A 57,671-nucleotide genomic window follows, 5' to 3' on the forward strand; every position below is an offset into this window, starting at 1 on the left:
GAGAAAAATCCTCGGGCAGTTGACCCAAGATGAACACCTGGGTTAAAAATCCGGACGGGTGATGCGTTAGGACATTAGGTGTTCACGTTCGCCCGGAATAGGTGTTCATCTTCGCCGGAATACGCACCCGCCTCCAGCTTTCACAAGGTCGCAAACCTAGGAGTTAGCTTGGCACACGCATGTGATTTTTAGGCGTGGGTTAAGTGAGTTACCAATATTGTCGGCAGGAAATCCAGTCGACATCTGTGACTCCGGGGCAATTCGCTATATTGCTCAGAGTAACCACTGATCTAGCGTAAGGTGCACCACCTTGAACAGCAGGTAAAACGACTTGTCGAGTTTGTATTGTACCGGGAGTAGGGCTCCCCCAATTTTGTCCGCTACCCACTGTAAGAATTGTTTCGAAATATGGCTGCCCTCCTCTCCCAACGGCTTCTCTTTGGATGCCACCCGCCACACCCAGCCCAACATATGGAACACCATAATAATCCTGGCACATCTGACCGGGAGTAAAGGTAGCTACTAATGCATTTGGATTTCCAGGCCTGCGTTGAAGCCAATGATCTAATATGTTCCATGCATTATTATCTTGAAGTACAAGACCATCCACTACGTAGAAGTGTATTGAAACACCTGCGGGAACTGCAAATTGGGGAGGGTTAGCGGGCGGCCCGACAACACGTCCGCCGTGACAGTTAACTAATATTCTTGGCATCTAAAGTTCTCCTAAGTTTAAATCTTCGAAAAGGTGCTGAGTCTGGTCACCCAATGCCTCCATTAGCGGCCGTAGTGTAGATGTCCTTATCAGGAGTTTTTCAGTACTGGTCATCTTATAGCCGCTGCTGTGTGATTAGGTTCTCCACACTCTAATCACAGCAGGCATAGGGGGTTTGCACTCTGGGGCGCAAAATTGAACTCTGGGGAAAGTAGGAGAAAGCGTTCAGGCAGGGCCGCCGTCAAAGTCGAAAGCTGGTCAACTTAGGGGCCTTCTGTCTCAGTGGCAGAAAAAGTGTGAACGTTTACTATCGAATGGAATTTAAAACAGGTGTGTTGATGTTTCGGGCGGCAGGATCGCGGCGCAATAACCCTGACGGCTCACCACCAGAGTGAGTGATGACTTTTATATATTAAAGCCGTGCCCGATCAATAGCATGGTGTTAGAGGACGACGATAGCCGGGCTGTTTGCCATGCACCCCGCTTCGGTCACCCATCCTCTTCCGGGTGATCCAACCAATGCCCCAGTTTGCCTTTCTTGGTCTCCAGGTACTTGGCATTATGGGGATTGCGACCGGTCTGGTGCGGCAGCCTCTCCACCACCTCAATACCCAGCTCCTGCAAGGCGGTGACTTTGCGGGGATTATTGGTCATCAGTTTGAGCGCCTTGATATGGAGGTGCTCGAGCATGGGCCGCAGGATGGAATAGTCCCGCATATCGGCGCCAAAACCCAGTTGCTCGTTGGCCTCTACCGTATCGGCACCCTTGTCCTGCAAATGGTAGGCCTTGATTTTATTCAACAGCCCGATACCACGTCCTTCCTGGCGCAGGTAAAAAATCACCCCCCGCCCTTCGATGGATATCCGGTGCATGGCCGCCTGTAACTGCGCGCCGCAGTCACAGCGCAGGCTGAACAACGCATCGCCCGTCAGACACTCGGAGTGAATACGCGCGAGCACCGGATCGCCGCTGCTCACATCGCCCATGGTCAACACCACATGTTCCTTGTCGGCACCGGTGTCTTCGAAACCATGCATGGAGAAAATACCCCAGGGAGTCGGCAGCTTCGAAGACTCTACATAGCGGATAGTCACAACCACACCCTGTTTACCCGATCGCCGAGCCCGGCGGCGGCGCACCCGATTTCACGATACGTTGTTTGCGGCGTGCTCATAGTTTTGACTCCAATACCAATATGCCACTGTCCTGGCTCATCTCAACACGGGACAGATAGCTGTTACCCAACAATATGACTTCTGGAAAGTCACCAATACTCACGGTGGCCTCCACGTTGCGCACTTCGACCTCGCCAATACGCACGCTGTCCAGCTTCACCAGAAAAGCCTTGGCCAGGCCATTGGCCGTGCTCAGCGTAATCTCCCTACCAATACGATAGTTGATGCCCAGCCGTTTGGCGGTGGGCAGATTCATCGACACACTGGTGGCGCCGGTGTCGACCAAAAACTCAACCGGCTTGCCGTTGATACGCCCGGGCGTTACGTAGTGTCCGCCGCGACCGCTCTGCAGTCGCACGCTGGCTCGCTCCGCCTTCTGAAAGCCGCTGGATATGCGCCGGCTCATTGTCAGCTTGTGGCGCTGCCCGTCTACTTCCACCACCGCAAACTTGCTGTCGGCGGAGACCAGCAGCACGCCCTCGGGACTGCGCCGCCCCTGCTTCAACAATTGCTGCTTGCCATCGATAACCAACAGCGCACTGCCGGCAAACAATCCCTTTACCTCAACCGTGGTAGCCGCCTTGCCGGTGCCTGCGACCAATAACAGAACAACCGCAACCAGCGTCCGCACGCGTGCGCAACCCACAAGTTTATTCACCATGACAAACTTCTCCTTTCCCTGCTTATAAATTCCATCCCCAGGCCAATAACTGCAGGCACAGGAACGCGAATATCCCCGCCAGTACATCATCCACCATAATACCCAGCCCGCCGTGCACGTTCTTATCGAGCCAACTGATGGGCCAGGGTTTGACGATATCGAAAAACCGAAACAACACGAAACCCAACAACAGCCAGACCCATCCGGACGGCGCCAGAAACAGCGTTATCCACAACCCCACCATTTCATCCCAGACGATACCCGGATGATCGTGCACCCCCAATATGGCGGCGCTGCGGTGGCACAGGTAAACACCCGCGGCAAACGTCAGCAGTAACAGCGCCGCATAAGCCATCGGCGACCAATCCTGAATCAACAGGTAAACCGGCACGGCCACCAGTGTGCCGGCGGTCCCCGGCGCCCGTGGAGACAAACCGGCGCCAAAACCAAACGCCAGCCACAACAGCGGGCGGCGCAGCAAGTCGGTAAAACTAAGCGCGGTCATTGCCAAAATGCTGGTAGCCGGGGCGCACCACCGGAAACGCCTCGCCGTCGCGCAGGCAGGTAACGCCTTTGCCGCGCACGATTTCACCGATGGCCGTAGCCTGGAGTTTGCCCTGGTGTAACAGTAACTCGAGACGGTCCAACTTGGCCCGCGGCACGGTAAAACAAAGTTGGTAATCATCACCTCCGGACAGTGCCCAGTTGCGCGACTGGGCGGGTTCGGCAAGCTTCTGCAGCGGCTCCGAGATCGGCAGTTGCTCGACATTGACCACCGCCCCCACGCCGCTGACCTCGCAGATATGCCCCAGGTCTGCCAGCAGACCGTCGGAAACATCGATCGCCGCGCGGGCGATACCGCACAGCAGTTTGCCTTCGCGCACTTTGGGCTCCGGTCGATAAAACCTCGACATAAAGTAGTCAAAAGCCGATTTGCCGACTTCAAATTCCTGTTTGATAATGGCAACCGCAGCGGCACCGTCGCCGAGCGTACCGGTCACAAATACGATATCCCCCACTGCGGCATTACCGCGCAGCAGTGCGTTGGAGCCACTGACCACGCCGTGCACCTGAATACAAATATTCAGCGGGCCGCGGGTGGTGTCGCCGCCAATCAGCGCACAGTCATACTCGTGGGCGACATTGAACAACCCTTTGCTAAAACCCTCCAACCAGCGGCTCTCCGCCTTGGGGATAGTCAGCCCCAGGGTAAACCACAGCGGCGAGGCACCCATCGCGGCCAGGTCACTGAGGTTGACGCGCAGCGCCCGCTCGCCGATCAGTTCCGGATCCGCGTGTTGCGGAAAGTGCACATCCGCCACCAGCGTATCCATCGACATCGCCAGGTGTTTGGATGTCGGCGGTGCCACCAGGGCACAGTCGTCGCCGATACCGAGCGGGGCGCCGAAGGCGCCGGGGCCGCGACAAAAATAGTGTCGAATCAGTTCAAATTCACCGGTTGCCATGGGTAACTGCGATCTCCAACATCATATCCAGGGCTAACTAACTGCTTTTGTCGGCCCGCCTCTCGACGGCGCGAGTCGTCGCGGACGTCTTGTCGAGCACACCATTGATAAACTTGTGACTGTCGGTGGCACCAAACTTTTTCGCCAGCGCCACCGCTTCGTTAATCACCACTTTATAAGGGACATCGAGACGGTGCTGCAATTCGAAAGTGCCGAGGCGCAACAGCGCCCGGGTAATAGGGTCGAGCTCCTCGAGACTGCGCTGCTGTAAAAACGGTGCGAAGGCGCCGTCAATATCGCCCAGGTGTTGCACAATACCGTGCAACAGCTCGTGAAAATAGTCGGTGTCGACTTTGCTCATATCGTTGTCGGTATGGAACTCGGCCTCAATAACATTCAGGGCGGCCTGGGATATCTGCCACTGGTAAATGGCCTGCATGGCGTAGTGGCGGGCCTTGCGCCGTGCCGAGGTTGAAACTGTTGTCATTTAAAAACCTGTATTCGGTATTGGCTAACGAGTACACCAGCGCATCCTAAAGCGGAGGTTTTAGGCTGATATGTCAGCCTATTTTCAATCTAAATCCTCCCGACCAGCGACACCATCTCCAGTGCTGTCTGCGCCGCCTCGACGCCTTTGTTGCCGGCCTTGGTGCCGGATCGCTCGATGGCCTGCTCAATGGAGTCCACCGTCAAGACCCCAAACGTTATCGGAATACCCGCCTGTAGCGATACCTGCGCCAAACCTTTGGTGCACTCGCCGGCCACATAATCGAAGTGAGGCGTGCCGCCGCGGATCACCGCACCGAGCGCGATAATGGCATCGTGCTCGCCCTTGGCGGCAATCTTCTGCGCCGTAATCGGAAATTCAAAGGCGCCGGGTGCGTAATAAATAGTAATGGCGTCGTCACCGATACCGTGGCGGCGCAGCGTGTCGAGCGCACCGTCTTTCAAGTGCTCAACCACAAAACTGTTCCAACGACTGACGATTAACGCGTATTTGCCTTGGGCCGCAGTGAAGTCACCTTCAATAGTCACGATACTCATACTGGTTTCTCTTGTTCGTATTCTCTGATATCCAACCGGCGGGCAGCGCCCGCCTTAAACTTTAAACTATTCGCAATTCAGGTATTCGACCACTTCCAGCTCGAAACCCGAGATGGCACTGAAGCGGAAGGGCGCGCTCATCAAGCGCATTTTGTGAACTTGCAAGTCCCTTAAAATCTGCGCGCCCGTACCCACTTGTTTATAGACCAAATCCTGACTCGGCCGCTGCTGCTTGCCGGATATCATCCAATCGATACTGTCCTCGATTTCTTCGGTACTCTCGTTGTGGCAGATCAACACCACCACACCGTTTTCCTCTTTGGCGACCCGGGCCAGGGCCCGCTGAAACGTCCAGGGTTTGTAGGTCTTGTCGCTCTCGCGTTGAATCGTCAGCACATCGCGCGCGGTATTACCGACATGGACCCGTACCAGCGTCGGTTGATCCCCGCCCACCTTGCCTTTTACCAGGGCGAAGTGGCACTCCTGGCGCGGCTTGTCGAGATAGGTGCGCAAAGTAAACTCGCCAAACTCGGTTCTTACGGCGCGCTCATTGATACATTCCACAGTTTTCTCATTGACGGTGCGATACTGAATCAAATCGGCGATGGTGCCGATTTTCAGATCGTGCTCGCGCGCGAACAGCTCCAGGTCGGGGCGTCGCGCCATGGTACCGTCGGGATTCATAATCTCCACAATGGCCGCCGCCGGCTCGAAGCCCGCCAGTCGCGCCAGGTCGCAGCCCGCCTCGGTATGGCCGGCCCGGCTCAACACACCGCCCGGTTGCGCCATGATCGGAAAGATATGCCCGGGCTGTACCAGGTCTTTGGCACCGGCGTTTTTGGCCACGGCAACGCGAATGGTGCGGGCCCGATCGGCGGCGGAAATGCCGGTGGTCACTCCCTCGGCGGCCTCGATGGAGACGGTGAAATTGGTGGAGTGCTGGGCGCCGTTGTCGCTGACCATAATCGGCAGATCCAGCTGGCGACAGCGATCCTCGGTCAGGGTCAGGCAGATCAGACCGCGGGCATGAGTGGCCATAAAATTGATATCCTCGGCCCGCACCTGATCGGCGGCGATAATCAGGTCACCCTCGTTTTCGCGATCTTCGTCGTCCATCAGGATGACCATCCGACCCTGGCGGATATCGTCGATAAGCTCTTCTACAGTGTTCAATTCCATAACTAACCTTCAACCTGGCGGCCGCTGTCAGCCGCACATCACTAGCGATTGTAAAACCCGTGTTCCGCCAAAAAGCCGGCGCTGATGCCGGCGCCCGCAGCCGCCGCCTTATCCCCCAATAATAATCGCTCCAGGTAGCGGGCAATCACATCGACTTCAAGATTGACGGCGGTGCCCTGCCGGTAGTCGCCCATCACGGTTTGCGCCAGTGTATGGGGCACTATATTGAGCTCAAATTCGGCCCCTTCCACGGCGTTGACCGTCAGGCTGATGCCGTCGACGGTAATCGAGCCCTTGTGCGCGATGTACTTGGCCAACGGCGGCGGCGCCCGCAATCGAAACCGCTCGGAACGCGCATCGGCATGGCGCTCGACCACCTCGCCGACACCGTCGACATGGCCGCTAACGATATGACCACCGAGCCGCGTCTGGGGGGTAAGCGCCTTTTCCAGGTTCACAGCTTGCCCGACTTTCCAATCCGCGACAGTGGTATGGTCGAGCGTTTCCACTGACACATCCGCCCAGTAACCGTCGCCGGGCAGTTCCACTGCGGTCAGGCAGACGCCGTTGGTGGCGATGGAATCGCCTAACTGCACATCGGCCAAATCCAGGCTGCCGGTGCCGATGCGCAGGCGCAGGTCGCCGCCGCGGGGCTGTAGCGCCAGAATTTTGCCGACGGCTTCGATAATCCCCGTAAACATAGCTACCCCTCCGGATCGGGCTTTGCGGTTATGCGCCAGTCCTGGCCGACAGCGCGAATATCGCTGATGCGCAGGGGCAACTGGGCGGCCATGGATTCCAGCGGCAATTCAAACAACGGGCGCGCCGCACTGCCCAGCAGTTTCGGCGCCATATACACGATCAGTTCATCGAGCAGCCCCTGGCGCAGGAAAGCCCCCGCCAGCGTCGCCCCTGCCTCCACCAGTACTTCGTTGCACTGGCGGCGGGCCAGTTCCGCCAGCAGCGCGCGCAGGTCAATCCCCTCGCCACGACGCTCGAACAAGGCGATCTCAGCCCCCGACGCCTCCAGCTCCTCCGCACGCTGTGCCTGGGCGGCAGCGATCAGGACCTTGCCGGGGCCCTGTAAAACTTTGGCTTGCGGCGACAGTCGCAGGGTCGAATCCACCACCACCCGCAGCGGCTGGCGCGCCGCCACCGTTTCGGCGTCGGCTATATTTAATTCTTTCGCACGTACGGTCAGCGCGGCATCATCGCCGGCAACAGTGCCGATGCCGGTCACCACTGCGCAACTGCGGGCGCGCAGGCGCTGCACGTCGCTGCGGGCCTTGGGCCCGGTAACCCACTTGCTCTCGCCGCTGGCCATGGCCGTGCGACCATCGAGACTCATCGCCAGCTTGCAGCACACGTAGGGCAACCCCCTCTCCATCCGTTTGACAAAACCGGGGTTGAGGTCGCGGGCCGAATCCTCCAATAGGGGGCCGGCAACGGCAATACCGGCGCCGCGCAATCGTTCCAGGCCCGCACCGGACACCGCCGGATTGGGGTCTTCCATAGCGTAGACGACACGGGCAACACCGGCGCGGATCAGGGCCTCACTGCAGGGACCGGTTTTACCCGAGTGGCTGCAGGGTTCGAGGGTGACATACGCGGTGGCCCCGGCGGCGGCGGTACCGGCGTTTTGCAGGGCGTTGATTTCGGCGTGCGCACCGCCGGCGCGGCGGTGCCAGCCCTCGGCGATGACCCGACCGTCGCGGCTCAGTACACAGCCGACCCGCGGGTTGGGTGTGGTGGTGTACAAGCCCCGCTCGGCCAGGCGCAAAGCCCTCGCCATCAGGGTGATATCAGTGGGAGTCAGCGCCATGGTTTACGCGGGCGTCTTGGCGCTGGGCTGTTTTTCGAGGCGGTCGATTTCCTGGCGGAACTCATCCAGGTCCTGAAAGCGCCGGTACACCGAGGCAAACCGCACATAGGCCACTTCGTCGAGTTTTTGCAGGTGTTCCATGACTTTTTCACCGATGACCAGTGACTGTAATTCCCGTTCCCCGGTGGCTTGCAGGTAGTGTTTGATTTGCGCGATCGAGGCCTCTATGGCCTCGACGCTGACCGGGCGTTTTTCCAGCGCGCGCAACAGTCCGGCGCGCAGTTTGTTTTCATCGAAGGGTTCGCGGGAACCGTCCTGTTTGATCACCCGCGGCATCAACAGCTCGGCCACTTCATAGGTGGTAAAGCGCTCGTGGCAGGACTGGCACTCGCGCCGCCGCCTGACCTGATCGCCCTCGGCCACCAGCCGCGAGTCGATTACCTTGGTATCCTCGGCGCTGCAAAAAGGACAGTGCATATCAATGGCCCCGACATTTTCAAGAGGGCGCATAGTACCATAGATCGACGGCTCTCAGCTCTCAGCTCTCAGCTCTCAGCTCTCAGCTCTCAGCTCTCAGCTCTCAGCTCTCAGCTCTCAGCTCTCAGCTCTCAGCTCTCAGCTCTCAGCTCTCAGCTCTCAGCTCTCAATCGATGATCCCTTTGAGCACGATGAGGTGTGAACGCTTATTCCCCGTAAACGGGAAACTTCGCACACACCGCCAGCACTTTCGCCTTGACCTCGGCAATCACTCCTTCTGCCTCGTCTTTTTCCAGGGCTTCGAGCACATCGCACATCCAGTGGGTCAGCTCGACGGTCTCCGCCGTGCCGAAGCCACGGGTGGTGATGGCGGGGGTCCCCACCCGCAGCCCCGAGGTAATAAACGGCGAGCGCGGGTCATTCGGCACGGCATTTTTATTGACGGTGATATTGGCCAGCCCCAGCGCTTCGTCGGCGTCTTTGCCGGTGTAGTCCTTGCCGATCAAATCCACCAGCATCAGGTGGTTTTCCGTACCACCGGAAACAATGTTGATACCGCGCTCGATAAAGGTGGCCGCCATGGCCTTGGCATTGTCGACGACCTGCTGCTGGTAGGCTTTGAAGTCATCGCCCATCGCCTCCTTGAAACTCACCGCCTTGGCGGCAATCACGTGCATCAGCGGCCCGCCCTGGCCACCGGGAAATACCGCCGAATTGAGTTTCTTTTCCAGTTCCGGATTGGCCCGGGCCAGGATAATACCGCCGCGGGGACCGCGCAGGGTCTTGTGGGTGGTGGAGGTCACCACATCGGCAAACGGCACCGGATTGGGGTAGATACCGGCCGCCACCAGCCCGGCGACATGGGCCATATCGACGACCAGGTAGGCGCCGACCTGATCGGCGATCTCGCGAAACCGGCCCCAGTCCATGATCTGGGAATAGGCGGAAAAGCCGGCCATCAGCAGCTTCGGCTTGTGTTCCAGGGCCAACTGCCGGACCTGTTCGTAATCCACTTCACCGGTCTGCGGGTTGAGGCCGTACTGCACGGCGTGATAGATCTTGCCGGAGAAATTCACCTTGGCGCCGTGGGTGAGGTGGCCGCCGTCGGCCAGGCTCATGCCGAGCACGGTATCGCCCGGCGCGCACAGCGCCGCGTAGACGGCGGTATTGGCCTGGGAACCGGAGTGCGGTTGCACGTTGGCATAGTCGGCACCAAACAACTGCTTGGCCCGCTCGATCGCCAGCGCCTCCGCCCGATCGACATACTCGCAGCCGCCGTAATAGCGCTTGCCGGGATAGCCCTCGGCGTATTTGTTGGTAAGCTTGGTGCCCTGCGCCGCCATGACCAGGGGGCTGGTGTAGTTTTCGGAAGCAATCAGCTCGATATGTTCTTCCTGGCGGCGATCTTCGTGTTCGATAGCCGACCAAATGTCCGGATCAAAAGCTTCGAGAGTCTGAGATTTATCAAACATCGGTCACCTCTGGCGCAGGTTGGGGGCGCAGGTTGGGGTTTGCAGTGATAGTGTCCACAATCCGCCCCAGGCCGGGCCTGCAACGACAACCGGAAGCGGCGACTGCGGTCTTGAAGGGGCGCGATTGTACACTATCCCGGCGGCGAGGGAGCAGTGTTTTTGGCCCCTCGGCACAAAAGATTTTCATGTTTATCATCAATCGAGTGCACCTCGCAAAAAGGGGCGAGCCAATGACATTTACTTAAGCCAAGGCGTGCCAGTTGACCGGTCCGGCCCTCAGTATTCTTGACTCAAGACCGATAAGACTGGAGCAGGGATCGCTAAATTGGTGCCAATCCTCTCAAGTCCCACCACCACCAAAAGCAGGCGCCTGGAGCGAGTGCCGCAGGGGGTCGATCCACCACAGCTTCCGCTATGGCCTGGAGAACAGCCTCTGAACACTCGAAAAATCCAGCTCGGTGTTGTCCTCGCCTCCCGCATGGGCGTGCAGGCCATACAGACTCCGGGCCAGCGTGCCCATGGGCGTATCCGAGCGGCTGGCCAGGGCCGCCGCCTGCGCCAGGCCCAAATCCTTCTGCATCAGCTTGACCATAAATCCGCCCTGGTAGTCACGACTTGCCGGCGCCCCCGGCATCACCCCGGGGTAAGGATTGTACTTTTCCAGCGACCAGTTGCAGCCGGAGCTCTTTAACATGATATCGGACAGCACCGCCGGGTCCAAACCGTTGTCCACACCCAGTTGCAACGCCTCGGCAGTGCCGATCATATGCACCGCCAGCAGCATGTTGTTGCAAATTTTAGCCACCTGGCCGGCGCCGCTGTCACCGGCGCGCAGCACATTGCTGCCCATGGCGGACAACACCGGCTCGGCGGCCGTGCAGGCCGCTTCGGTGCCGCCGCACATAAATGCCAGGGTACCCGCAGCAGCCGCAGCCACACCGCCGGAGACCGGGGCATCGATGGCCTGAATACCGCGTTGCGCCGCCGCCTCTGCCAGGCGCCGGGAGCTGGCGGCAGCCACGGTGGAACAGTCGATCACCAGCGCTGTGGCGGGCATGCAGTCCAGCAGCGCCGGCTCGCCGTCGATATAGAGATGCTCGACAATCGCCCCGTCGGGCAACATGCTGACGACATAGTCGACACCCTCTACCGCAGCGGCGGCCGTGGCGGCGGGCACACAGCCGGCCGCGTCGGCCTGCGCCAGCGCCGCGGCGGATAAATCAAACGCCCGCACCTCAAAACCGGCTTTTACCAGGTTGGGGGCCATGCCGCCGCCCATATTGCCGAGGCCGACAAATGCGACTTTTTTTGCGGTAGCGTTTGCCATGTCCTCTACTGCCATATCTTCTGCCATAACCGCTCTCCTATCGATCAACTTACTGATCTATCTGCCCTAAGTCCGCCAGCGGGTGGGGGCCGTCCCAGGGAGCCTGGAAAAACGCCGCCACCTCCTGCGCTGAAACAGCCTCCACCCGGTCCGGGCGCCAGCGGGGCGCCCTATCTTTATCGATCAGCAGCGCCCTGACCCCCTCGCGAAAGTGACCGCGGGCGGCGCAATTGACCGACATGATAAATTCCATACGAAAGACATCCGCCAGTGACAGGCCGCTGCCGCGGCGCAACTGTTGCGCCACCAGGTGCGGGGTAATCGGGCACCCTGCAGCCAGCCCCCGAGCCGCTTTGGCAAGCCAGGTATCGTCGCCTTCATAGGCTGTGATACGAGACACCAGGGCGGGCACCTCGTGCTCGGCACAGGTGGCGTTAATCCAGTCCAGATGCGGCTCGAGTTGGCCGTCGGGCTGGCCGGCGAGGTGGGCTGCCTCCATATCCCGCAGCAGTGCGGTGACACTTTCGCGGTCGGTCTGCGCCTCGCCACGCCAGTCGATATCGGCAAGACCGGCCAGCACCTGGTCTTTGCAGGCGTGAGGGAGGAAGCGGTCGCCGAGTCCGACGAACTTGGCGTCGGCGGCGTTAAAAGAGGCGCCGGTAAGGCCGAGAAACAACCCGGTCTGGCCCGGTGCGTGGTTGAGAAACCAGGTGCCGCCCACATCCGGATAGAGGCCGATGGTCACCTCGGGCATGGCCATGCGAGTGGTCTCGGTCACCACCCGATGGCTGGCACCGCTCAACAGGCCCATGCCGCCGCCCATAACGATACCCTGGCCCCAGGCCAGAATCGGTTTGGTATAGGTGTGAATGTGGTAGTCGAGCCGGTATTCGCGGGAGAAAAACTGCAGCGCGTAATCGCTGTCGAGCGCTTCGCCGTAGGCAGCGGAGGCGGCATACAGGGCCACCACATCGCCGCCGGCGCAAAACGCTTTGTCGCCGGCGCCTTGTAGAAACACGCAGGCGATATCGGCATCTCGCTCCCAGGCGCTGAGTCGCGCCTGCAGCAGATCGATCATGGCCAGGCTCAGGGCGTTGAGTGACTTTTCTGCATTCAGCGTGGCAATACCGATTTTATAGTTATTGCCGGCGGGAAGTTCGTTAAACGTGACTGCTGGTTGTGTCAATGTGTTCCCCATCTATCTCTGTTGTTTCTATCCACTCGTCCCCTTAACCTGCACCTCTAGCGGTGGCACGGTGCGGGGACGTAACTTCAGTTGCGTCCCCCTCGAGGGGGACCACTCCCCTGTGCCAATAGCACCGCTTGCAGGATACTGCGGGGCAGTTCTAACGCAGGGGAGTGGCACCATTCTAAGGGGACGCAACTGAAGTTACGTCCCCGCACCGTGCCACCGGAGGCGGTGCCTTTAGAAAGGGGAGTGCCACTCCTCTGGTTGCGGTCGGGCAACAGTGTCTCTAAGCTTAACGAGCTTCTTAAGGGGACGGAGGGAATAAAAAATAATCCCTCCGTCCCCTTAAGCAGTGGCTGGCGCCGCTCAACAGGCCCATACCGCCGCCCATCACGATACCCTGGCCCCAAGCCAGAATCGGTTTGGTGTAGGTGTGAATGTGGTAGTCGAGCCGGTATTCGCGGGAGAAGAACTGCAGCGCGTAATCGTTGCCGAGCGTTTCGCCGTAGGCCGCGGAGGCGGCATACAGGGCCACCACATCGCCGCCGGCGCAAAACGCTTTGTCGCCGGCGCCCTGCAGAAATACGCAGGCAATATCGGCATCTCGCTCCCAGGCGGTGAGTTGTGCCTGCAGCAGATCGATCATGGCCAGGCTCAGGGCATTGAGTGACTTTTCTGCATTCAGCGTGGCAATGCCGATTTTATAGGTACTGCCGGCGGGAAGTTCGTTAAACGTGACTGCTGGTTGTGTCAATGTATTCCCCATCTATCTCTGTTATTTCCATCCGCTCGTCCCCTTAACCTGCACCTCTTGCGGTGGCACGGTGCGGGGTCGGGGTCGGGGGGCCCCACCCCCCATCAACAAAACCACCTACCCATTCCTCCAAACCGGCACCCGCTTCTCCAAAAAGGCACTAACCCCTTCCCGCTGATCCTCGGAGTCCCACAGCTTGACAAACAACTCCCGCTCCTGCGGCAGGGCGCTGGCGAGCGGTTGCCGCCGCGCCGCCATAATCAACTGCTTGCAATAACGCACCGACGTCGGCGACTGGCCGGCGGCCCGTTCAGCCAACTCCAACGCGCGCGCCAGCGCCTGACCGGTCGCCACCACCTCCTGCACCAACCCGATTCGCTCGGCCTGCTCCGCCTTGACCCGCTCGCCGAGCAGGATCATACGCTTGGCCCAGGCCTCCCCCACCAGCCACGGCAACTGCTGGGAGCCCAGGCCGCAGGGCAGCAGCCCCACCGAGGCTTCCGGCAACGCCATCTGCGCCTGCTGTTCGGCGATGCGAAAATCACAGCACAGCGCCGCCTCCAGGCCGCCGCCCATGGCAAAGCCGGTGATGGCGGCAATCGATACGCCACGGTAGTTCGCCAGAGTCTCGAAGGCGCTGCCGAAGCAGTCGGCAAACGCAAACGCCTGCCCCTTGTCGTCGTGATTAAAACGGTTGAGGTCGGCACCGGCGCTGAAAAACTTTTCGCTGTCACTGGCCAGGATCAGCGCGTAGTTATCGGTGTCGTCGTTGAGCTGCTCCACTAAATGCCGGAGATACTGCAGGCTCTCCGGCGTCCAGGTATTGGCCGGCGGATTATTGAAGGTGATGACGGCGGTGTGACCGCGCCGCTCCAGTTTTAATAACTCACTCATTTCAATGCCTCTATCATCCCAATGCCCGTATCATCTAAGCACCTCTATGGCGTCGTCCTGCAACAGTCGCCGGGCGACGATCAGGCGCATCACTTCATTGGTGCCTTCGAGAATCTGGTGCACCCGGGTGTCGCGCACAAAGCGCTCGATCGGGTACTCGCGCAGATAGCCATAACCACCGTGTAACTGCAGCGCCTCATTGCAGACCTGAAACCCGATATCGGTGGCAAACCGCTTGGCCATGGCGCAATAGGTGGTTTTGTCGGGACTGGCGGTGTCCAGCTTGAACGCCGCCAGGCGCACCATCTGCCGCGCCGCCACCAGCTCCGTCGCCATATCGGCAAGCTTGAACTGCAGCGCCTGAAAGCTCGCCAACGGTTTGCCGAACTGGGTGCGCTGCTGCAGATAGCGCTGCGCCAGGCCCAGGGTGGCCTGCGCCGCGCCGAGGGAGCAGGTGGCGATATTGATGCGGCCGCCGTCGAGCCCCTGCATGGCGATCTTAAATCCTTCGCCCTCGGCACCGAGCCGGTGGCTTGCGGGAACGATCGCGTCCGCAAACGTAATCGCCCGGGTGGGCTGACAATTCCAGCCCATTTTAATTTCGTTCTTGCCGTAGACAATGCCTTCCAGGTCAGCGGGAACGGCAAACGCGGTAATGCCGCCGGGGCCGTCGTCGCGGCTGCCGGTGCGCGCCATCACCACCAGCATTTCCGTGCTGCCGGCACCGCTGATAAACATCTTGCTGCCGTTCAGCACATAGCTGTCTGCGCGCCGCGCCGCGCTGGTTTGCAGTGCCCCGGCATCGCTGCCGGCGTTGGGCTCGGTGAGACAATAGGACGCCAGCTTGCGCCCTGCCGTCAGCTCGGCACCCCACTGCGATTTCAGTTCCTCGCCGCCCCAGGTGCCGATCATCCAGGTGGCCATATTGTGGATGGAGATAAAAGCCGCGGTGGCAGTGCAGCCGGCGGCCAGCTCCTCCAGGATCAACGCCGTATCCAGACGCGACAGTTCCATGCCGCCCAGTTCCTGCGGGCAATAGATGCCGCAAAAGCCCAACTCGCCCGCCTTGGCGATAACCTCTTTGGGGAAAAATTTCTCTTCGTCCCAGCGCGCGGCATGGGGTGCCAACTCGCCCTCGGCAAAGGCGCGGGCGGCCGCCTGAAACGCCAGTTGTTCTTCGCTTAGATCAAAATTCATCGCAGGTTAATCGTCATATTGGGGCCGCCCGGAATATCCTCGTCAAACCAGCGCGCGGTAACCGTTTTGGTTTCAGTATAAAAACGCACCGCCTGTTTGCCATAGGCATGCTGGTCGCCAAAAAATGAGCCGCGCCAGCCGGTGAAGGAGAAAAACGGCAGCGGCACCGGCACCGGCACGTTGATGCCCACCTGGCCGACCAGCACCTCGTGTTGGAATTTTCGCGCCGCCGCGCCGCAGGCGGTAAACAACGAGGTGCCGTTGCCCATGGGATTGTCGTTGATCAGCGCCAGCGCCTCGTCGAGACTGTCGACATTCACCACGCACAACACCGGCCCGAAGATTTCATTGCGATAGATTTCCATCGCCGGCGTCACATCGGTAAAGAGGGTGGGACCAACCCAGTTGCCGTCGGGATAGCCCTCCACCGCACAGTGGGAACCGTCGAGCACGCAGTTGGCGCCCTCCTGTTTGCCTTTTTCAATAAATGACAAAATCCGGTCCCGCGCCTGGGGATTGATCTGTGGTCCATAAGCCGCCTGGGGATCGTCCCAGGCGCCGGGACGGATAGTCTGCGCCGCCTGTTTCAGATCGTCGATCCAGGCCTGGGCTTCACCCACCATCACCACCACCGAAATCGCCATGCAGCGCTGGCCGGCGGCACCGAAGCCGGCGCCGACCAGGTTGTTGATCACCTGCTGTTTATTGGCATCGGGCATTACCACCATATGGTTTTTCGCCCCCACCATGCACTGCACCCGCTTCAGGTGATGGGTGCCGGTGCGGTAGATATGCTCGCCGGCAGCGACAGAGCCGACAAAGGAGATGGCCTTCACCTGCGGATGGGTGAGCAGGTTATCCACCTGTTCCCTGTTGCCGTGAACCACCTGCAGCACACCCTTGGGCGCGCCGGCTTCTTCGAACAGTTCCGCCAGCCGGGTCGGCGTCAGCGGGTCCTGCTCCGAGGGCTTGAGTACGAACGTGTTGCCGCAGGCGATGGCGAGGGGAAACATCCACAGCGGGATCATGGCCGGAAAGTTAAACGGCGTGATACCGGCACAGACACCCAGCGGCTGGGTGTAGGAATAGCAGTCGATGGTACGCGCCACATTTTCAACGGTTTCACCCATCAGCAGCGAGGCGATATTGCAGGCGTGCTCCACCACCTCGATACCGCGCCAGACATCGCCTTTGGCATCCTCGAAGGTTTTGCCGGTTTCGCGGCTCAGTATTTCCGCCAGTTCGTCGTGGTGGGCTTTCAACAGATGCTGGTAGCGCAACATCAGGCGCGCCCGCTCCGGCACCGCCACCTCTTTCCACTCGGTGAACGCCGCAGCGGCGGCAGCCACTGCGCGCTCAACTTCGTCGGCGGTGGCGCAGGGCACCTGGCTGATCACTTCCTGGGTGGCCGGATCGGTTACGGGAATAAATCGGGTGGACTCGCTCTCCACCCACTCACCGTTGATGTAGAGGGGGACGGTTTTGCGCAGTTGCACAGACATACTGGACCTCGGCTATTCATCAATCGCTGGGGATCGTGCCATCTAAACACAGGGCGGAGGCCGCCAGGATTGACGAAATTGGCTTTTTGATGGACTATCTTGCTGTTTCCAGAGACATAATCGAGACCAAAGAATTTAAAGATATTGTTTATATTTCAATAAGATATAATGAACATCACCTCAGACTGGCCGCTGCCACCGGACGGAATTCGGTTTTTAATGCCACAACAGCAACTACAGCGGCTGACCCGGCATGCGCTGACCCGCGCCCTCTACCCGATTGCCATGGGCTACTACCCCGTGGCCCAGCACCACCAGATGCGCCGCCGTCAACACGACAACTACCTGCTGATCTACTGCAGCGCCGGTGGCGGCCAGTTGCAGACCGACCATCGGACCGCGCCGGTCAGCGCCGGCGACCTGGTGCTTTTACCCAAGCACAGCCGTCATTTCTACCGCTCCGACGCGCGCAGACCCTGGACGATTTACTGGTTGCACTTCGACGGCGAACTGGCCCGGGCATTCTGCCGACAACTGCAACGTCCGGGCGATGAGCAGGGCAATGAACAGAATAGTAATCAAGACGTCCACCAGACCGATGAGCAAAACGCTCAGCAAAACATTCATCAAAATATCGGCATCCAGCCGCGCCTGATCTCCGCCTTTGGCGAGTTGGCCGAATTGCGCAGCAGCCGCTACCAGTTGCCCAACCTGATTTACGCCTGCCACCAGTTGCAGGCGCTGCTCAGTTACCTGGCGCTGTTGTTGCGCCAGCACGATCTGTCGGCCCACAAAACGCTCGACTGGGCGCGTGTCCAGGCGGCGATGCAGGCACACAAACACGACCACCTTTCCCTCGACACCCTGGCCGCCGAGGTGCAACTGTCAAAGTATCACTTCTCGAAAAAGTTCAAGCAGTTTACCGGACAATCGCCCATCCAGTACTTTATCAATATGAAAATGCAGTACGCCTGCGATCTGCTGGACGCCGGCAACCAGCCGGTCAAACAAGTGGCCATATCACTGGGTTATGAGGATGTTTATTATTTCTCGCGCCTGTTTAAAAAAGTCATCGGGCTGTCACCGGACCAGTATCGTAAAAGTAAGTACCGGTAGAGCCAGTTCGAATTGCGTTTACTTTCGCAAGGAGGTGCTAATTGACCGGTCTGCCCCTGGAAAGGGCTTGCAGAAACACGCCGTAAACCCATCCATGGGGGCTTCGCGACAGCATCCCTGCTGTCGAGAGTTTCTGCAAGCCCTTTCCAGGAGCAGCCCTACCCTCGTTATTTTTAATCAAGACCGGGAAGAATAGAGCAGCGTCAATTAGCACCTCCTTGCAAAAGTAAACGCAATTCGAGTCAAACCAAATAATCGCCGAGCTAAAACACGAGATTCAGAGCACCGCCTGAGCTGCGAATTGTTGGGCCGGCACCGGTTTGCCGAGCAAAAAGCCCTGCACCTCCTCACACCCCAGCGCCCGCACGCATTCGAGTTGCAGGGATGTCTCCACGCCCTCGGCAACGACTTTCAAACCGAGACTGTGGGCCAGCGCAATAATCGCCTGAATGATACGCTTGTCTTCCTGTGACGGCAGACCTTTGACAAACGCCTGGTCGATCTTTATCGCATCGATGGGAAATTTTTTCAGATAATTCAACGACGAATACCCACTGCCGAAATCGTCGATGGCCACCCGCACACCGAGCGACTTGATCGCTTCCAGGACTTCAACCGAGTAGCGGTGGTCCTGCATCAGCGCGCTCTCGGTCAGCTCCAACTCCAGGTGCGTCGGATCGACCCCCGTGCGATCCACTACATCGCGCAGCGTCTGCAAAATATGACCTTCGACAAACTGGCGGGCAGATATATTAACCGCCAGCCGACCGACGCGCTGATGGTGCCGCTCCCAGGTCACCAGTTGCTGGCAGGCGCGCCGCAACACCCAGGCGCCGAGCACTTTGATGGTGCCCGATTCCTCAGCAATATTGATGAAGGCATCCGGCAACACCAGGCCCCGCTCCGGATGCTGCCAGCGCACCAGCGCCTCCACCCCGACCATCGCGCCGGAGCGACTGTCGAGTATAGGTTGATAGTGGAGCTCGAACTGGGTTTGGCGCACGGCCCGGTGCAAAGCATTTTCCAGCTCCATGCGCTCCATGGCCTTGGCGTTCATCGCCTTGGTGTAAAACTGGAAGTTGTTTTTACCCGCTGATTTGGCGTAATACATAGCGGTATCGGCATTTTGCAATAACGTCCGCGGCTCGGCGCCGTCGCTGGGGTAAAAAGCGATGCCGATACTGGTGCTGGTAAACACCTCGCGCCCGCGAATATGAAAGGGTTCGGACAGCAGCCGGCGGATTTTCTCGGCGATATGAGCCGCCGCCGTCACCGCCTGCTGCCGGTCGGCCAATTCACCCAAAATCACGGTGAATTCGTCTCCCCCCATACGCGCCACCGTATCTTCGCTGCGCACACAATCGCGCAGTCGCTGCGCCACCTGACACAGCAGCGCGTCGCCAAGCGCGTGACCGAGGGAGTCGTTGACGGCTTTGAAGCGGTCGAGGTCCAGGAACATCAGCGCGACCCGGGTGCCGGTGCGCTGGGCCCGGCTCAGTGCCCGCGCCAGCCGGTCATTGAACAGACTGCGGTTGGGCAGGCCGCTGAGCGGATCGAAATAGGCGAGGCGCTGGATTTTGACCTGGCTGCTTTTCTTTTCGGTGATATCGGTAAACGTGCTGATGGTGTTAATGATATCGCCTTTCTTGTCCCCGCTCGTCTCCTGCGCGGACGTTTCCCGTCCAGCTGTTTCCCGCAAGACCGTGAGCGCCACCCAGGCCGGAAAACTGTGGCCGTCCCGGTGCCGGCAGCGCAGCTCGCCCTCCCAATAATCGCGGCGTTCGAGATTCTCGGCAATGGTGTGCAGAACATCTTCGGCATAGTGGTCCAGGTCGATCAACTGCGGCGCCCGCCCGAGCGCCTCCTCGGGCGAGAAGCCGGTAATGCGGCTGAAGGCGCGGTTGACCTGCAGAATCTCGCCCCGGCGACCGGTGATATAAATACCGGTGAGGCTGTTCTGGAACACTTTGCTGGCCAGCGCCAGTTCGTCGGCGGCCCGTTTGCGTGCAGTGATGTCGCGACAGATACACAGCAGCCCCAGCACCCGACCGCTGCGGTCCTGCAGGGCGGAGGTATTGATCTCCAGGCACAGCGGCTGGCCGCGCCGGTGCACAATGTCAAACTCCGCCACCGATACCGACAGCCGCCCGCCGCCGCGGCGGCTGCGCACGCGTTGCATCTCGCGACCAAAAAAAGCCGTCACTCGCTCGAGCAGGTCGCCCCCGCAGCGGCGCCGGCCCTGATAAAAACGCCGCAACGCCGGGGCTGAATACCCCAGCACTCGCTCGGCGGACGGGCTAACATAGGTCAGATTGAGATCGGTATCGGTGGTGACAACCAGGTCAGTGAGGTTTTCCGCCAGTTGGCGGAAGTAATCCGCCTCACTCCCCGCGCCGATCTCCGTCTCTGCTGTATCCCCCTCGGACCCTGCCCCCCGCCACGATAGGCTGCCTTTATGACTGAATATCATATTTCGCCACGCGGACCATTTATTCTGGTTCATTCTTAAGTATAGGCAGTTGTCTAGTAACTGTTCGCTATATAGTAAAGGCGTATATAAAACCAGAACTCGATAGCAACGGGCGATATCAGCAGACCCTGGATCCAGCTGCGGGCCGGCGGGCGATGCGAGGCTTCTTAGTGTTTGAATTGGCCACGCAGATTAGGTACCTTGCGCGCATTCACAAAAACAGTCAACCCAGAGGTCGATGCCCAGATGGCACAATACGTCTACAGTATGAATCGCGTCAGTAAGGTGGTGCCACCCAAACGCGAAATTCTCAAGGATATCTCCCTGTCTTTTTTCCCGGGCGCCAAGATCGGTGTGCTCGGGCTCAACGGTGCCGGCAAGTCCACCCTGTTGCGAATCATGGCGGGAGTGGACACCGAATACAACGGCGAGGCCCGCCCCATGCCCGGCATCAAGGTGGGCTACCTGCCCCAGGAGCCGCACCTGGACCCGGATAAGGATGTGCGCGGCAATGTGGAGGACGGCGTGCGCGAGGCCCGCGATGCCCTGACGGAGCTGGACCAGGTCTACGCCGCCTACGCCGAGGAGGGGGCCGACTTCGACGCCCTGGCCAAGCGCCAGGGAGAGCTGGAAGACATTATCCAGGCCTGGGACGCCCACAACCTAGAGCACAAGCTGGAAGTGGCGGCTGACGCCCTGCGCCTGCCGCCCTGGGAGGCGGACGTGAGCAAACTGTCCGGCGGTGAAAAGCGCCGCGTCGCCCTGTGCCGGCTGCTGTTGTCGCGTCCGGATATGCTGCTGCTCGATGAGCCCACCAACCACCTGGACGCCGAGAGTGTGTTCTGGCTGGAGCAGTTCCTGCAGCAGTTCCCGGGTACGGTGGTGGCCATTACCCACGATCGCTATTTCCTCGACAATGCAGCGGGTTGGATTCTGGAGCTGGACCGCGGCCGCGGTATCCCCTACGAGGGCAACTACTCCACCTGGCTCGAAACCAAAGAACAGCGCCTGGAGCAGGAGGCCCGCGCCGAAGCCGCGCACCAGAAGGCCATCAAGGCGGAGCTGGAGTGGGTACGGCAGAACCCGAAGGGACGCCAGGCCAAGAGCAAGGCGCGCCTGGCCCGCTTCGACGAACTGCAATCGCAGGAATTCCAGTCGCGCAACGAGACCAATGAAATCTATATCCCGCCGGGCGATCGCCTCGGCGACAAGGTGATCGAATTTGACAATGTTTGTAAAGGGTTCGGCGGGGAGCAGTTGATCGACAACCTGAGCTTTAGCCTGCCCAAGGGCGCCATCGTCGGTATTATCGGCGGCAACGGCGCCGGCAAGTCGACGCTGTTTCGCATGATCGCCGGCACCGAACAGCCCGACAGCGGTACTATCACCCTCGGCGAGACGGTCAAGGTCGCCTATGTCGAGCAGGGCCGGGAAAATCTGGACGACGATAAGAACGTCTGGGAAGCGATCTCCGGCGGGCAGGATATATTGCGCATCGGCAACTATGAAGTCAGCTCCCGCTCTTATGTCGGGCGCTTCAACTTTAAGGGCGCTGACCAGCAGAAACAAGTGGGCGAGCTGTCCGGCGGTGAGCGGGGTCGCCTGCATCTGGCCAATACGTTAAAGCAGGGCGCCAATGTGTTACTGCTGGACGAACCCTCGAACGACCTGGATATTGAAACCCTGCGCGCGCTGGAGGAAGCGATCCTGAATTTCCCCGGCTGTGCGCTGGTGATTTCCCACGACCGCTGGTTTCTCGATCGTATCGCCACCCATATTCTCGCCTATGAAGGCAATAGTGAGATTGTGTTTTTCGAGGGTAACTATACCGACTACCACGAGGATATGGTGAAGCGCAAAGGCAACGAGGCGCAGCCGCAGCGGATGAAGTACAAGGCGTTGAAGACGTGATCGATTAAAGCCTGCGGATGCCGGGAGGCGCAGTGTCCCCCGGCACGGCAAAGCGTCATAAGAAAGGTGACGGAAAGACTATTGCTTTTCCCCGCCGTCACCTTCGTCGCCGCAATAGCGTATTGGATACAGCCAAGGTTTGGGTATGAGCGGTTTACAGCCGTTTACTGCACCGCCTACTTATAAGCACCTGATGCATAGTGCAACTCATAACTATGGCTGTAGATCTCGAGAATATTGCCGAACGGGTCTTCCATATAAATCATTCGATAAGGCTTTTCACCGGGATAATAATACCGGGGTTTCTCCATTCGTTTCTTTCCCCCCGCAGCGACAATTTTCTCAGCCAGCCCCTCGACATCCGGGTCTTGGACACAGAAGTGAAATACGCCGGTTTTCCAGTACTCAAAATTGTCATCCGGGTTTTGTTGATTCCTGAATTGAAACAACTCGACACCGACTCGATCACCTGTTGATAAATGGGCGATCCTGAATGATTGCCACCCGGGCCCGAAGACATCGGTGCACATCTCACCGACGGCACTGTCATCCTCAACAATCTCGGTGGGCTCCATAATCAGGTACCACCCCAATACGTCGGTATAAAACTTGACTGCGGCCTCCAGGTCCGGCACTGAAATGCCGATATGGGAAAACGTCCGAGGATAGGGTTTGGTCTCTAGCTGCTGGTGTGTCATAGCGATTACTCCGTAGTGTCAATAATAGGTGCAGTGTACATAAACCAAAAAGCAACATAAAATTATCATTATTTATACAAATGATAATACTTTGTTATGATAAATCCTGTCTTCCTCCGTACCTTTATGGACCTGGTGGAAACCAACCATTTCACCCGCACCGCTGAGCGGCTGAACATGACCCAACCGGGCGTCAGCCAGCACATCAAAAAGCTTGAAGCACAGCTTGGCAAACCGTTGCTCAACCGTCATGGAAAAACATTCGACCTCACCACTGCGGGCGAGAGCCTTTATCAATACGGGCTGCGGCAAAGTGCAGCGGAAACTGAGTTGCGCAACAGTATCGCGGAAGACGACAGGCACAGCGGCCCGTGCAGGTTAGCCTGTTCCGGTTCAATGGCCATGCAGCTATACCCGCAATTGCTGGGCCTGCAAAAACAATTCCCAGGGATTACTGTACAGGTTGAGGCAGCGCCTAACTCAACCATTATCGAGCGGGTTCGCACCAACCGGTCCGATATGGGTATCGTCACCCAACCTGTTCGCGACCCCACACTACTGGAAGAACGGTTGGGTGAAGACCCACTTTGCCTGGCACTGCCCGCACAGGCGGATTCAGCGTGGGAATCTCTACTGCACTTGGGGTTTATCAACCATCCCGACGGCCACCACTATGCCATTCAGCTGTTGGAAGCCAATTTCCCGGAAACCTTTCTGGGTATGGACCATATAAGGGAATCCGGCTACGTTAACCAACTGAGCCAAATTCTGCTGCCTGTCTCGATGGGATTGGGGTTTACGGTTATTCCGCACTCCTCGCTGGATGCCTTCCCCTATCCCGCCTTAATCCGCAGCTCCCCGTTAGCCACCCGGGTTGATGAGACAGTTTACCTGGTCACCAAAAAATACCGGGCGCTGCCCTCAAGGTTCAGCCTGATCAGCGAAATCCTCGACGCTCAATGGGATTAGCTTATCTGCCAAAAGTATTGTGATACATTCATCCAAATCCAGTAGTCGATGTATCTAACTTATCAGTCCTGCCCATCTGATAACTACGGAAGAGACGTTATGAATGAAGATATATTAATACCAATAGCGGCTTTTGCCTCTTTTGCTGCAATCGTAATCACCTATTTTGCATACAACAGTAAGCATAAAATCGAGGTACAAAATACCATTCGTAAAGTGCTGGACAAAGGCGACAACCTCACTCCCGAGTTGTTGCAAAAATTAGGCACCTACAATTCACCTAGAGTTATGGATTTACGCAAAGGATTAGCTTTATGCGCCATCGGTGCCGCTGCGTTGTTGGCCGGCGGGGTGGTGGATGAGTTACGCACAGGTATCGCTTTTGGCGTGTTTCCCCTGTTACTCGGAATAGCGTTTTTAACAGTTTGGCGACTAAATCGTTACGATGATTAAGTTTACATAGTTATCATGAGTGATAATGAGCTTATAGCCCGGATCATCAATAACAATGACCACCAGGCATTTGCCGAGCTGATGCGCAACCACCAATCAACCATTCGACATTTTTTGCGGCGCTTAACAGCGGGCAATCATGCGTTGGCTGACGATATTGCACAAGACGTTTTCTTACTGGTGTTTCAAAAACTGGGCGGGTTTCGTGGCCAGGCCAGTTTTAGTACCTGGCTGCATAAAATCGCCTATCGTTGTTTTTTGAGAAACCAACAAAAGGCATATTACCGCCATGAAACAGAAGCGGTGGACAGCGTTTTACTAACCGTTTCGACTCAAGATGTAGAGGCCGATATCACCGTCGAAAGGCTGATGGCTTATTTAGAAACCAATGAACGCGTCTGTCTTACACTATCGTATAGTGTTGGCATGAGCCACAGTGAGATCAGCAACGCAACGAATCTCCCATTGGGTTCTGTGAAATCCTATATTAGTCATGGGAAAAGAAAGTTAGCAGAAAAGGTCAATGCCTCACAAAGGCAATCAAAAAGAGAAAAGATCTATGGACAGAATGCCAGATAATACGCAATTTATTGATGAGTCTCTTTTGCAAACACTACTGCAATACCATACACCGTTGACTGGCCGGGAATTTGCCAATGGTGTTTTGGCGAAAATCCATGCTGCCGAAAAAAAACGGCGCTGCATACTAATAAGCTCGGCACTATTGGGTATTATCATCGCGCTGCTACCAGCGCTGCAGTTGCTGCCAACTATCACATTATTTTTTAATATGTTCAGTTCATCGCCCTACCTTATAACACTGTTTACACTAGGGACTTTAAGTGGGGCAACCTGGTTATTCGTGTCGGCCCTCGATTAGCCTGATTCAAGCCTTAAAGCTGATTTTGTCTGTGCACGGTGACTTATATTAGGTAGCACTATGAGCGGTCTCGGTCGTGCCCACTGTCTTGTGCTGAAGCACCTAATCCTCTCCAACACCGGTGGTGCTGTTATAAACGACAAAATTTAATACATCGCGGCATTTTGTGTATTGCGCTTCTAACGTGGGTCGACCAGAAATTTTCCGAATCTCCTGGTAATTTCATAAGTTGCAATTGCGCAGGCTGTCGCTACATTCACGGAAGAATTGATACCGAGCATGGGTATATGAATGGTTTCGCCTGAGGCATCAAGCAGTTGTTGACCAACACCTTGGTTTTCAGACCCCAGAATCAAGCATATTTTGTCGTCCTGAGTTACCGACAATACTTCAATATCTTTGCTCGCAGTGGTGATTTCCAGGCTTGGTATGCTATAACCTGCTGCCTTCAGGCGCTCAACCACAGCCAGGGCATAAGAAACGGCATAATCGCAGATGTCGTAGGGAATATACTGACCGACAAATAAATAGCCGGTGTAATCAACAAACTGATCAGTCTCACGTCTGCTGAAAGCGCCGGAGTAAAACGCTTCCAACTCAGCAATCCGCCCTGCCAATGTCCAGCTGTAAGAGCGGTAGTTTTTTCGTCCAGCCTGGATCACGAGATCAATTGAGGGTTCTCCCTGTTCAATCGCAGCCGATGCTGTCGATCTTGCCAATTGACGCGTCTGATTTCATTGAACTTGTCGACCCAATCGCTGGCTTGCACATCCCAACATAACCCCTTAATCTGTCCTACCAGGTTGTCGGGCCGTTTCCGACAAAAACAAAAATTGCGACTAACGACAAACACCATGGCTCAACACTTTAAAGTTCCCCATACCCTGATTTTGCTGCTGTCAATGATGGTAGTGGCATATGTGGCTACCTGGCTGGTGCCGCAGGGCTTTTTTGAAACCCTTACCCTTGACAACGGCCGTCAGACTGTGGTGCCCGGCACCTTCACGCTGACGGAAGAACAGATTCGCCTTACGCCGATGGATTTTCTGGTAGCGCTGCCAAGGGCCTTTGCCAATGCCCAGGATGTCATCTTTTTTGTGCTGATAGTGGGCGGGGTGCTGGCCATAGCACGCGCCACGGGCACCATTGATGCATTGATTGGACGCCTGCTGGAACGCTTTGGCCACAAGCCCAATCTGTTGATCTTTATGGTGGTGTTTTGTTTTGCTTTGGCTTCCGGCGCTATCGGTACCGCAGGCGAGTACATCCCCTTTGTACTGATCCTGGTGGGTTTGTGTAAAGCCATGAAACTCGATGCCATGACCGCGGTGGGTATGACCGTTACCGGTTACGGTATCGGTTACGGAGTATCTGCCTTCAACCCGTTCACCGTCATGGTGGCACAAAACATTTCTGAGATCCCTATTTATTCAGGCATTGAACTGCGACTGGCTATATTTATTCCCTTCGTCTTGATTGGCTTTCATCACGTCTGGAGTTATGCCAAGCGAGTATTGGCAGACCCGGCAAACTCGATGACTGCCGACTTGCCCTGCCCGTTGGCTGACATGGAAGAGACCGACTGTCCAAAATTGAATTTTCGCCACAAGCTTATCCTGTTCGGACTGGCCGCCGTGATCGTAATTTCCGTGTGGGGGATTTCACAACAAGGCTGGTATTTGTACGAGTTGGGCGCCGTGTTTATTGCCTGGGGGATCTTTACCGCCATTGTCGGGCGACTGAGCGGCGATACCGCCGCCAACGAATTTATTGTCGGCGTCAAAGATCTGGCCAGTACTGCTGTGCTGATCGGTGTGGCACGGGGTATTGCCCTTATCATGGAAGATGGACAGATCCTGCACTCGCTGGTGCACGGTATGTCACAACCACTCTCTCACCTGGGGGCTGAATTTGCCGCCGTCGGTATGTTCGTGATGCAAACCCTGCTGAATCTGTTTATCCCTTCCGGCAGTGGCCAGGCCTATGTGACCATTCCATTGCTGGCACCAGTGGGCGATTTGATTGGGGTTTATCGCCAGGTGGTGGTGCTGGCCTATCAGTTCGGTGACGGCTTCTCCAATATGATCATCCCCACGAATGCGGTGCTGATGGGTATTATCGGTATGGCCGGTGTGCCCTACCACCTGTGGTTCCGGTTCTGCCTGCCGCTGCTTATCAAACTGATGTTGGCCGCCTCGGTGGTGCTGGTGTTGGCAGTCAGCTTTGATTACGGCGCGAACGTGCAACCCACTGCCGGGCTCGAACAGGAAGCGACACCCTAGCCCCGCTTTGCTGCCACTGTGTGCAAGGCATGGTGGCAGCCTTGAGAGATCCCCCCGGGAATTAATGCCACCGGCTCAGTACAGATGAGTCTCCAGCGGGAAAAAACCTCAGCTAAAATCAAAAAAAATTGCAGAAAACTTTTACTATTAATAAGCATGCCGTCAAAAAAGCCTTTATTTTCAATCCACTAAGAACGATGTCAGCAAGGCGGCAACCACAGAGTGCAAAGAAATAATGCACAATGCTCGCCTTGTCCGAGCCGTTCTCTGTTGTTTAACAAAAAACAATTGACATACAATGTCGATAAGCCACCTGCACTCAGCTTAAGCGCCAACAGCGTCACCTAGCTTCAAACTCGATAAAAAGAGCATGCCCATGCAGAAAGACTTTATGAAAAACCTGGCCCTGCTGTGCAGTTACTACAATTCTGTTTCCGAAGTTTGTCGGCGAACACACATTCACCGCTCTCAATTCAATAAATACCTGAACGGCGAGTCCTTTCCTGCGCGCCACACGCTGCGCAAAATATGCGATTTTTTCGGTGTTGAAGACCACGAAATCTTATCGCCCACCGATCAACTAAAAAAAATCCTGCGGGTTAGCCCACGCAACGCCAGTGAGAATTCCAGCCCGGTTTATGTTGAGCACATCGCCTATCTGCGGCATATCAGCGCCGATATCCTCGCCCGGTATGCGGGCTTTTATTTTGAGTATTACTACTCAATGACCTATCCGGACTCTATACTGCGGGCGTTAGTACATTTGCGTTGGGATGGTGAAGCCGCCTATTTCACGCGGACCGAAAGGCTAACTCGGCAAGGCAGCTCAGAACACAGTTTTAGATGCCGATACAAAGGGATGGCTTTTTACCTTGCCGATCGTTTGTTTTTGCAGGACTATGAGTCGTTGACTCAAAATGAAATATGCCAGACGGTACTTTTCCCCTCCTACAAAAGTAGGACCACCTACTTAACAGGGCTCAAGCTGGGGGTAGCTGCGCAAAGCCGCCGCCCGCCCACATGTACCCGTGTGGTTTACGAATTTTTGGGGCGGGATGTTAATGTTAAACCTGTGCTGAGACGTTGCGGTTTGTTTGACAACGCATCTACAGACATTGCAGCAGATATTAAATCTCTGATTGATAACGCCATTTTACAAGGTGATCGACATTTTTCGGCGCTGGCACTGTAGTGTATGAAACCTTCTCATGCGACGACTTTGTCCTGTCTTAATTCGTCAAAGGGCCGTGATAGCTCTACTTCACCCGCGATTCCCTGGACACTCCATGTTGAATAGTTAGGGAAAACAGCGAGTGGTTTTATTGAACTCCAACGCTCAAGTCATCGTTCATATTATTGCTAAGTCTTTACATAGTGTTGTGACAAGTTCGCCCGGCAACTGATTAGTCCGGCATTTTCCACCGGCGATAACATTAAATCCGCATTCAAAAGGAGTTAAGTAAGCACCATGAAAATATTTGCCGCCGCGCTGGTCCAGGAAACCAATACTTTCTCTCCACTTTCGACAACGTTGGATGATTTCACATTGGTGCGCGAAGTCGATATTGTCGAAGGCAACAGCTCCTTTGATGATATCGAGCCTTTTTCACGCTGGCTGCAACGGGCCTGTGAGCAAGGCTGCGAATTGCTGTTCGGCGGCTGTTTCTTTGCACAGCCTTCCGGCCCTGTTGCGCTGCCTGTTTACGAGGGTTTGCGAAACGAGTTATTAGCCGAATTGGTTGCTGCGGGTGAAGTCGATATTGTTCTGTTATATTTGCATGGGGCAATGGTCGCCTATGGCATTGATGATTGCGAAGGTGATTTTATTCAGCGGGTCAGGACATGCGTCGGTGAGGACACCGTTATCGCCGTTGAAATAGATCTGCATGCCCATCTCACCGATCGAATGCTGGCTTACAGTGACCTGATAATCTCTTTTAAGGAGTACCCCCATATCGACATCGCAGAGCGTGGAGCTGAGCTGTTTGACCATGCCATAAGCGCCGCCAACCGGCGTATCAAGCCGGCGATGGCAGTATTTGATTGCAAGATGATGGGAATGTATCCCACCTCCGCGCCGGTAATGAAACAATTTGTCGATTCACTGACAGAAGCTGAAAACCGGGATAATGTGCTGTCAGTCTCGTTTGTGCACGGCTTTCCTTTTGGGGATGTGGAACAGGCAGGCGCAAAGATGTTGGTGGTAACCAATGATGATCCAGCGGCTGCGAAAGCGCTGGCCGATAAACTTGGCAAGACAGCGTATGCCCATCGGTATGATATTGGTTTTAAGTCACTGCGGATGCAGGACGCCTTAAACCTGGCTTTAACCGCCAGCAAGGCGGCTGCCAGCGGTCCGGTTGTGGTTGCCGACCAATCGGATAATGTCGGTGCAGGCGCGCCGGGAGACGCAACCTACGCACTGGAGTGGCTATTGAATAAAGGAGGAACAAACGCCGCACTGGGCATTTTTTACGACCCGGACGTGGTCGCACAAGCCCTGTTGGCCGGCCCGGGGCAAACGATATCCGTCAATTTGGGCGGTAAGATGGGCAGTTTCTCGGGCAATACGCTTGAACTGGTCGCCGCTGTCAGCGGTATAAAAAGGAACTATAACCACCTCTGGCCGCAACGCGGCAGTGCAGCGGTGAAATATCCTGCGGGTGATGTTATTGCATTGCGCTATAAGAGCATTGATATTATTGTCAGCAGCAAAAGGGTTCAATGCTTTGCGCCGGGCATCTTTGCCGACCTGGGTGTTGATGTTACCGACAAGGATGTATTGATTGTTAAATCTACACAGCACTTTCAAGGAGCTTTTTCAGCGATAGCCAGTCGTATTATCTATATGGCTGCACCGGGAGCCGTATCGCCTGACATCCTAGCAATACCCTATAAAAAAATGCCGACCCAAGACAAATTTCCCTGGAATGAACGCAATGGTTAATCTTCTCACCCCGCCATAAACGCGATGATTAGCTTGTCAGTGCATGAAGTTAGCGAGTAAGATATTGACACTGCTATGCAGGCGACAGCACTGCAGGACCCCGCAGAGGCCGTTGGTACACCAGGATTGTAATAAAATGAGACAGGTTGCTGGTTGGCAATAACTGGTATTCGGTACTGGTTAGCAATTGAGAATGGTTAGTCTGTTATGGCTGAAGAAAAACCCCATAAGTCCCTGGACAAATCCTCCTCTATCACCGAGGCCTTTATCAAACATGAGTCGTTTTTAAAGCGCTACCTGTCCCGTTTTCTGTCTCGAACCCAGGATATCGAAGATGTCGTTCAGGAGACCTATCTCAAGTCCTACATGGCGGAAAAAAAGCGTGAAATTCACTCCCCTAAAGCATTTTTATTTCGTGTTGCCCGCAATGCGGCACTGAAAGAACTGACAAAAAAGTCACGCCAGATCGTCAATTATATTGAGGACAACAATACGCCGGAGCCCATGTCTGATGAGGATTCCGTGGAGGACCTTACTCTGGCAAAGCAAAAACTCGGACTATTTTGTCAGTCCGCCCTGGAAATGACGCCCCGCTGCCGCCGTGTATTTCTGATGGCAAAGGTATACGGTTTTTCCTATAAGGAAATCTCAGCGCAAATGGATATCTCGGTCAGTGCCGTTGAAAAGCAGGTAGCCAAAGGACTGGAGATTTGCAGCAACTATATGGCTCGCATGGAACAGCTTGCCCCAAAAGAGGGCGCAGCGCCCGGGGATGGCACAGAAAAGACGGCGCGCTCCGCAAATACCGCGGTTGTGGAACTGTTCAGGAAAAAAGTGCGGGGCAAAAATGACCCATGACTGATATAGGTGCGCAAAAAATCAATAAAGAGGCCTGCGCCTGGATAGCAAAGCTACATGGTGCGGCACCGTCTCGGCAGGAACGGGAGGATTTGCGTGCCTGGATAGCGCAAAGCTCCGCACACCAGAGCGAAATCCGGCGTGTTGCTAAACTGTGGGGTGAACTCGATGTGCTTACTGAGTTGGCCGTTGCTGTAGAGGCGCCTGCAAAGAAAGCCAGGTGGAATGTTGGGGGTTTATCCCTGTTGCTGCACCACCGAGTGCTTATAGGTGCGGTGGGCTGTGCCGCGTTAGGACTCATGGCTATTCTATTCATACCCTTCAAATCTGCTAACCCGGCCCAGCAAGTCGTGTATACAACGATGGTTGGAGAACAGCAGCTGATTACACTGGACGATGGCTCCACAGTACTGCTCAATACCAACAGCCAGGCAACCGTGGATTACACCTCGGCGGCCAGGACTATTTACCTGGACCGGGGCCAGGCCCATTTTGATGTGACCTCGAATCCGGCTCGTCCCTTTCGTGTATTCGCCGACCGGGGTATGGTTCGTGCTGTCGGCACCGCGTTTTCGGTTTACCTCAAAGGCACATTGATGGAAGTCACCGTTACAGAGGGCGCCGTCGAACTCAGTGCTGTTGATAAACCTGTTGTAGATAGTAAGACTTTGTTTGGAACATCGACTGTTGCCGGGGTGGAAAAACTGGTTGTGGTAAAGGCCGGGCAAAATGTCACCTTCGATCAGCAGGTAAAAGCGATTGAGTCAATGGAAACCGTCGATGCTACGGCCATATCCCGCAAGCTTTCCTGGCGTGAAGGCTTATTGAAATTCTCCGGTGCTCCCTTGCATGATGTTGTCGAGGAGATCAGCCGTTATACCGATATTTCTATTGTCATACTGGATCCCGGTATACGTGATCTACGGATCGGAGGTTTGTTCAGCGTAGGGGAAGTCGAGAAAATGTTTGAGGCGCTGGAATTCAGCTTTGGTGTACGGGTCGATCGCATCAATGAGAATCTCGTTCATCTGGCGGCAGCGACGCCCGATACTCCCTCCCAATAACACGAATAAATTACTGTTAAACTCGGTGTTGACTTCCAATGCAACGCTATCAGCAAACACAGAATAACCATCAGCACCAGCGCCGCTGGTTACGCCACAGACCACTGAAACAGGGCCAACTAGACAGCGCCCCAGGCGTACTTGACTAAAAACACTCCTACCCGTCTAAGCAGGTAGCAAAAGGGGGGATTTGCGATTTTTTATGTTTTCACCTGAGGATTTTTTTCGCTGGAGACTCATCTCTATCGTAAGGCCGCAACGAAGAGCACCTAAAGTGCTCCTGAGCGGGACAATAGTTGGGAAAAAATCGTCACACTTGTTGTTGACAGTTACTGTGCTGGCACTGTGCATGGCAGGGTTGCTTTCGGGCCCGACCAAAGCAGAGCCGGTGCCGGCGTATAAATTTGATATTGCCCGGCAAAGTGTCGAAACGGCGTTGGAGGCGCTGGCAACGCAAGTGGGCGTTCTGCTCTTATTTCCCTACGACCCTGTTCTTTCTGTAGATGCCAATGCCGTGAAGGGTGTGTACAGCGTCAGACAGGCGCTGGATATTCTGCTTCAGGGCACCGGGCTCTCAGGCGACCTTACAGAGGGCGGAGTCATTACGGTTTCGCATGCGCGGTCTGACAGGAACCTGGGGAAACCGATGAACAGCAAGAAAACCAAAAAATCATTTTTTTCCGGTCTCACGGCACTATTTGCAGCAATAGCTGCGGCCAATCAAGCGGCCGGTCAAAATACCGAAAACACTGGCCTGTTAATTGAGGAAATAGTGGTAACCGCGCAGAAGCGGGAACAAAGCCTGCAGGATACCGCGATGAGTGTGAGCGCACTCGGCACAACGGAAATTGAACGTCGCAATCTCGTCAGTATGGACGATTACCTGAGCACCATTCCCGGCGTCAACGTGGCTGCCGAAGGGGTGGGCATTAACCGCATTACTATTCGTGGTGTCAGGGCCAGCGGCAGTGAAGATTCCACGGTTGGGGTCTTCTTTGGCGAAGTACCTTTAAATACCGTTATTAACGGTTCCGCTGTCGATATGAAAATGGTTGACCTCAATCGCGTGGAGATACTGCGTGGCCCACAGGGGACCCTCTTTGGTTCGGGTAGTATGTCCGGCGCTGTGCGCAGCATACCGGAGGCGCCAAATCTCGAAAGACTGGAGGGCTCGCTGGAAGCGGGTTTTTCATCGACCGCAGAAAGCGGCGGTAGCAACAATGAAACTGTTGGCGTGTTGAATCTACCGTTGATTCAAGACAAACTTGCTTTACGCATGGTCGCTTATCGATTTGATAACAGCGGTTTTATCGACAACGTCGCTGCCAGTGATCCCGACGCTATTGCTTTTGCGGAAACGTTTGGTGTCGACCTGATTACCGAGAGCGGTATTGGTAGTTCAGAGTACACCGGCGGCAGGGTCAGTATGCTGTGGAAACCTACCGATGCATTGGCGGTAACATTCATTCAAGCCTGGCAGGAGCTGGAACAGAACGAAGGATTCCAAAACGTCAATCTGGACCTGGATGACTATCAAGCCAAGCCGGTGCAAATTGGCAGCCTCAACGGTGGTGATCAATTCCGCGACGACGAAATTCAGTTAAGCAGCCTGGTAATTGAGTACGACTTTGGCTGGGGGACGCTATTATCGAGCACCAGCAAAACCAGCGGTGGTGGCTTGAAAGCGGTAGATCTTGCCTCCGGTGCATTGGGTCTGGCGCTGGTGCAGGTAACGGATGAGGACCGCGATCTGTTTGCACAGGAGGTGCGCTTTGTTTCTTCCTGGGACAGCCCGTTTCAGCTACTGGCCGGTGTTTACTATGAAGAGGTCGAGCAAGTACTGGATAGCGATGCGCCCTGGTATGGTGATCTGGACGCCATTGGTATTCCGTTTGGCGGCGGGCTTGGTACTGATCCTAATGATGTTTTTCACGAAGACTCGGTATTTACCAATGATCAAACGGCTGTGTTTAGTGAGTTATCCTATCAGTTGAATGAGCAGTTTAAAGTCACGGTTGGCGGCCGCTGGTTTGATTATGAGCGCCGCGAAAACGTGCTTCAAAGTGGGGCCTTGGGCAGCGGTATACGCGAAGATCAGCGAGCCAGTGAAAAAGATATCAGCTTTAAGAGCAATCTCAGCTACACCCCGACTGATGACCTGCTGTTCTATGCGCAATGGGCGCAGGGGTTTCGTATTGGTGCGCCGGTGACACCAGCTCCGGCCGCTACTTGTGATAGATTTGATGCGGCCGGCAACCCCGGCCCGGATGGCTTCCTTGATGGCACTAACATCACGATTGACAATGACTCAGTAGAACCTGATGAGCTGGACAATTATGAACTGGGGGCAAAGTTTTCCCTGTTGAATGAACGGCTGCAAACCCGCTTGGCGCTCTACCGAATTGACTGGACAGGTCTACCTGTCTCTGTACGGGCAACACCCGACTGCGGATTTAGTGTACTGGCCAACGCCGGTGAAGCTCGCATCGAAGGGGTTGAGTTGGAATTGAGTTATTACATTACAGACAACTGGAAGTTTGACCTTGGCCTGTCATCCTCTGAAGCCGAGCTGACTCAAGACAGCTCGCTGGGGGAAAAGGGAACGCGGTTACCCGGCGCACCGGAATTAAATGCCAGCCTCGGTTTGGAGTTTAGCTTTAAGCTTGCCGGCAACGCCGCCTTTGCCCGTGCCAATTATGCCTATGTGGACAAATACCGGGATGACATAGGTGCTCGGTTCACCGAAGCTGGTGGTTATCACAAGCTCGATACCAGAGCCGGGGTTTCACTTAATGCTGTCGATGTATCCCTGTATGCCACCAATCTGCTAAATGAGAATGCGCTGACCAGTGTGGTTGGCGATCCTACTCTTGCCTTTCAAATGCGGCCCCGAACAATCGGGGTTGACGTAAAGTACCTGTTTTAACTTCTCTTAGTCTCTTTTTCTTTTAAACGGTAAATGTTGGTTCGGTTGTTCGGTTTAGGCCGGCGTCCGGACCAAACGTTCACCGTCTAACCCGGGCAGAGCATTGCAGCTTTAGAGAAAGCAGTTGTAATAACGAACCGTAAAACAGTCTCATCACCAATAGAGCGAGTTTTGACATGTGGCACTCTACGGATAGCGGAGAGTATTTATGCTGGCCCAGCCGTTAATTAGCGCCGATTGGAGTTTTGCGCTATGGGCGGTATTAGTGCTGCTGGCAACTTTTGGCTTTTGGGCCGATACCACGAAAGTTGGCAGTAATATTTCCGGGGCCGCAGCGGTGCTTGTTGCGGCGATGATGCTGTCCAATATCGGTATAGTGCCAAAAGAGGCCGCTACCTACAGTGTTGTCTGGTCCTATTTGGTGCCGCTTGCGATACCACTGCTGCTGTTTAAGGCAGATTTGAGAAGGGTGATTGCGGAAACCAAAGGTATGATGGCAGCGTTTTTCCTGGGAGCCACGGGCACGGTAGCAGGCGTGTTAATTGGCTACTTCCTGTTGCCACTGGGGGAACAGGCTGCAGAACTTGTCGGCGTGTTTAGTGCAAGCTATATCGGCGGGTCCATGAACCTGATCGCGGTGACACAAGCGGTCGGGCTGGACCCCTCACTGGCGACGGCCAGCATTGCTGTGGACAACGTGATCATCGTTATCTATCTGGCGCTTTTGGCCACTATGCCATCGCTCGTTATAGTTCAGCGGTGGTTTAGCCATTCGCCTGTGCCTGCACCCGCCAGCCCGGTAGCAGGGGTGGCTGGCGGTGACGTAAATCGACAACAAAAGCCGCAGCCGGCAGTTATGGACCTCAAGCATATCGGACTTGCTCTCGGCTTGTCGTTTACCATTTGTACCTGCGGTAACGCGCTGGCCGCCTACTTTGGTGTGGCCGGTTACAGCATTATGTTTATCACCGCGATCACCATTGTCGTGGCCAATCTGTTTGCCGGACAGCTTAAGAAGCTCAGAGGTGACTACGAGATAGGTTTGTTTTTTATGTACCTGTTCTTCGCCGCTATTGGGATCGGTGCGGATTTGATGTCGATGGTGGACAAGGCCGCCGTTATTAGCGCCCTGGGTATTATCGTCATTGTCTGTCATGCAGTAGTGATTTTCGCAGGTTCCAAGTATTTCAAGCTTGATCTCATGGACGCGGTGATTGCTTCCAATGCCTGTGCCGCCGGCCCCGCCAGCGCGGCAGCCCTCGCCGCCGGTAAAGGACGCACTGATTTGGTGGCACCCGCAGTTCTGTTGGGCGTCTTTGGTTATAGCATCGCCAACTTTATTGGTGTTGGACTTACCGGCTGGCTGGGACACTAAATATTGTACTAACGGATACCGCGATATTAACGGGCGCGGAGACTATTTATGAGAAAAACCATTCAAGCCACGGTGGTCTCCTTATCGTTATTGGCTGCTTTTACTATAGCTGCGGCCAGTGATTTAGCGACTGGTGATACAAAGACCAGTGCTGCAGAAACCAGAGCTACAAGGACAAAACAGGAAAAACCAGGCCTAAGCTCAGAACAAATTGACCAGCTTGTCACTCGTGTCATGGTGACATTTAATGTGCCGGGCGTTGCCGTGGGCATTGTCAAAGACGGCAAGATCGTTCATGCCAAAGGTTACGGCGTGCTGGAGGTCGGTAAAAAAGACAAGGTGAATGCGCAAACCCTGTTTGGCATTGCGTCTACCGGCAAAGCGTTTACCGCAGCGGCTTTGGCCCTTCTCGTGGATGCGGGAAAAATCACGTGGCATAGTAAAGTGATCGATCATATTCCTACCTTCCAGCTTTATGATCCCTGGGTCACCCGGGAGTTCACGGTTAAAGACCTGCTGATTCACAATAGCGGCTTGGGACCGGGGGCGGGAGATTTAATGTTTTGGCCTACCTCCAATTTTTCAAGAGAAGAGATTATAGCCAATATGAAGTATTTAAAACCGGCCGATAGTTTCCGCTCTGCCTATGCTTACAACAACCTGATGTATATTGTCGCCGGCGAAGTAATTGCCGCGGTATCCGGAATATCTTATGAGAACTTTATTGATCAATATATTTTGCAACCACTGGCAATGAACCATTGCGCAGCCAATCGCAGCCATCTGAAAAAACATAACAATGTTGCCGAGCCACATTTGATAAAAAACGGTGCTCCGGTAAAAACCGCCCGTCTCGAAGCCACCGTCTACGATCGGTCGGTGACAGCCGCAGCCGGTGGCATACAGTGCAGTATTCAGAGCATTCTTAAATGGCACGCCATGTTCCTTAACAAAGGACGCCTGCCAAACGGCGATCAATTCCTGTCCGAGCAACAGCAGGAAACTATAATGACACCCCACACATTGGTACCCGTTAAAAAAACCAGACGGGAGTGGTTTGGTACAAACTTTTCAACCTATGGCCTCGGTTGGTCACTGGAGGATTTTCATGGCTATAAACTGGCGTATCATTTTGGTGGCTTAACGGGTATGACCAGCGCCAATGCGATGATTCCCGAGCTAAAGCTCGGGGTCGCCATCTACACCAATCAACAGGCGGGCAATGATAAAACGGCGATCTTATATCCTATCCTGGAAGCATATATCACCGATGACAACACAGATTGGCCGCAGAAGCTCTACACCATGCAGCAAAAAGAAATAGCCGAAGCCGCGGAGACTACCGTGTTTTCAGACCAGCCTGACTACAAGCTGATAGGATCAATTGAACGCTATGCGGACACCTATAAAGACCCCTGGTTCGGCAAGGTTGTGATTTCCTTACCGAATAATAGGAAGGCAAGTCAGGAGTTGTCTTTTAAATCCGACCGCTCAACGGTCTGGCAGGGAAAAATGGTGCCGCTGGCATCAGACTTATTCGTCGTACGCTGGAATGATCGCGCACTGAATGCCGACGCTTATGTGAAATTTTCGATAGACTTTGCAGGCAGGCCGAAAGGTTTCACCATGAAAGCGGTGTCGCCACTTACTGACTTCAGTTTTGACTTTCATGACCTGAATTTTACAAGACTTAACCGTGTAAGGCAGTAACGATAGCAATGAAATCTGCCAAAAACCAAAAAATTTAGTCCGGTTTTTTCCTGTTTTATAAATTAGGACGACTATCCCTCTATCCCCCGATAACTTGCAACCCATGCAGATTAGCGAAGAAATAATGTCACCGGCATTGCCTGCTGCATATCTAAAATGTTTGTGATTGTTGCTAAGCCTGCTATCTCCAACAGGGTATGGCTGCAGCATGCGCCACTGCGGAACAACGTGCAGAAGCAAAGTTGCGGGAGGAAAACGAGGAGGAAATTGAAGCACAGCGCCAGGCTTTACCGGATGCTGTGGCGCGGGCAGAAAAATAGGCTTATCAGGATTAGCGCCCCAACGCCGCAACACTGAGCCGCTCCACAAACCAGCCCAGCGCTTTCCCCTTGTTATTTGCTTTCCACACCAGATGCAGGGGCGAAGCGGTGGTCGGCTGCGCCAACGGTAGAGCCACCAGATCGCCGACGCGCAATTGTCGCTCGATCCGGTGCAGCGGCAGAAAACCGACGCCCAGTCCCTGTACCTGGGCATCGATTTTCTGCTGCACGGTAGGCACCCGCAACACCGCCTGCCGATCGAAAACGCGGCGCGTCAACGGCGGCAACCGGCGCGAGGAATCGCGTACCACCACCGCACGATAGGCCTGCAAATCCGCCGGCTCCAGCGGTCGCCCGAGAGCGATCAACGGGTGCCGGCGCGGCACCACGAACGCCCATTCGACCTGCATGATTTCCCGATAGCGCAATCCCCGGGTATTGGCAGGCGGCTCAGGGGCCGCCAGGGCCAGGTCGGCACGCTCCTCGATCACCGCCTCCCATGAGCCACCCAACACCTCCTCGTAAAGACTGATCTCGATATCGGGCTTGAGGTCATAAAAGGCCTGAATCTGCGGATAGATCACCGCGGTCGGCAAAATCGAATCGACGGCGATAGTGAGACAGGACTCCCAGCCGCTGCCGACCTGCCGGGTGGTCTCCACCAGCCGCTCGGCCGCCGCCAGCAGATCGCGCCCCTGCTCCAGCAGCACCCGCCCGGCCGGCGTCAGCACCGAGCGGCGCCCCTCGCGGCGAAACAGGGTGACATCGAGATCCTGTTCGAGCTTCCGCACCGTATAAGTAACCGCCGACGGCACCCGGTACAGGGCCGCCGCCGCGGCGGCGAAACTACCCTCGCGATCTATGGCATCCAGAACTTCTAGCGCATCCAGGGTCAATCGGGCAGTCATGGCTCGCTCAAACAATTATTCAGACAATTTGAATATAAAGGTCATTTTATTTCGATTTTTGTTTTTTATGCAATGCATATAATGGCTTCAACCAAGCAAATTTTTTGAAGTTTTAGATATCAAAGGCGGTTATATCATGGGCTTACTTGTCAAAGGCGAATGGCACACAGACTGGTATGACACCAGTGCTACCGGCGGCGAATTCGTGCGCCAGGACTCCCAATTCAGACATACCCTCAAGCCCGAGGCCGACGGCGACGGTTTTGTCGCCGAAGCCGGGCGTTACCACTTATTTGTTTCACTGGCCTGCCCCTGGGCCCATCGCACATTGATCCTGCGTAAATTGAAACGGCTGGAAGACGTTATCGGCGTCACTGTGGTCAAGCCCGAGATGCTCGAAAACGGCTGGGAAATCGCCGAGCCCGGACCCATTGCCGATATCCAGTATCTCTACCAGGTCTACACGACCGCCGACCCGCACTACAGCGGCCGGGTTACCGTACCGGTGCTGTGGGATAAGAAAACCGGGACCATTGTCAACAACGAGTCATCTGAAATTATTCGTCTGCTGAACTCGGCATTCAACGACTTCACCGACGTCAAGACCGACTACTACCCGTCGGCGTTGCGCGACGAAATAGACGCTGTCAACGCCACGGTTTACGACAATATCAATAACGGCGTCTACAAAGCGGGCTTCGCCACCACCCAACGCGCTTACGAAAGAGCGTTCGGCAAACTGTTTGCGACGCTCGATGACCTCGAACAGCGCCTGGACCAACGGCGCTACCTTGCCGGCGACCAGGTGACCGAAGCGGACTGGCGCCTGTTTACCACACTGATCCGCTTCGACAGCGTCTACCACGGTCACTTTAAAACCAATCTCCGGCGCATTGAGGATTACCCGAACCTGTCGAACTACCTGCGGGATTTGTATCAGCAACCCGGGGTGGCAGAGACGGTTAATTTCGACCATATCAAAACTCACTACTACTACAGCCACGACACCATCAACCCCACCCGGGTGGTACCCCTCGGGCCGCAGATCGAATATTCCACACCCCACGACCGGGATCGCTTCTAAAGTAGTCGCACTTTTTATCAACCTCACAGGGGAGAGCAGCGCCATGAGCAGCCAGACAGAACAACCGCGTGTCCTGACCAAACTGCAGCCGAGCGTGCCGGCTACCGACGGCGACGGTGTCAGTATTCAACGCAACGTCGCCCACGGCGCACCCCAGACGTTCGATCCGTTCCTGCTGCTGGACGAGATCGCCTCGGACGAAGCTGCGGACTATATCGGCGGCTTTCCCGAACACCCCCACCGCGGCTTCGAAACCGTTACCTATATGCTCGAGGGCACCATGAAACACCGCGACCACCTGGGTAATGAGGGACTGCTGGAGAGCGGCGGCGTGCAGTGGATGACCGCCGGGCGCGGCGTTCTGCACTCCGAAATGCCGCAGCAGGAATCCGGCCGCCTGCACGGTTTCCAGCTCTGGGTGAATCTGCCGGCAGCGCAAAAAATGACGGCGCCGCGTTATCGCGAATACAGCGCTGAGCAGATTCCCGCCATTGGCTTCGGCAGGGGCAACCTGGCCCGGGTGATCGCCGGCACCTTTACCTTTGCCGGGCAAACTGTCGCCGGGCCGGTGCAGGGTGTCAGTACCCAGCCCGACTATATCGACATGAATCTGAACGCCGGCGAGCAAGTCAGCTTACCTGTCGACCGCGGCAAGCGGGTATTAATCTACGTCTATCGCGGCCAACTGGCGATCGGCGCCGACGCCAGGCCCCTGCAACAACAACAGCTCGGCGAGTTGAGCAACGGCAACCGCATCGAATTTACCGCCACCGCCGACAGCGGACTCTTGTTGCTGGCCGGCAACCCCATCGGCGAGCCCGTGGTAAACTGGGGTCCTTTCGTGATGAACACCCGCGAGGAGATCGAACAGGCCATATCGGACTATCGCAATGGCAGGCTGGTCTCAGAAACAAGTCAACCTGCAACAAGTTAGCTCGAACACAAGCTGCTGCGAAAAATTGCCAAACGCGATGTCGATGTCGATGTCGATGTCGATGTCGATGTCGATGTCGATGTCGATGTCGATGTCGATGTCGATGTCGATGTCGATGTCGATGTCGATGTCGATGTCGATGTCGATGTCGATTATTGTCTTGGTCAAACGTCTATAGACTGCAATGCCGGATATTCGCCGGCAATGGGCAATCTTGGAAAACAATACCGTGTGAGGAACAGACCATGACGACGCTTTATGAATGGCCACCGACCCGCTCACAGCGCGCCAGGTGGGTGCTCGAAGAACTGGGGCTCGACTACGAGAGTCACCCCGTCAATCTCATGGAGGGAGACCAGCACGCCGATACCTATCGGGCCATACACCCGCTGGGCGTGGTCCCGGCGCTTGCGACCGACAGTTACACCCTGCTGGAGTCGGCCGCGATCGTGCTGCAACTGATCGATGAAAACCCGCAGACAAACCTGGCGCCCGCGGTGGGAAGTGCCGCGCGCGCCATTTATTACCAGTGGTGCATCTTCGCCTGCGCGGAACTGGACCCCTGCCTGATGATGTATTTCGACAATACCCTGCGCCCGCTCGAAGCCATGCGCCCACCGGGCACCGCCCACGACCCCGGTATCGCCGCCCGCGGGCGCGCAGATTTCGCCAGCCGTGCCGAGATGTTGTCGAAGGTGCTGGACGGGCGCGATTACCTGGTCGGCGGTAGTTTTTCCGGTGCCGATATCATGGTGGGCCACAGTTGCTTCATGGCCACCCATATGGAATTGATCGGTGATTATCCCGTGCTCGAAGGTTACTACCGGCGGCTGGCGCAGCGGCCGGGTCACCGGAAAGCCTACGGCTGAAAGTCATCGAGGGGCAAAACACAACCCAATGCGGCGCACCATCAGGTGTGCTTCTCCAGCGCAGCCAGTCCGCTGCAGACGCGGTTGCGCCCCTGTTCTTTCGCCTGGTACAACCACTTGTCAGCTTCGGCAACCATGCTTTCCCAGTCACCCTCGCAACCGCCCACCATAGCGGTAATGCCGGTGCTGCAGGTAACCGCCGCATAAGGGCTTTTACTGTGCGGCAGTCCCTCTTTAAAGAGTTGTTCCGTGGCCCGCTCACACACGGTTACCGCTTCCTGCAGCGGCGTTTCCGGCAATAGCAACAACAATTCCTCGCCGCCATAGCGGTACAGTCGGTCGGAGCTGCGCACCGATTTTTGTACCACTTTTACCACCGCCTTTAACGCCTCATCACCGGCCTGGTGGCCATAGTGATCGTTGTAATACTTGAAATAGTCGATATCCAGCAGCGCCAGCGCATAGGGGCGCTTGTAGCGCACCGCGTTGATATGGGTAAACTGCACGTCAACTTCCATGGAGCGCCGATTGCCGATACCCAGCAGACCATCCTGCAAAGACAACGCCTTGAGTTCCTCATTGGCCTCAGACAGCTCCCGGGTGCGCTCGCGGATGTGGTGCTCGATAATGTCACGCTGCTTTTCAATCGCATTGAAATGGGCCCGCGTCATATCCGCATAGGAGAGCACCCCCACCAGTTCATCGCGGGCGTTTACCACCGGCAGGTGGCGGATGTTGCGCGCCTGGGTAATCACCAGCGCCTCGTAGAGTGTGGCGTCCTCGTTAATACATACCGGCGGGGAGGACATAAAGTCCGCGACGTAAAAGGTGCGCGTCGGGCACATAACCAACAGTTCCGACAACACCTTGACCATATCCCGCTCGGTGATAATGCCCACTGGCCTGCTGTCGTCGGTGATGACCATGCAGGAGTATACATGCTCGTGCATCATGCGCACGACCTCGTCCAGGCTGGCATCGGCCGGGACACTTTTCACCGATACGGACATCAGCTCGTGAATGTAGACATGCTGCATAGATAACACCATTACTACCGTCGGGCCGGCACCCGACAATGGGGTATTGATTGTACGTTCGGGGGGCCGGCGGCGGTCCGACGGCAACGGCCGTTTTTCCGCCAACCGGTTAAAAATACAGTAGACCCTGAAATCATTTCCTTCAACCCGGTAATCCGCGCAAAGGGCAGGTGTCGATCAACCAAGCGGCGGACCTGCCCGGGAAAAGTATGGGGGATAGCAACAATCAGTGACTGCAACCGGCAGATTGCGCAACCAGAGGATCAGGAGACGCAGCCGACAAGCACTTTGAGCGCAGGCAAAAGGCGCCAAAGCGAAGAGAGGCTGGAAAGCGGAGAGAGGCCGAAAGCGGAGAGTACCCGGAACCCGAAAGGTGCTAAAGTTCAGCGCGACACAGATTCGACTGTGCCCTGACAGCTTCAGGATAGACCAGAGCCCGCCAACCCGCACGGTTAAACGGTCGCCACTCACCGCTGTCCCAGGCCAGGCGATCGGCGATCACATAGAGCACTGCGGGATTGACCCCCATGCCACAGTGACTGCCGTGGACTTCGATATTTTCGCTGTGCCGGCAACCGTTCAACTGCACGCAGGCGCGCCAGGACACCACGCCATCGCCGCGACTGTAGATGGCGCTGGCGGGCACCGGCGGCGCCTGCTCGATCAGCTCGCGCAGCCGTTCCATGTCCTCGAACTCGCTGCGCACCTGGGCATCGGGGTTCAACCGGTCGTATATTTTCCCCACCAAAGGTGCGGCACCATCGGGACCGCCAAACGGGCTGCCGAGTGTAATGACCTGGCGCACCAGCGCCGGGTTGCGGCGTGCCAACTCCCGCGCGTAAATCCCCCCCAGGCTCTGTCCGACGATGCTGACCGCCTGCCCGCTGCGCTCGTGAATATGGCGCAGGCGGTCTTCCACGCCCTGCAAGAGCCGTTGCCGAAAACCGCGGTTCAACCCCTGCGCCCAGGTTTCGGGTCGATAACCCCATTTGCGCAGGTAGCGGCGCAGCACGTAGGTGGAACCGTCAGTGGTGCCAAAGCCGGGAATCACCAGCACCGGCTGGCCGGCCCCCCGGGGCAGGGCCCGCAACAGCGGATTGGTCACCAGCAGCGATCGCATTTCGCCCGCTGCCCGCAGCATTTCCGTGACCCGCAAGACGGGTGAGGGGGGTTTTAAACCAGCAACCTTGTGCATACAGTTACCTCAGTATCGGCCGGCGCAGCTCGCTTTATCATAATTCTCTATCATTATTTTCAATAACACGAGCCAGGTTCATCGTTTTAGACTATTCATGTCGGCCCAGTTAAACACAGTTGGCAGGCCGGCGCAAAGCCTGGCAAGCTAACTGTCGCCCGCAACTGGTGCGGGCTCGGCGGGCCAACTAAACTGTGTTAAGACCACTTGTAAGCACGTTGTTAACCAAGTCTTTAACTTAGGTCCTTAACTTAGGTCCTTAACTTAGGTCTTTAACTTAGGTCTTTAACTACGCCGTTAGCTGCGTGACCAAACAGCGGTTAAGCCCCGGCAGCCCAGCGGGCGTAGTCGTGACCGGGATTTCGAGTGCAGACGAGAGGGCAGATAGTATGGCCACTAATGATCGGGAACGGCGCCTTTTCAGCCGTGTAAACTTCCAGGCCAGGGCCGATTTCCACCAGGGCGCACGCTCCTGGGAGGCGCAAGTGGAGGATGTCTCCCTGCAGGGGCTGATGGCGACCCTGCCCAGCGCCGATCGACCGGCAGCAACAGAAGCCGTGAGGGCGGTGATTCACCTGGCCGATGACACAGTGATTCAAATGAATCTGCGCCTGGCTCACACCAGGGGTGCACAAATGGGTTTTCGCTGCGAAAATATCGACCTTGACAGTATCGGGCACCTGCGCCGGCTGGTGGAACTCAACACCGGCAATCCGCGCAACTGCGAACAGGAGCTGGCAATGCTGGCCAGCGGTTAACGGCGGCGTCGGGGTTGGAGACAGACGCGCCACAAACGCTATTCAATTAGGGAAAACTGAACTCAATGACCTCAATCCTGACACCCGGCCGCGACCGGCGTTACTTCCCCAGGGTCGCTTACCGCGCCTACGCGACCCTGGTCACCACCCGCCAGCGCTGGCCGGTCCATATCCTGGATTTATCGTTCAATGGCGCCCTGGCCGCCCTGATCCACCGCCACGACCTGAAAGACGGTGAGGAGCTGATCCTGACCATCGAGCTGGACGATGGCGACAGCATTAAAATGCAGGGCAAGCTCTCCCACCAAAGGGCGCATTTCCTGGGGATCGAGTGCCGCGCCAGCGGTATCGACAACCAGGCGCGGCTGCGGGACCTGCTGGAGAAAAACAAGGAGACCACCGGCGACCCGGAGCGCAGCCTGGACACCATGCTCCACGAGCACGAAGAGAGCTACGACTAGGGCCTCTGTTCACACCGGCACGGGGTTCAGGCGCCTACTGTTGGCAGCGGTGCCTGGCGCCGCTCGGCCGGTATTGTTCAATATCGGTAGCCCCCAGTGAGGGCACGATAAATTCGCTCCCTCTCAAAAACCACCTGAAACAGCATGAACAAGTCTTAGAGCGCATCCAGCGCTTCGCTGAGCTTCTTGACCGCTACTACCTCCATACCGCCGATACCACCCTTGGGGGCGTTGGCAAACGGCACTATCGCCTTTTTAAAACCGTGCTTTGCCGCCTCGCGCAGGCGCTCCTGGCCGCTGGGTACCGGTCGAATTTCACCGGACAAACCCACCTCTCCAAACACCATCAGCTCCCGCGGCAACGGCCGGTCGCGAAAACTCGACACCACTGCCAGCAGCAGCGCCAGATCGGCGCTGGTTTCGACAACTTTGACACCGCCCACCACATTGACGAACACATCCTGATCTCCCACCAGCACCCCGCCGTGGCGGTGCAGGACCGCCAGCAGCATCGCTAACCGGTTTTGGTCCAGACCCACTGTGACCCGTCGCGGATTGCCAAAATGGCTGTCGTCCACCAGCGCCTGGATTTCCACCAGCAAGGGCCGGGTGCCCTCCCATACCACCATGACCACCGAGCCGGACGCCACCTGCTCGCCGCGCTGCAAAAAAATCGACGAGGGATTGGTCACCTCCTTCAGGCCCTGTTCTGTCATGGCAAACACGCCCAGTTCGTTGACGGCACCAAAGCGATTTTTATTGCCGCGCAGGGTGCGAAAGCGGGAGTCGTGCGCCCCGTCCAGCAAAATCGAACAGTCGATAATATGTTCCAGCACCTTGGGTCCCGCCAGGCTGCCGTCTTTGGTGACATGGCCCACCAATAGCAACACGGTACCGGCCTGCTTGGCATAGCGGGTCAGTTGCGCGGCGCTCTCGCGCACCTGGGAGACGCTGCCCGGGGCGGACTGGATATCGGCCATATGCATGACCTGAATGGAATCCACGACCATCGCCTGGGGATTGAGGCGTTGGGCAGTGGCGATAATCGCCTCGACACTGGTTTCGGACAGCATTTTCAGCCGGTCCGCCGGCAACCCCAAACGTTGTGCCCGCATGGCCACCTGTTGCAGCGACTCCTCGCCGGTGACATACAGGGCTTCTTTTTCCGTCGCCAGATGACACAGGGTCTGCAGCAGAAGTGTGGACTTACCAGCCCCCGGGTTGCCGCCGATCAGCACCACCGAGCCCGGCACCAGTCCGCCGCCGAGCACACGGTCAAACTCGACCGTACCCGAGGAAAATCGCGGCAGAGCCTGCAGGTCAATCTCCGCCAGCGTCTGCACCTCGCCGCCACCGGCGCCGGCATATCCAGCAAACGGTTTGGCACGCGCTGTGGCGCCCATTCGTACCTCGCTGAGGCTGTTCCAGGCGCCACACTCGGTGCACTGGCCCTGCCATTTACTGTAGTCCGCCCCGCAGTCGTTGCAGACGTAGGCGGTCTTGCTCTTAGCCACCCTATCCTCACATCAGTCAGTCGCTGGAATCCGCAGTGTCCCCGCCAGGGATTCAATAAGCAAGTCCCGGCTCTCACCCACTGCCCAATGTCTATAATCGGCGTATAGTGAGCACATCTGTGCCCAACGCAGAGTCACGGTGCAATGGTACTTCACTAAGCATATTTGCATCAGTTTATCGGTCACAGCCTCAATCACATCGATCTCTGTTAAGCGTGCTGAAGGTAGGTCCGGCACTGGCTGAAGCCTTAAACAGCAGGGATGCTGTCGGGACCAAAAGTAGGCGCTTTAGGCGAGTCCCCAGGGACGGGTCAACGACGTGTCTCCGAAGGCTTCAGCCAGTGCCAGACCGGTCAGTTAGCGGATATTTGCCTAAGGGAGTGCCGTTGGGGTCACAGTGAGCTATTGAGTAGAAACAGGGGAGGAGACAAGGGTCATGGGATTAACTCGCAAGGGCAAAGCGCCACCGGACACGACCGCGACTCTTGTCAAACCGGCCGAGACGTCTATCAAACACACTCCGACACCCAACCACACTACAGCGTCGAGCGAGCCAACCGCAAAAGCCGTCAGGATATCGGCCGGACCGACCCCAGTCCGACATCCGGTCCCTCTAGAGGCCCGCATCGGCAGTATTCACTTCAATCAACGCCTGGGCCTGGAACGTGAAAAAGAAGCGCGCGTTTTTGGCGGCGGCCGCACCTTCTTCCATATTGAAAACTGGACGCTGATCGGTGTGCTGCTGAAATACGGCCTGCGGCTGTTGGGACTGACGGCGCGCGGCAAGCGCAACGCCCGCGCCATTCGACTCACTCACAACCGGGTCGCCCTGGCGCGACTGCCGGCCGCCTTTGAAGGCTACCGGATATTGCACGTGTCCGACCCCCACCTGGATATGGCTGACGATATCCCCCATGCCCTGATCGAGGCCGTGCGCGGGGTGGACTATGATATCTGCGTTTTTACCGGCGACTTTCGCGGCAAAACCCACGGCGATTTCAGCCGCGCCATCGACGGGCTGCGCCGGGTGCGCACCCATCTCAAACATGAGGTCTATGCCGTGCTGGGCAATCACGACAGTCTGGGTATGGCGCCGGAAATCGAAGCGCTGGGCATTCGCGTGCTGCTCAACGAGCATGTGCAGTTGCGCCGGGGCGGACAGGACGCCGGCCTTTATCTGGCGGGCATCGACGACCCCCATTACTACCGGGCCGACAATTTCGACAAGACCGCCGGCAATATACCCGCCGGGGCCGTCTCGATCCTGCTGGCCCATTCACCCGAAGTCTACCGGCACGCCGCCTTTGCCAATTTCGATCTGATGTTATGCGGTCACACCCACGGCGGTCAGATTTGCCTCCCCGGCGGCCTGCCCCTGCTGCTCAATGCCGACTGTCCGCGTCAGTTCTGCGTCGGCCGCTGGCGCTTTCGGGATATGCAGGGCTACACCTCCACCGGCTCCGGCGCCTGTGTGTTGGACGTGCGATTCAATTGCCCGCCGGAGATTACGCTGCACACACTGCAGCGGAGCTAAAGACAGGGAACCGCTGTTAGAGCCTGATAATGACGCTTGCCTAATCTATTTCGTGTTTCTGAAGGCCCTAGCCAGAGCCAGACCGGTCAATTGGCAAACATTTGCTTAAGGAAGAGCCATTCTTGTCAGAGCCTGATGTAACTAATTCAGTTGGCAGCAGACTGCGCCGGCAGGCTGTCCGACCCGAAGCCGGCCATGCCGGTATTACCCTTCATACGCGCCATGCGCGCCAACTCTGCAGAGTTTCGTCCACTGATCATGCCGGGGAATTTTTCCAACCCCGGAATGTGGAACCTGTGCATACTGATCAGTTCGCGCGCCTCGGCGCGCAGGGGTTCTATATGCTGCGCGAGGACCGCCTCTGCCGTGTCCTGCCAGCGGTCTTCACCGAATCGGCTGAAGATGACATTGATCAGATCGCTGCTTGAGGCACAGCAGACATAATAGGCGCCGACAATCGGGCTGATCTCAAAAATGGTGATATCCACCCCTCGCTGCATCAGCCGGTTGGCGGCGTTTTTCTCTCGCACATCGCGAGTTACCATTCTCAGTATATTCGCCAGCTTGATGACATTGCTGGCACAGCCGATGGTCGCTCTGCTGGCCGCGCCACCGTCCAGGGCCAGCCCGGCCAGTTGCGCGCCGAAGGCGACACCCGAGACGGCCCCGCTGGCGAGTTCGGCGTTTCTTTCGCGGCGCAGGGTTCGAATCATCGCCTCTATGGCCTGGCGCGGCTCCCGCTCGCTCATACTGTGTTCACTGTGGTGGCGCATCGCGTTAATACGCCGATTTTTCAAGCCCGCTTTGACAAGGTTTAACACCGTCGCACCGCCGGTGGTGACTTCCGACAGGAAAGGCACCATAGAGTTGACGAAGTTGCCTAACAAAGCCGGCATCTCCGCCGCCAGGCTCAACCCCACCTCGGCCCGCAACTCCACCGGTACCACTTCTTTAAACACTTTCGCCACCAGTTTTACCGCCGCCTTGAGCACCGCCGCTTCTGCATTGATGCCGTGCAGCGAAACGCCGGCCAGGTTGTCCAGCATATCGTCGTGGTAATGGCTTACCAGGATGATACTGTTGGTCGCCAGGCCCAGGGTATTCGCGGCAGCACCCCATTTGTTATTGCCCAGCTTGCGCTTAAAGCCCGGCTTCCACTCCAGCCGCTTGTTGGCGAACAGCACCCGCAAGTCCTCTCCGGGCGCCCCGCGCAACACAGCCGTGGGGCTGTTGTCGAGCATCCCGAGTTGCTCCAGCAGCTTTTTGATTGCCCCGCTGCGATTGCGAATGCTGCCGCGCCACTTGCCCCGCTTGCTGCTGATCCAGTTGATCAGGGCCGTGCGCACGGCATCCTCCCGGCTTGGACCGGGCGTTTTGCCGTAGCGCTCGATGGCGGCATCCAGTGCTTTCAGTTCCCGGCTGCGCACCGACAGGCGACCGCCATCAGTGGCCGCCAGCCATTGCCTGTGTCCGATGATATCGACCATTTGTCTCACCTCGAATAATGGCTTAATTTTATTCAGCCAAAAGTTAGCGAGTATTCACGCCCGCACCAGGGATCAACCGGGGTTGTGTAAACCGGGGGTCTCACAAACCAGAGGCACAAACCAGGCAGCCATCATAGACAGAGAGGGGTGGCAACTTAATCCGGTAAATACCTCATTTTCTCCAGCGGCTGCCGGCACAGCCACAGCAGCCAGCCCTATGGGTGACCGCGATCAAACTCTCCGTCACAAACTCTCCTAAAAAAAAATGACCCCGGCTGCAACGCTTTGCCGCCACCGGTCGTATATGCCCTAAAACACCTGGATGGAAAACTCATGTTGACGCTCGCTGAAAAATACAATCCAAACTCGATGGCATGGATAACACAGTGCGTAAAAACGACTGCGGTCGCGGTATTGTGCTGGGGAATGGCCGGCTGCGAGGCGCTGTATCCGCTGCCCGGTACCGATCGCGTCGCAACACCGGAGAGTTCGGCGGTTGTCGGACCGCTGCTGGAAGAGACCGAACCGTCGACGGCAGAAAAGATAGAGCAAGCAACCGCGACAGAAAAGAAAGACAAAACAACGGCGAAAAAAACAACAGCGGCAGAGAAAAACACCAACCGCACCGCCACCAGCCACAGGCCGGTGCGACCCGTAAAACCTGCTGTCCGCACGCGCCCTGTCGCTCCGGTCAGTGGCGGCATTGCCGGGAAAATAACCATCCTCGGCAAAGATAACTCGCGGCTCCCCGCCACAGGCATCATCGTGCGCCTGACGCCGACGGACCGCAGCAACACCGATCACAACAGCAAACCACAAACCCATGCCGTTGAAATGAAGAACAAAACCTATATGCCGGGCTACCTGACCGTTAATAAAGGCGACCGCTTGAGTTTCATCAACGACGATAACATTCGGCACAACGTCTTTTCATCGACGGGGAAAAACGCTTTCGACCTCGGCACCTACGGCAGCGGACTCAAACGTGACGTGGCGTTCAATGAAGAAGGTATTGTCAAGGTTTATTGCAATATCCACCCTGGTATGGCGATGTTCGTCGCAGTCGGCAGCGAGGGCCTGTCGACGACAACAGAGGCCGATGGCACCTTTTCCCTGAAGTCGGTACCACCGGGAAACTACACGCTGCACATCTGGCATATTCGCGGCGAAAAGACAACATCTGTCACCATAGCCCGCAACGCAACCACCCGTATCGATACCAAACTGGACACTGCAGATCACAAACCTGTCAAGCACAAGAACAAATTCGGCAAAAGCTATGACAGTCCACGCAAGTACCGGTCCGGATACGGCAACGACGCCTACAGCATCGACGATGAGTATTTCTAATGGCCATAAAAAAATACAACGTCGCCCTCAGCATTCGCACCAAGCTGTTTTTCCTGATACTGGTGGCTTTTAGCCTATTGATTGCCGCGACATCCTGGCGCATCGGCGCACAGGCCAACAAAGTCTCCGCCAGGGTCATTGACCAGTCGCTGCAGCAGTCGAGTATCGTACTGGATACCAAGATTGCCAGCCGCTTCACATCGATCGCAGAGGTCGCCACAGGGATTGCCAAAGACGGCCGCGTTCTACCGTTGGTTTTCGACAGCCAGGCACAGACACTGCAGGACCTGGGCCAGGAATTCAAACGCGTACTGGACTTCGACGTTTTGTTCTTCACCGACGCCCAGGGCGTGGTTCTCGCCCGCTCAGACAGACCCGAGGCCATCGGGCAAAACATGGGGGGCAAAAGCGCACTGTTTAACAGAGCGCTGATCGGGGAACATTCCCACGGCGTCATTGCCAGCCGCGGCCAGCTCCTGCAAATGGTGGTGGTGCCCATCTTCGACAACGTTGCCGTCGACCTGGTGCGGGGCACTGTCGCGCTCGGCTACCAGCTCTCCGGCGAAATCGCCGAGGAAATCCATGCCCTGACGGCCAGTGACATCGGCTTCTTTCTGTTTACCCGCGACGCCGGCAGAAATATAAGCGGCGCCAGCTCTACCTACAACACCAACCCCGATCTCAAAACCGCTTTAGACGCGTTTTTTTCCGTCAACCCCGAGATCTGGGGAAATATCTACAACGACGCCCAGCGTAAAGTCGATCTCCGCCTGCCACTCGGCGATGAGGATTTCCATGCTGTCGTGCACACACTGAGCAATGAAGGCGGTAAACCGCTCGGTTTTTTGATGGCATTACGCTCCCGCACCGAGCTGCTCAAACCATTTCTGGACATTCAACGCACTGTCGTGATTATCGGCCTGGCCTGCTTGTTTATTGCCTGTATTTTTGCCTGGTTCTTTGCTCGCAGGATCAGCCACCCGATTATCGAACTGGTCGCCGTTACCCAAAAGATTCGAGAAGGTGATTATTCGAATATCAAAACCTCAAACATCAAAACCGGATCGACATCGAGTGACGAAGTGGGGCAATTGTATCGCTCGGTGATTAAAATGGGACACGCACTGAAAGAAAAGGCGCAACTGGAAACCTATCTTGCCCAAATCTCCGATGAGTTGGACCTGGAAGAGTCAATCCCGTTGTTGGCAAAGCAAGCGGTACCGCAAGCCGAGCGCCCGCAGCAGGTCGCAGTCGCCGCACCTGTCGCCGGCCGGCCGGTTACCGATGATGGAACGGTTATTAATCTCCGCAACGCAAAAGCCGAATACGACCGGTCGGATATCGGCCCCGGCACCGGTATCGACCGGCGCTACAAAATCACCCGTTTGCTCGGCGCCGGCGCCATGGGCCGTGTGTTTCTGGCCCAGGACATCGAACTGGATGAGAATGTGGCGATTAAAGTGGTCGACAGGGAACTGTTCACACAACAGGAAAGCGTGGACTTCAAGGAAGAGATTCGCCTGGCCCGCCAGGTAACCCATAGAAACATACTGAGAACATTTGACTACGGTAACTGGCGGGAATTTTACTACATCACCATGGAGTATGTTTCCGGCTTCGATTTGGGCCATCTGCTCAATACCAAGGGTGCATTCGATATCAATATCGGCATTATCATGGCCCGCCAGATCTGCTCGGCAATGAATGCAGCCCACGAGCAGGGCATTATTCACCGCGACCTCAAACCGTCTAACATGATGATCAATCGCCAGGGCATTCTAAAAATCATGGACTTCGGGCTGGCAATGAAGGTGGGGCAGAACAACGACAGGAATCCCACTACAGTCGCCGGCACGCCAAGATATATGGCGCCCGAGCAGTTTTACGGCGGCCAACTGGATGAACGTACGGACATCTATGCCATCGGCGCTATTCTCTACGCCATTTTCAATGGCGCGCCGCCGTTTAGCGCCAACGGCTTTAAAGAGCTGGCCAATCTGCATATGACAGCAAAGGTGCCGCGGATAAAAGCGAAGGGCGGGCAATTACCCATCGCCCTGCAAAAAATCATTCACAAGGCGCTGGCCAAAAAACCTGAACATCGCTACAAGTCCGTAAGGCAGATTCTGGACGAGTTGAACGCGGTATCGAGTTCATAACCGGGAGTTAGTGACCTCTCAATAATCAAAATGATACTCTCTGACCACCCGCTCGGTGCCGACCGTGACCCCGGCCTCCATCCGCGGCCGAAACCGCAACTGGCGCAACATTTTGACAATGGCAATACGCGCTCCGGCGCTGTCTTGCGGGTTCAGTTCGAGCACTTCGATATTTTTGGCGCGGCCGTAGCGGGAGACGGTAAAGGACATAGTCGCGTGCCCCCGGGGTGTCGCAGCTGAGAATTCCCGCCCGGGGCGAAACACCGCCGACGCCGGCAACTCGACCGGTGCGCCAAACAGGCGCTGGCGCTGCTCGGCGGCATCGTTCATATCGGCCAGCAACGCAAATGCCTCCGCGTAGGACTGTTGGGCACGGGCGCGCCGCTCAGACCAAAGATACCAGTCCCCCAGCGCTACTTTGGCCTCCACCAGCTCGATAGTGGTGGTTTGGCTTTTCTGCCGCTCAAGCGCCAGAATTCTCTGCAGCAGCTTGCGCCCGCGCCGGTGAATATTGTCCTCCAGCCGTTTGAAGCGCGCCTCCTCGATAGTCCCGGACTCGAGATCGAGACCGTCCCCCTGCCTGAGGTTGACCTGAAACTCCCGCGGCTTTTCGCCTTCGTACTGGGACAGCAGATACTCAGTGCCAAGCAGTCTGTAAAGATGCGGGATCAAGGCCGGGCTGACGGCATTTTGTGCCTCCAGGCGCTGCACCTCTTGCGTGTGTACTGTGTGCATCTCCAACAACCGCAAATACGTATCACCGCCGAGTCCATCGAGATAAGCTTTACGCTGCCAGTCCGAATAAGCGAGGGCGGCCTCGAGCAGCTGCCGGTCACTCTGCCCGGCCTGTAATTTGGTCACCAGGTAGAGATACTGCTGCATTTGATCGGCGCGCGGCAGGTCGCCGGCGCCCAGATGGGTTTCGATCAATTGTCGCAGCAGGGGTATCTGCACCGCCGTGTAGAGGCCCTCGTTGACACGGGTCACATGCACCGCGCGCTTGTAGGCGTCGATGGCTGCGGCATAGTCTCCGCGACTGCGGTAGGCCGCCGCCAGCTCGCGCAGTACCTCAGCCAATTGCGGCGCATAGGCACCGTCGCCCTCGTGCTCCTCGAGCAGGGTTTCATACTGGGCGAGGCGTTGCCTCGAGAGAGGCTCGGGTTGGGGTTCTGGGGCAGCGGCCTGCTCGTGGCGATAGTCAATGCTTCTAACCAGCTTCAGGCCGTAGGGCGTCGGCAGTGGTATCTCGGGGGCGATGGACCCGGTTTCCCGGGCGCCCCAGGCGTCGGTGGCGGTTACCGCCACCAGCACAAGACTCAGCGATAAACCGCGCACCGTCCGCTCCGATCACACCGAGAGGTAAGCATAAGATTTATCCAACCCGGCACAGTTCAGTCGGCGGGATGGGTTTTGCCCAGTTCCCGAATCTGGATGGCGTCGATCCCCGTGCCACTGAGGATATCGGAAATCACCACCACCTTATCAGCACCGGTAAACCCGCTGTCGGCTAACAGTATGGCAAACGCGCCGGCCAGCGTCTTCTCCGGGTCACTGGAAAACGCCAGGCGAAAACTGCGCAGGTTGCGGTTCAGCGTCAACTGCCGGCGCGTGCGGCCATCATTGGTGAACGCCAGGATCGGCACCTCGGGATGACAGTTGGTGACATAGTTGGCCATCAGCCCGCGACGGGTGATGACCACAATACCGCGAGCGTGGAGAGAATCGGCCAGTTCTACAGCGGCCGCCGCAATATGCTGTTTGTCGGTGGTGCGGATCAACTCCCGGGTAAAGCGCAGCCCCGGGGTTTTCTCAGACGCCTGCGCGATCTGGTCCAGGTAGCGCACGCACTTGATCGGGTGTTTGCCCACTGTGGTCTCGCCGGAGAGCATAATCGCGTCGACCTCCTCATAGACCGCGTTGGCCACATCTGTGACTTCGGCGCGGGTGGGAATCGGATTTTCGATCATGGACTCCAGCAGATGGGTCGCCACGATCACCCGTTTGCCCAGAGTGCTGCACAGGCGCACGATATTGCGCTGGATGTTGGGCAGGTCGTGAATGTGGACCTCCACCCCCAGGTCACCCCGGGCCACCATAACGCCATCGGCCTCGCGAATGATATCGGTGACGTTGCGCACGCCTTCCTGGTCTTCGATCTTGGCGATGATTTTTATCTTGCCGGCCCGCTCGCCCAGCAGTTCGCGCAGCTGGCGAATGTCCTGCGCTTCGCGCACAAACGACAGGGCGATAAAATCCACTTGTTGCTCTATGGCAAAAGCGATATCCAGCTTGTCTTTCTCGGTGATGGCCGGCAGATTCACCCGAATGCCGGGCAGGTTGACATGTCGCTTGCTTTTGAGCACACCGCCATCGATGATCCGGCACTGCATCACCCGGTCGTTCTTTTCCAGCACCTCGAGATTGATAAGCCCGTTGTCCACCGTAATGCGCTCGCCCACCCCCACATCTTCGATCAGGTCATCGTAGTGAATCGCAATGGAGGTCTCCTCCACATTCTCAACACTCCGGGCAACGATGGATATGACTTCGCCGGTTTTCAGGTCCAGATCGCTGTGGAGGTCGCCGGTGCGAATTTCAGGTCCCTGGGTGTCCATCATAATGGAAACGGGGCGATTAACTTTTTTATTGAGCGTGCGGATGGCTTTTATCACTTTCGCATGGGAGTCGTGATCGCCGTGAGACATATTGAGTCGCACCACATCGAGCCCGGCTTCGTGAAGCCGGGCCAGCATATCATAGGAACTGGTGGCGGGACCGATGGTGCAGATGATTTTGGTTTTTCGCATAAAGCTGTTTTATTGTCCAACCGTCCTCGGTTTACTCATTCGATGACATCCACCCCCCGCCAGAAGGCCACATAGTCTGTGATCTGTTCCGCAGCCTGTTTCGGTTCAGGGTAAAACCAGGCCGCATCGGGGTTCTGCTTGCCGTTGACGACCACTGTATAGTAACTGGCCGTGCCCTTCCAGCCGCACACTGTCTGGGTGTCCGATAATTGCAAAAACTCCCGGTTCAGAGATTCCGGTGGAAAATAGTGATTGCCCTCCACCACCTCGGTGTCGTCACTTGCGGCTATCACCGCCCCATTCCAGATCGCCCTCATGATATCGTCCCTCTCTATAAAACAAGTGTCTGTAAAACAAGTAACTTTTTAAACCATACGACTGGTTTTCATCCAGGCCGCTACTGGTGTTTACCGCGCTGCCAGCCGAGATCGGTGAGCCACTGCTGCGCAGACGCCTGCGCGCCCTCCTCGAGGGTGGTGGCCATGCTGTCGTTCCAGCGATTCAAGTACCCGAACAGGGCTACGACGCCCAGGATTTCCACGATTTCACCGTCGTCCCAGTGATCGCGCAGGCGCGCCTGAATGTCGGTATCCACCGCATTGGGTACGCCGGCTGCGGCTACGGCAAACTCCAGCGCCGCCCGCTCCGCTTCATTGAACGCCGGATGGGTGCGAAACTCCCACACGTTTTGTAACTGCTCTGTCTCCGCCCCGTAGCGCT

Annotated in this window: 53 protein-coding genes (1 of these 53 running past the window's edge); 22 read left to right on the top strand and 31 right to left on the bottom strand. The window is 56.6% G+C overall.

What is annotated here, in order from left to right:
• Positions 1 to 208: 208 nt before the first annotated feature.
• The 18 genes from FKG94_RS29665 to FKG94_RS26225 form a co-directional block, all read right to left on the bottom strand.
• Positions 209 to 715: a putative adhesin gene (locus tag FKG94_RS29665; protein ID WP_425460071.1), complete on the bottom strand. Its 507-nt coding sequence runs from the start codon at positions 713 to 715 to the stop codon at positions 209 to 211.
• Between the two features lie 489 nt (positions 716 to 1,204).
• Positions 1,205 to 1,810, bottom strand: coding sequence for a GTP cyclohydrolase II (ribA, locus tag FKG94_RS26140; RefSeq protein WP_142929901.1), 606 nt, complete (start codon positions 1,808 to 1,810; stop codon positions 1,205 to 1,207).
• Between the two features lie 76 nt (positions 1,811 to 1,886).
• A complete protein-coding gene (locus tag FKG94_RS26145) occupies positions 1,887 to 2,552 on the bottom strand; it encodes a retropepsin-like aspartic protease family protein (RefSeq protein ID WP_142929902.1) in 666 nt (221 codons plus the stop codon).
• A 22-nt stretch (positions 2,553 to 2,574) separates the two neighbouring features.
• Positions 2,575 to 3,057, bottom strand: coding sequence for a phosphatidylglycerophosphatase A family protein (locus tag FKG94_RS26150; RefSeq protein ID WP_142929903.1), 483 nt, complete (start codon positions 3,055 to 3,057; stop codon positions 2,575 to 2,577).
• On the bottom strand, positions 3,044 to 4,018 hold the full coding sequence (thiL, locus tag FKG94_RS26155; protein ID WP_142929904.1) for a thiamine-phosphate kinase: 975 nt from the start codon (positions 4,016 to 4,018) through the stop codon (positions 3,044 to 3,046). Before thiL ends, FKG94_RS26150 begins: the two co-directional genes overlap by 14 nt.
• A gap of 37 nt (positions 4,019 to 4,055) precedes the next feature.
• Positions 4,056 to 4,505, bottom strand: a complete 450-nt coding sequence (gene nusB, locus FKG94_RS26160; RefSeq protein WP_142929905.1) for a transcription antitermination factor NusB — start codon at positions 4,503 to 4,505, stop codon at positions 4,056 to 4,058.
• A gap of 89 nt (positions 4,506 to 4,594) precedes the next feature.
• Complete coding sequence (gene ribH / locus FKG94_RS26165) at positions 4,595 to 5,062, bottom strand: 6,7-dimethyl-8-ribityllumazine synthase (protein WP_142929906.1); 468 nt, start codon at positions 5,060 to 5,062, stop codon at positions 4,595 to 4,597.
• 66 nt (positions 5,063 to 5,128) lie between these two features.
• Complete coding sequence (gene ribBA, locus FKG94_RS26170; RefSeq protein WP_142929907.1) at positions 5,129 to 6,241, bottom strand: bifunctional 3,4-dihydroxy-2-butanone-4-phosphate synthase/GTP cyclohydrolase II; 1,113 nt, start codon at positions 6,239 to 6,241, stop codon at positions 5,129 to 5,131.
• A 41-nt stretch (positions 6,242 to 6,282) separates the two neighbouring features.
• The gene (locus tag FKG94_RS26175) at positions 6,283 to 6,942 is read right to left on the bottom strand and encodes a riboflavin synthase (RefSeq protein ID WP_142929908.1); all 660 of its coding nucleotides are present in this window, start codon (positions 6,940 to 6,942) and stop codon (positions 6,283 to 6,285) included.
• A 2-nt stretch (positions 6,943 to 6,944) separates the two neighbouring features.
• Positions 6,945 to 8,063, bottom strand: a complete 1,119-nt coding sequence (gene ribD / locus FKG94_RS26180; RefSeq protein WP_142929909.1) for a bifunctional diaminohydroxyphosphoribosylaminopyrimidine deaminase/5-amino-6-(5-phosphoribosylamino)uracil reductase RibD — start codon at positions 8,061 to 8,063, stop codon at positions 6,945 to 6,947.
• 3 nt (positions 8,064 to 8,066) lie between these two features.
• Positions 8,067 to 8,540 carry a transcriptional regulator NrdR gene (gene nrdR / locus FKG94_RS26185; RefSeq protein WP_142929910.1) on the bottom strand — a complete coding sequence of 158 codons (474 nt, stop codon included), beginning with the start codon at positions 8,538 to 8,540 and terminating at the stop codon, positions 8,067 to 8,069.
• Between the two features lie 206 nt (positions 8,541 to 8,746).
• Positions 8,747 to 10,012: a serine hydroxymethyltransferase gene (gene glyA / locus FKG94_RS26195; RefSeq protein WP_142929912.1), complete on the bottom strand. Its 1,266-nt coding sequence runs from the start codon at positions 10,010 to 10,012 to the stop codon at positions 8,747 to 8,749.
• Positions 10,013 to 10,424: 412 nt separating this feature from the next.
• Positions 10,425 to 11,366 (bottom strand): 3-hydroxyisobutyrate dehydrogenase, encoded by a 942-nt coding sequence (gene mmsB, locus FKG94_RS26200; protein ID WP_246125414.1) that lies wholly within the window; start codon positions 11,364 to 11,366, stop codon positions 10,425 to 10,427.
• A gap of 22 nt (positions 11,367 to 11,388) precedes the next feature.
• The gene (locus FKG94_RS26205) at positions 11,389 to 12,525 is read right to left on the bottom strand and encodes an enoyl-CoA hydratase/isomerase family protein (protein ID WP_246125416.1); all 1,137 of its coding nucleotides are present in this window, start codon (positions 12,523 to 12,525) and stop codon (positions 11,389 to 11,391) included.
• Between the two features lie 307 nt (positions 12,526 to 12,832).
• Positions 12,833 to 13,282: an enoyl-CoA hydratase/isomerase family protein gene (locus FKG94_RS26210; RefSeq protein WP_246125418.1), complete on the bottom strand. Its 450-nt coding sequence runs from the start codon at positions 13,280 to 13,282 to the stop codon at positions 12,833 to 12,835.
• A gap of 117 nt (positions 13,283 to 13,399) precedes the next feature.
• Positions 13,400 to 14,176 (bottom strand): enoyl-CoA hydratase, encoded by a 777-nt coding sequence (locus FKG94_RS26215; protein WP_142929915.1) that lies wholly within the window; start codon positions 14,174 to 14,176, stop codon positions 13,400 to 13,402.
• Between the two features lie 30 nt (positions 14,177 to 14,206).
• Positions 14,207 to 15,373: an acyl-CoA dehydrogenase family protein gene (locus FKG94_RS26220; protein ID WP_142929916.1), complete on the bottom strand. Its 1,167-nt coding sequence runs from the start codon at positions 15,371 to 15,373 to the stop codon at positions 14,207 to 14,209.
• Positions 15,370 to 16,875, bottom strand: coding sequence for a CoA-acylating methylmalonate-semialdehyde dehydrogenase (locus FKG94_RS26225; protein ID WP_218943651.1), 1,506 nt, complete (start codon positions 16,873 to 16,875; stop codon positions 15,370 to 15,372). The genes FKG94_RS26220 and FKG94_RS26225 overlap by 4 nt, the downstream gene beginning before the upstream one ends.
• Before the next feature lie 168 nt (positions 16,876 to 17,043).
• Between FKG94_RS26225 and FKG94_RS26230 the strand changes: the two genes are divergently transcribed.
• On the top strand, positions 17,044 to 17,991 hold the full coding sequence (locus FKG94_RS26230; RefSeq protein WP_142929917.1) for an AraC family transcriptional regulator: 948 nt from the start codon (positions 17,044 to 17,046) through the stop codon (positions 17,989 to 17,991).
• A 277-nt stretch (positions 17,992 to 18,268) separates the two neighbouring features.
• On the opposite strand, the gene FKG94_RS26235 is transcribed toward FKG94_RS26230, so the two are convergent.
• A complete protein-coding gene (locus FKG94_RS26235; RefSeq protein ID WP_179957823.1) occupies positions 18,269 to 20,461 on the bottom strand; it encodes a sensor domain-containing protein in 2,193 nt (730 codons plus the stop codon).
• A 246-nt stretch (positions 20,462 to 20,707) separates the two neighbouring features.
• Here FKG94_RS26235 and ettA point away from each other — a divergent pair, with 246 nt between their 5' ends.
• The gene (ettA, locus tag FKG94_RS26240) at positions 20,708 to 22,372 is read left to right on the top strand and encodes an energy-dependent translational throttle protein EttA (RefSeq protein ID WP_142929919.1); all 1,665 of its coding nucleotides are present in this window, start codon (positions 20,708 to 20,710) and stop codon (positions 22,370 to 22,372) included.
• Between the two features lie 176 nt (positions 22,373 to 22,548).
• Here the strand turns inward: ettA and FKG94_RS26245 are convergent, their stop codons facing one another.
• Positions 22,549 to 23,070 (bottom strand): lactoylglutathione lyase family protein, encoded by a 522-nt coding sequence (locus FKG94_RS26245; RefSeq protein ID WP_142929920.1) that lies wholly within the window; start codon positions 23,068 to 23,070, stop codon positions 22,549 to 22,551.
• 96 nt (positions 23,071 to 23,166) lie between these two features.
• Here FKG94_RS26245 and FKG94_RS26250 point away from each other — a divergent pair, with 96 nt between their 5' ends.
• From FKG94_RS26250 to FKG94_RS26265, 4 genes are all read left to right on the top strand, one after another.
• On the top strand, positions 23,167 to 24,039 hold the full coding sequence (locus FKG94_RS26250; protein ID WP_142929921.1) for a LysR family transcriptional regulator: 873 nt from the start codon (positions 23,167 to 23,169) through the stop codon (positions 24,037 to 24,039).
• A 99-nt stretch (positions 24,040 to 24,138) separates the two neighbouring features.
• Positions 24,139 to 24,492 carry a DUF6249 domain-containing protein gene (locus FKG94_RS26255; protein ID WP_142929922.1) on the top strand — a complete coding sequence of 118 codons (354 nt, stop codon included), beginning with the start codon at positions 24,139 to 24,141 and terminating at the stop codon, positions 24,490 to 24,492.
• A 15-nt stretch (positions 24,493 to 24,507) separates the two neighbouring features.
• Complete coding sequence (locus FKG94_RS26260; RefSeq protein ID WP_142929923.1) at positions 24,508 to 25,071, top strand: RNA polymerase sigma factor; 564 nt, start codon at positions 24,508 to 24,510, stop codon at positions 25,069 to 25,071.
• Positions 25,052 to 25,372 (top strand): hypothetical protein, encoded by a 321-nt coding sequence (locus FKG94_RS26265; protein ID WP_142929924.1) that lies wholly within the window; start codon positions 25,052 to 25,054, stop codon positions 25,370 to 25,372. Before FKG94_RS26260 ends, FKG94_RS26265 begins: the two co-directional genes overlap by 20 nt.
• A gap of 179 nt (positions 25,373 to 25,551) precedes the next feature.
• Here the strand turns inward: FKG94_RS26265 and FKG94_RS26270 are convergent, their stop codons facing one another.
• The gene (locus FKG94_RS26270) at positions 25,552 to 26,091 is read right to left on the bottom strand and encodes a TrmH family RNA methyltransferase (protein WP_142929925.1); all 540 of its coding nucleotides are present in this window, start codon (positions 26,089 to 26,091) and stop codon (positions 25,552 to 25,554) included.
• Positions 26,092 to 26,226: 135 nt separating this feature from the next.
• Here FKG94_RS26270 and FKG94_RS26275 point away from each other — a divergent pair, with 135 nt between their 5' ends.
• From FKG94_RS26275 to FKG94_RS26310, 8 genes are all read left to right on the top strand, one after another.
• Complete coding sequence (locus FKG94_RS26275; RefSeq protein WP_142929926.1) at positions 26,227 to 27,654, top strand: YfcC family protein; 1,428 nt, start codon at positions 26,227 to 26,229, stop codon at positions 27,652 to 27,654.
• A gap of 376 nt (positions 27,655 to 28,030) precedes the next feature.
• Complete coding sequence (locus FKG94_RS26280; RefSeq protein ID WP_179957824.1) at positions 28,031 to 28,846, top strand: helix-turn-helix domain-containing protein; 816 nt, start codon at positions 28,031 to 28,033, stop codon at positions 28,844 to 28,846.
• 276 nt (positions 28,847 to 29,122) lie between these two features.
• Complete coding sequence (locus FKG94_RS26285; RefSeq protein WP_142929928.1) at positions 29,123 to 30,601, top strand: M81 family metallopeptidase; 1,479 nt, start codon at positions 29,123 to 29,125, stop codon at positions 30,599 to 30,601.
• Positions 30,602 to 30,808: 207 nt separating this feature from the next.
• Positions 30,809 to 31,459 (top strand): RNA polymerase sigma factor, encoded by a 651-nt coding sequence (locus tag FKG94_RS26290; protein ID WP_142929929.1) that lies wholly within the window; start codon positions 30,809 to 30,811, stop codon positions 31,457 to 31,459.
• Complete coding sequence (locus FKG94_RS26295; RefSeq protein ID WP_142929930.1) at positions 31,456 to 32,523, top strand: FecR family protein; 1,068 nt, start codon at positions 31,456 to 31,458, stop codon at positions 32,521 to 32,523. The genes FKG94_RS26290 and FKG94_RS26295 overlap by 4 nt, the downstream gene beginning before the upstream one ends.
• 202 nt (positions 32,524 to 32,725) lie before the next feature.
• A complete protein-coding gene (locus FKG94_RS26300) occupies positions 32,726 to 35,449 on the top strand; it encodes a TonB-dependent receptor (protein WP_142929931.1) in 2,724 nt (907 codons plus the stop codon).
• Between the two features lie 208 nt (positions 35,450 to 35,657).
• Positions 35,658 to 36,824, top strand: coding sequence for a DUF819 family protein (locus FKG94_RS26305; RefSeq protein ID WP_142929932.1), 1,167 nt, complete (start codon positions 35,658 to 35,660; stop codon positions 36,822 to 36,824).
• Positions 36,825 to 36,872: 48 nt separating this feature from the next.
• Positions 36,873 to 38,534 (top strand): serine hydrolase, encoded by a 1,662-nt coding sequence (locus FKG94_RS26310; RefSeq protein ID WP_142929933.1) that lies wholly within the window; start codon positions 36,873 to 36,875, stop codon positions 38,532 to 38,534.
• A gap of 331 nt (positions 38,535 to 38,865) precedes the next feature.
• Here FKG94_RS26310 and FKG94_RS26315 read toward each other — a convergent pair whose 3' ends face one another.
• A complete protein-coding gene (locus FKG94_RS26315) occupies positions 38,866 to 39,762 on the bottom strand; it encodes a LysR substrate-binding domain-containing protein (RefSeq protein ID WP_142929934.1) in 897 nt (298 codons plus the stop codon).
• A 136-nt stretch (positions 39,763 to 39,898) separates the two neighbouring features.
• On the opposite strand from FKG94_RS26315, the gene FKG94_RS26320 reads away from it, so the two are divergent.
• Both FKG94_RS26320 and FKG94_RS26325 read left to right on the top strand, forming a co-directional pair.
• The gene (locus FKG94_RS26320) at positions 39,899 to 40,846 is read left to right on the top strand and encodes a glutathione S-transferase family protein (RefSeq protein ID WP_142929935.1); all 948 of its coding nucleotides are present in this window, start codon (positions 39,899 to 39,901) and stop codon (positions 40,844 to 40,846) included.
• A 43-nt stretch (positions 40,847 to 40,889) separates the two neighbouring features.
• Positions 40,890 to 41,780 carry a pirin family protein gene (locus FKG94_RS26325; protein ID WP_142929936.1) on the top strand — a complete coding sequence of 297 codons (891 nt, stop codon included), beginning with the start codon at positions 40,890 to 40,892 and terminating at the stop codon, positions 41,778 to 41,780.
• On the opposite strand, the gene FKG94_RS26330 is transcribed toward FKG94_RS26325, so the two are convergent.
• The gene (locus tag FKG94_RS26330; protein ID WP_142929937.1) at positions 41,751 to 42,050 is read right to left on the bottom strand and encodes a hypothetical protein; all 300 of its coding nucleotides are present in this window, start codon (positions 42,048 to 42,050) and stop codon (positions 41,751 to 41,753) included. The genes FKG94_RS26325 and FKG94_RS26330 overlap by 30 nt on opposite strands.
• Here FKG94_RS26330 and FKG94_RS26335 point away from each other — a divergent pair.
• Positions 42,026 to 42,649, top strand: coding sequence for a glutathione S-transferase family protein (locus FKG94_RS26335; RefSeq protein WP_142929938.1), 624 nt, complete (start codon positions 42,026 to 42,028; stop codon positions 42,647 to 42,649). The genes FKG94_RS26330 and FKG94_RS26335 overlap by 25 nt on opposite strands.
• A 41-nt stretch (positions 42,650 to 42,690) precedes the next feature.
• Here the strand turns inward: FKG94_RS26335 and FKG94_RS26340 are convergent, their stop codons facing one another.
• Both FKG94_RS26340 and FKG94_RS26345 read right to left on the bottom strand, forming a co-directional pair.
• Complete coding sequence (locus FKG94_RS26340; protein WP_179957825.1) at positions 42,691 to 43,686, bottom strand: GGDEF domain-containing protein; 996 nt, start codon at positions 43,684 to 43,686, stop codon at positions 42,691 to 42,693.
• A gap of 376 nt (positions 43,687 to 44,062) precedes the next feature.
• On the bottom strand, positions 44,063 to 44,881 hold the full coding sequence (locus FKG94_RS26345) for an alpha/beta hydrolase (RefSeq protein ID WP_142929940.1): 819 nt from the start codon (positions 44,879 to 44,881) through the stop codon (positions 44,063 to 44,065).
• 389 nt (positions 44,882 to 45,270) lie between these two features.
• Between FKG94_RS26345 and FKG94_RS26350 the strand changes: the two genes are divergently transcribed.
• On the top strand, positions 45,271 to 45,639 hold the full coding sequence (locus tag FKG94_RS26350; RefSeq protein WP_142929941.1) for a PilZ domain-containing protein: 369 nt from the start codon (positions 45,271 to 45,273) through the stop codon (positions 45,637 to 45,639).
• Between the two features lie 65 nt (positions 45,640 to 45,704).
• Positions 45,705 to 46,100: a PilZ domain-containing protein gene (locus FKG94_RS26355; RefSeq protein WP_142929942.1), complete on the top strand. Its 396-nt coding sequence runs from the start codon at positions 45,705 to 45,707 to the stop codon at positions 46,098 to 46,100.
• Positions 46,101 to 46,255: 155 nt separating this feature from the next.
• Here the strand turns inward: FKG94_RS26355 and radA are convergent, their stop codons facing one another.
• On the bottom strand, positions 46,256 to 47,614 hold the full coding sequence (gene radA, locus FKG94_RS26360) for a DNA repair protein RadA (RefSeq protein WP_142929943.1): 1,359 nt from the start codon (positions 47,612 to 47,614) through the stop codon (positions 46,256 to 46,258).
• Between the two features lie 436 nt (positions 47,615 to 48,050).
• Here radA and FKG94_RS26365 point away from each other — a divergent pair, with 436 nt between their 5' ends.
• Entirely contained in the window at positions 48,051 to 49,148 is a 1,098-nt protein-coding gene (locus tag FKG94_RS26365; protein ID WP_142929944.1) for a metallophosphoesterase, read from the top strand.
• A gap of 146 nt (positions 49,149 to 49,294) precedes the next feature.
• On the opposite strand, the gene FKG94_RS26370 is transcribed toward FKG94_RS26365, so the two are convergent.
• Positions 49,295 to 50,635, bottom strand: a complete 1,341-nt coding sequence (locus FKG94_RS26370) for a hypothetical protein (protein WP_142929945.1) — start codon at positions 50,633 to 50,635, stop codon at positions 49,295 to 49,297.
• A gap of 333 nt (positions 50,636 to 50,968) precedes the next feature.
• On the opposite strand from FKG94_RS26370, the gene FKG94_RS26375 reads away from it, so the two are divergent.
• The gene (locus tag FKG94_RS26375) at positions 50,969 to 51,985 is read left to right on the top strand and encodes a carboxypeptidase regulatory-like domain-containing protein (RefSeq protein WP_142929946.1); all 1,017 of its coding nucleotides are present in this window, start codon (positions 50,969 to 50,971) and stop codon (positions 51,983 to 51,985) included.
• Complete coding sequence (locus FKG94_RS26380; RefSeq protein WP_142929947.1) at positions 51,985 to 54,144, top strand: serine/threonine-protein kinase; 2,160 nt, start codon at positions 51,985 to 51,987, stop codon at positions 54,142 to 54,144. The genes FKG94_RS26375 and FKG94_RS26380 overlap by 1 nt, the downstream gene beginning before the upstream one ends.
• 18 nt (positions 54,145 to 54,162) lie before the next feature.
• Here the strand turns inward: FKG94_RS26380 and FKG94_RS26385 are convergent, their stop codons facing one another.
• The 4 genes from FKG94_RS26385 to FKG94_RS26400 form a co-directional block, all read right to left on the bottom strand.
• Positions 54,163 to 55,479 carry a tetratricopeptide repeat protein gene (locus tag FKG94_RS26385; protein ID WP_142929948.1) on the bottom strand — a complete coding sequence of 439 codons (1,317 nt, stop codon included), beginning with the start codon at positions 55,477 to 55,479 and terminating at the stop codon, positions 54,163 to 54,165.
• Between the two features lie 56 nt (positions 55,480 to 55,535).
• The gene (gene pyk, locus FKG94_RS26390) at positions 55,536 to 56,951 is read right to left on the bottom strand and encodes a pyruvate kinase (RefSeq protein WP_142929949.1); all 1,416 of its coding nucleotides are present in this window, start codon (positions 56,949 to 56,951) and stop codon (positions 55,536 to 55,538) included.
• A gap of 35 nt (positions 56,952 to 56,986) precedes the next feature.
• A complete protein-coding gene (locus FKG94_RS26395; protein ID WP_218943652.1) occupies positions 56,987 to 57,268 on the bottom strand; it encodes a DUF427 domain-containing protein in 282 nt (93 codons plus the stop codon).
• A gap of 80 nt (positions 57,269 to 57,348) precedes the next feature.
• On the bottom strand, positions 57,349 to 57,671 hold the 3' portion of the coding sequence (locus FKG94_RS26400; RefSeq protein ID WP_142929951.1) for a carboxymuconolactone decarboxylase family protein. 268 nt of this gene lie beyond the right edge of the window; only the last 323 of its 591 coding nucleotides appear in the window; its start codon lies off the right edge, out of view; it ends in the stop codon at positions 57,349 to 57,351.

This window comes from Exilibacterium tricleocarpae (assembly GCF_007004655.1).
GTDB classification, from domain to species: domain Bacteria; phylum Pseudomonadota; class Gammaproteobacteria; order Pseudomonadales; family Cellvibrionaceae; genus Exilibacterium; species Exilibacterium tricleocarpae.

Coding starts and splice junctions, on each gene's coding strand:
- FKG94_RS26370 (WP_142929945.1), bottom strand. CDS start 50,635: ATGGTCGATATCATCGGACACAGGCAATGGCTGGCGGCCACTGATGGC.
- FKG94_RS26340 (WP_179957825.1), bottom strand. CDS start 43,686: ATGCAGCATGTCTACATTCACGAGCTGATGTCCGTATCGGTGAAAAGT.
- FKG94_RS26320 (WP_142929935.1), top strand. CDS start 39,899: ATGGGCTTACTTGTCAAAGGCGAATGGCACACAGACTGGTATGACACC.
- FKG94_RS26375 (WP_142929946.1), top strand. CDS start 50,969: ATGTTGACGCTCGCTGAAAAATACAATCCAAACTCGATGGCATGGATA.
- FKG94_RS26250 (WP_142929921.1), top strand. CDS start 23,167: ATGATAAATCCTGTCTTCCTCCGTACCTTTATGGACCTGGTGGAAACC.
- FKG94_RS26255 (WP_142929922.1), top strand. CDS start 24,139: ATGAATGAAGATATATTAATACCAATAGCGGCTTTTGCCTCTTTTGCT.
- mmsB (WP_246125414.1), bottom strand. CDS start 11,366: ATGGCAGAAGATATGGCAGTAGAGGACATGGCAAACGCTACCGCAAAA.
- FKG94_RS26220 (WP_142929916.1), bottom strand. CDS start 15,373: ATGAATTTTGATCTAAGCGAAGAACAACTGGCGTTTCAGGCGGCCGCC.
- FKG94_RS26150 (WP_142929903.1), bottom strand. CDS start 3,057: ATGACCGCGCTTAGTTTTACCGACTTGCTGCGCCGCCCGCTGTTGTGG.
- FKG94_RS26345 (WP_142929940.1), bottom strand. CDS start 44,881: ATGCACAAGGTTGCTGGTTTAAAACCCCCCTCACCCGTCTTGCGGGTC.
- ribBA (WP_142929907.1), bottom strand. CDS start 6,241: ATGGAATTGAACACTGTAGAAGAGCTTATCGACGATATCCGCCAGGGT.
- nusB (WP_142929905.1), bottom strand. CDS start 4,505: ATGACAACAGTTTCAACCTCGGCACGGCGCAAGGCCCGCCACTACGCC.
- FKG94_RS26395 (WP_218943652.1), bottom strand. CDS start 57,268: ATGAGGGCGATCTGGAATGGGGCGGTGATAGCCGCAAGTGACGACACC.
- FKG94_RS26245 (WP_142929920.1), bottom strand. CDS start 23,070: ATGACACACCAGCAGCTAGAGACCAAACCCTATCCTCGGACGTTTTCC.
- FKG94_RS26275 (WP_142929926.1), top strand. CDS start 26,227: ATGGCTCAACACTTTAAAGTTCCCCATACCCTGATTTTGCTGCTGTCA.
- FKG94_RS26265 (WP_142929924.1), top strand. CDS start 25,052: ATGGACAGAATGCCAGATAATACGCAATTTATTGATGAGTCTCTTTTG.
- glyA (WP_142929912.1), bottom strand. CDS start 10,012: ATGTTTGATAAATCTCAGACTCTCGAAGCTTTTGATCCGGACATTTGG.
- FKG94_RS26300 (WP_142929931.1), top strand. CDS start 32,726: ATGTTTTCACCTGAGGATTTTTTTCGCTGGAGACTCATCTCTATCGTA.
- FKG94_RS26235 (WP_179957823.1), bottom strand. CDS start 20,461: ATGATATTCAGTCATAAAGGCAGCCTATCGTGGCGGGGGGCAGGGTCC.
- FKG94_RS29665 (WP_425460071.1), bottom strand. CDS start 715: ATGCCAAGAATATTAGTTAACTGTCACGGCGGACGTGTTGTCGGGCCG.
- FKG94_RS26295 (WP_142929930.1), top strand. CDS start 31,456: ATGACTGATATAGGTGCGCAAAAAATCAATAAAGAGGCCTGCGCCTGG.
- FKG94_RS26355 (WP_142929942.1), top strand. CDS start 45,705: ATGACCTCAATCCTGACACCCGGCCGCGACCGGCGTTACTTCCCCAGG.
- ettA (WP_142929919.1), top strand. CDS start 20,708: ATGGCACAATACGTCTACAGTATGAATCGCGTCAGTAAGGTGGTGCCA.
- FKG94_RS26225 (WP_218943651.1), bottom strand. CDS start 16,875: ATGTCTGTGCAACTGCGCAAAACCGTCCCCCTCTACATCAACGGTGAG.
- FKG94_RS26260 (WP_142929923.1), top strand. CDS start 24,508: ATGAGTGATAATGAGCTTATAGCCCGGATCATCAATAACAATGACCAC.
- FKG94_RS26145 (WP_142929902.1), bottom strand. CDS start 2,552: ATGGTGAATAAACTTGTGGGTTGCGCACGCGTGCGGACGCTGGTTGCG.
- FKG94_RS26280 (WP_179957824.1), top strand. CDS start 28,031: ATGCAGAAAGACTTTATGAAAAACCTGGCCCTGCTGTGCAGTTACTAC.
- pyk (WP_142929949.1), bottom strand. CDS start 56,951: ATGCGAAAAACCAAAATCATCTGCACCATCGGTCCCGCCACCAGTTCC.
- FKG94_RS26285 (WP_142929928.1), top strand. CDS start 29,123: ATGAAAATATTTGCCGCCGCGCTGGTCCAGGAAACCAATACTTTCTCT.
- FKG94_RS26310 (WP_142929933.1), top strand. CDS start 36,873: ATGAGAAAAACCATTCAAGCCACGGTGGTCTCCTTATCGTTATTGGCT.
- FKG94_RS26365 (WP_142929944.1), top strand. CDS start 48,051: ATGGGATTAACTCGCAAGGGCAAAGCGCCACCGGACACGACCGCGACT.
- thiL (WP_142929904.1), bottom strand. CDS start 4,018: ATGGCAACCGGTGAATTTGAACTGATTCGACACTATTTTTGTCGCGGC.
- FKG94_RS26350 (WP_142929941.1), top strand. CDS start 45,271: ATGGCCACTAATGATCGGGAACGGCGCCTTTTCAGCCGTGTAAACTTC.
- FKG94_RS26380 (WP_142929947.1), top strand. CDS start 51,985: ATGGCCATAAAAAAATACAACGTCGCCCTCAGCATTCGCACCAAGCTG.
- FKG94_RS26315 (WP_142929934.1), bottom strand. CDS start 39,762: ATGACTGCCCGATTGACCCTGGATGCGCTAGAAGTTCTGGATGCCATA.
- nrdR (WP_142929910.1), bottom strand. CDS start 8,540: ATGCACTGTCCTTTTTGCAGCGCCGAGGATACCAAGGTAATCGACTCG.
- FKG94_RS26230 (WP_142929917.1), top strand. CDS start 17,044: ATGAACATCACCTCAGACTGGCCGCTGCCACCGGACGGAATTCGGTTT.
- ribH (WP_142929906.1), bottom strand. CDS start 5,062: ATGAGTATCGTGACTATTGAAGGTGACTTCACTGCGGCCCAAGGCAAA.
- FKG94_RS26325 (WP_142929936.1), top strand. CDS start 40,890: ATGAGCAGCCAGACAGAACAACCGCGTGTCCTGACCAAACTGCAGCCG.
- FKG94_RS26305 (WP_142929932.1), top strand. CDS start 35,658: ATGCTGGCCCAGCCGTTAATTAGCGCCGATTGGAGTTTTGCGCTATGG.
- FKG94_RS26335 (WP_142929938.1), top strand. CDS start 42,026: ATGACGACGCTTTATGAATGGCCACCGACCCGCTCACAGCGCGCCAGG.
- FKG94_RS26215 (WP_142929915.1), bottom strand. CDS start 14,176: ATGAGTGAGTTATTAAAACTGGAGCGGCGCGGTCACACCGCCGTCATC.
- FKG94_RS26175 (WP_142929908.1), bottom strand. CDS start 6,942: ATGTTTACGGGGATTATCGAAGCCGTCGGCAAAATTCTGGCGCTACAG.
- FKG94_RS26290 (WP_142929929.1), top strand. CDS start 30,809: ATGGCTGAAGAAAAACCCCATAAGTCCCTGGACAAATCCTCCTCTATC.
- ribD (WP_142929909.1), bottom strand. CDS start 8,063: ATGGCGCTGACTCCCACTGATATCACCCTGATGGCGAGGGCTTTGCGC.